The following is a 56159-nucleotide window of genomic DNA, read 5'->3' on the forward strand; positions in this document are numbered from 1 at the left end:
AGGACAAAACGAAAGCGCTGGCAATACCCATAGTGTTGGACATCTTTAAAACCTTCTTGCTTGGCAAGTGCTGTTTGGTGGCGCAAAGATAAGGATCCTGGCCGCTGAAAAACAGAGCCAATTCGCGAAAAAACTATTGCACCACGCGCAAAGATCGTCCGGGCGCGCCCCCTAGGCCCTCGGATGATCTCTGGATGTTGGAGGGGGTCAGACAGGCAGGTGAATGCCGAAGGTATTGATGCCGTGATCGCTGCGCACAAACACGTCGCCGCCATGCATCAGCGCGATCGCCTTGACGATCGCCAGCCCCAACCCGTGGTTGTTGCCGCTGTTGCTGCGCGAGGCATCGACACGATAAAAACGCTCGAACAAGCGTGGCAGGTGTTCGTTGGCAATCGGTGACCCCGGATTAGCAACGCCGATGCTGACCCGATGTTCCTCGACCTCGATCAACACCTGAATCACCTGCCCGGGCTCGGTGTGTTGCACCGCGTTGCTGAGCAGGTTGATCAACGCCCGACGCAGGTGCGCGATCTCGATTCGCACGTGCGCATCGCCACTGACCTGCACCTGGACCTGTGCGTCTTCGAGGATGAAATCCAGGTATTCCAGGGTCGTCGCCACCTCATCGGCCAGCGAGGTCGAGGTCAGTTTGGTCGCCTTGCTGCCCTGGTCGGCGCTGGCGAGGAACAGCATGTCGTTGATGATCGACCGGAGCCGCTCCAGCTCTTCGAGGTTCGATTGCAGCACTTCAAAATAGTGTTCCGCGGAGCGTCCGCGGGTCAGCGCCACCTGGGTCTGGCCGATCAGGTTGGTCAGCGGCGAGCGCAGTTCGTGGGCGACATCGGCGTTGAACGACTCAAGCCGCGAGTAGGCCTGCTCGACCCGTTCCAGGGTGGAGTTGAACGAGTTGACGAACTGATTAAGCTCAGGCGGCAACGACGACAGACGCAAGCGTCCGGAACGCAACGGCGGCGCCAGGCGCTGGGCTTCGTGGGACAGTTTGATCAAAGGCTTGAGACCGATCCGCGCGACCCAGTAACCCAGCGCCGATGCCAGCAAGACACCGACAATCGCCAGGCTGATCAACGCGATCAGCAGATGATGCTGGGTCTGGAAGAACGTCTCGGTGTCGATGCCGATCATGAAGCGCAGCGGCGGGCGCTGATCCTTGGCCGGGAACTGGCTGACCAGCACTTTCAGAGGGTAAGGCTGCTCCGGCAGCTGCAAGTCACGCATGCCCAGCGGCCCTTCGGCGAAGGCGCGAATCTGCGGCGTCGGGTTGCCATATTCGTAGCGGGGGTCGCCGCTGATGATCCAGAAACTGATGCGCTTATCTTCTTCACCGAGCAGCTTGAGCTTGTTGTTGATCTTCACCCAATGCTCCGGCGTGCCGTAACGGCCGACGGTGGATTCGAGCACGCTGTAACGCGCGTCCAGCTCCGCTTCGGGCAGCAAACCCAAGCCCTGGTCGACCTGCTGATACAGCGCCCAACCGATCAGCAGGAACACCAGCAGCGCCACCAGCGTGAACATGCCGCTGAGTCGCAGGGCAATCGAATTACTGGACACCCCGGCTCTCCAGCACATAACCCATGCCGCGGATGGTGTGCAGCAGCTTCTCGTCGAATGGCCCGTCGAGCTTGGCGCGCAGGCGTTTGATCGCGACTTCGACGACGTTGGCGTCGCTGTCGAAATTGATGTCCCAGACCATTTCGGCAATCGCCGTTTTCGAGAGGATTTCCCCTTGGCGGCGAGCCAGCACGCTGAGCAGCGAGAATTCCTTGGCGGTAAGGTCCAGGCGCGTGCCGGCGCGGGTTGCCTTGCGGCTGATCAGGTCGATCCACAAATCGGCAATGCTCACCTGCACCGGTTCGTGGCCACCGCTGCGGCGGGTCAGCGCTTGCAGGCGGGCCACCAGTTCGAGAAAGGAAAACGGTTTGCCGAGGTAATCATCGGCGCCGTCGCGCAGGCCCTTGATGCGGTCTTCCACACGTTCGCGGGCGGTGAGCATGATCACCGGGGTTTGCTTGCGCGCACGCAGCGCGCGCAGGACGCCGAAGCCATCGAGGCCCGGCAGCATGACGTCGAGGACGATCACCGCGTAGTCGCTTTCCAGCGCCAGGTGCAGGCCTTCGACGCCGTCCCGCGCCAGGTCCACGGTGTAACCCTGTTCCGTCAGACCGCGGTGCAGGTAATCCGCGGTTTTTTCCTCGTCTTCGATAATCAGAACGCGCATGACCCCGCCTCAGTCTGTGGTCGCCAACGCCGGCATCGGTGCCGACGATGGTTTGGGCCGATGGAAAAATCGCTCAAGCCACAAGTATATGACCGGAGTGGTAAACAGCGTCAGCGCCTGGCTCACCAGCAAGCCGCCGACCACCGCGATCCCCAGCGGCTGGCGCAACTCGGCGCCGGTGCCGTAACCGAGCATCAGCGGCAGGGCGCCGAGCAGGGCGGCCAGCGTGGTCATGATGATCGGCCGGAACCGGGTGATACAGGCCTGGTAAATCGCTTCTTCCGGCGGCAAACCGCGGTTGCGTTGGGCGTCGAGGGCGAAGTCGATCATCAGGATGCCGTTTTTCTTCACGATCCCGATCAGCAGCACCAGCCCGATCAGCGCCATGATTGAAAAGTCCTGGCCGCAAATCCACAGCATGATCACCGCCCCCAGCCCCGCTGAAGGCAAGGTCGAGATGATGGTCAGCGGATGCACGAAACTCTCATAGAGCACGCCGAGAATGATGTACACCGCCACCAGCGCCGCGAGGATCAGCCACGGCTGGCTGGCCAGCGAACTCTGGAACGCCTGGGCCGCGCCCTGGAAATTGCCGCTTATGGCCGCCGGCATGCCAATGTCGGCCTTGGCCTGGTTGAGCATGATCACCGCATCACCGAGCGCCACGCCGGGCGCCAGGTTGAAGGACAGGTTGGCGGCCGGGAACATGCCGTCATGGGCAATCGATAAGGGACCCACAGTCGGCGCATCGAATTTGGCCAGGGCTGACAGCGGCACCATCTCGCCGCTCAACGGCGAGCGCAGGTAGAAATAATTCAGGCTTTCTGCCTTGCCGCGTTGCTTGGTGTCCAGTTCCAGAATCACGTTGTACTGGTTGATCTGGGTCTGGAATTCGTTGATCTGCCGCTGGCCGAAGGCGTCGTACAGCGCCTCGTCGACATCGCTGGCGGTCAATCCGAATCGCGCGGCGGCGCTGCGGTCGATGCTGATGTGGGTGATGCTGCCGCCCAGTTGCAGGTCGTTGGAAATATCGCGGAACGCCGGGTTGCTGCGCAGTTTGTCGGTGAGCCGTTGGGTCCAGGTGCTGAGGGTTGGGCCGTCGTTGCTCTTGAGTACGTATTGGTACTGCGCGCGGCTCGGGCCGGAGCTGAGGTTGATGTCCTGGCCGGCGCGCAGATAGAGCACGATGCCGGGGACTTTCATCAGCTGCGGGCGGATCCGGTCGATGAACTGGCTGGCCGAGACATCGCGGTCGCCGCGTTTTTTCAGGGAGATCCAGAAGCGGCCGTTGGCGATGGTCTGGTTACTGCCCGAGACACCGACCGAGTGGGAAAACGCCTCGACCGCGGGATCCGCCGCGACGATTTCTGCCATGGCCAGGTGTTTTTTCACCATGTCGCCGTAGGAAATGTCAGCGGCCGCTTCGGTGGTGCCAAGGACAAAACCGGTGTCCTGTATCGGAAAGAAGCCCTTCGGAATAAAGATGTAACCGGCGATGGCAAGGCCCAGGGACAAACCGAACACCCCGATCATCAGTTTCTGGTGGGCGAGGGCGCGGCGCAGGAGCTTTTCGTAGCCGGCCAGCAAGCGTTCGCCGAACGTCGGTTTGCTGTGGGCGTGATGCACCGGCGCGCGCATGAACAGCGCCGCAAGGGTGGGCGCCAAGGTCAGCGACACCACTACTGAAATCATGATGGTCGAGGTGGCGGTCAGGGCGAATTCCTTGAACAATCGCCCGACCACGCCGCCCATGAACAGCAGCGGAATGAACGCCGCCACCAGCGAGAAACTGATCGACACCACGGTGAAACCGATCTCGCCGGCGCCCTTGATCGCGGCCTCGCGCATGCCGTCGCCGGCCTCCAGGTGACGGTGAATGTTTTCCACCACCACGATCGCATCGTCGACCACAAACCCCACGGCCACCACGATCGCCACCAGTGTCAGGTTGTTCAGGCTGAAGCCCATGATGTACATCAGGGCGAAGCTGGCCGTCAGCGAAACGCCAAGCACGGCGGAGACGATCATCGTCGCCGACCATTGGCGCAGGAACAGCGCCATCACCGCCACGACCAGCAGGATCGCGATCAGCAGGGTGATTTCCACTTCATGCAGGGAGGCGCGAATGGTCTGTGTGCGGTCGATCAGCACTTTGACCTGCACCGAGGCCGGCAGCATCGCTTCGAGACCGGGCAGGGCCGCCTGAATGCGATCCACGGTTTCAACGATGTTGGCCCCTGGCTGACGGGAAATCACCAGGTTCACCCCAGGCTTGTCGCCGGCCCAGGCTTGCACGTAGGCATCTTCCGAACCGTTGACGACTTTGGCGACGTCCTTCAGGTGAACCGGTGCACCGTCCTTGTAGGAAACGATGAGCTGACTGTATTCGTCGGGGTGGAATAGCTGGTCGTTGGTGGACAGGGTCGAGATGCTCGACTCGCCGTACAACGCACCTTTGGCGAGGTTGAGGCTGGTGTTCTGGATCGCCAGGCGAATGTCCGCCAGGGTCAGGCCGATGGCGGCGAGTTTGTCGGCGGACGCTTGCACGCGAATGGCCGGACGTTGCTGACCGGTGATGTTGATCTGGCCTACGCCGTCGATCTGGCTGATCTGACGCGACAGCAGGGTTTCCACCAGGTCGCTGAGTTCGGTGCCGGGCATTTGCGTCGAGTTGACGCTGAGGATCAGTACCGGGCTGTCGGCCGGGTTGACCTTGCGCCATGTCGGCAGGGTCGGCATGTCCTTGGGCAATTTGCCCGCGGCAGTGTTGATCGCCGCCTGTACTTCCTGGGCGGCGGTGTCGATGCTCTTGTCGAGGGTAAATTGCAGGGTCAGGTTGGTCGAGCCGAGGGCGCTGCTCGAGGTCATCTGGGTCACGCCGGGGATGGCGCTGAATTGCACTTCAAGCGGCGTGGCCACCGAGGAGGCCATGGTTTCCGGGCTGGCGCCGGGCAGTTGCGCGGCGACCTGGATGGTCGGGAATTCCGCTTCCGGCAGCGGTGCGATCGGCAGCCGCGGGAAGGCGATCACGCCGAGCAGGATCAGGGCGAAGGTCAGCAGGATCGTCGCTACCGGATGATCAATGCACCAGCCTGAAACACCGCCATGGACCTTCATGGCTTCGCCTCCGACTGGACCACTTGCGGTGGCTCGCTCATGACCTGAACCGTCGAGCCAGGTTTCAGCCGCGACTGGCCATCACTGACCAGAACGTCGCCGGGTTTCACGCCTTTGATGATGTCCTGGCCGCTGCCTTGGTAGACCATCTGCACCTGGACGGTTTCCACCTTGTCGCCGTTGACCCGGTAGACGAAGTGTTGATCGAGGCCACGTTGAACGACCGTGGGCGGCACCACCAGCGCATCTTTCTCCAGCGCCGTCTGAATTTTTACCGTCACCAGCAGGCCCGGCCAGAGCTTCTGCCCGGCATTGTTGAATTCGGCCTTGGCGCGGATGGTTCCGGTGTTGGCGTTGATCTGGTTGTCGATCAGGGTCAGGTGACCTTCGCCCAGCAGGTTGCCGGTTTCGCCGTCAGTGTCGGCACCGATGTAGGCCTTCACGTGTGCGCGCTCGGGGTCACCGATCAAGCCTTGCAGGGTCGGCAGCATTTGCTGCGGCAGGGAAAACTCCACGGCGATCGGGTCGATCTGGGTCACGGTGAACAAACCCTGGGCGTCGGTCATGCGCAGGAAGTTGCCTTCGTCCACTGTGCGAATGCCGACACGACCGGTCACCGGGGAGCGAATTTGGGTGTAGGAAAGCTGCACTTGTGCGGCGTCAATCGAGGCCTGATTGCCTTGGGCGGTGGCTTTTAGCTGGTTTACCAGCGCCTGTTGCTGGTCGTAGGTCTGCTTCGACACGCCGTCATCCACGCTGAGCAATTTGTAACGCTTGAGGTTGACCAGCGCCACTTGCAACTGCGCCTGGCTTTCGCCGAGCTGGGCGCGGGCCTGGTCGAGGCTGGCGCGAATCGAGCGGTCGTCGATGGTGGCGAGCAGGTCGCCCTGACTGACCAGTTGCCCTTCCTTGACCAGGATTTTGGTGAGGATGCCGTCGATTTGCGGGCGGACCACCACGCTGTGCAGCGACAGCACCGAGCCGATACCGCTGACATAGCGCGGAACGTCTTTTTCGACGACGTTCACCACACGCACCGGAATTGCGGTCGGCGCGGCGAGTTTCGCCGTGGCCGGCTTGGTCAGGTACCACGTGCCCAGCGCTGCCAGGGCAATCAGCAGACCTGCAATCAGGGCGGTTTTTTTCTGGATTCGCATGCGAGTGAGGCGCCGGGGCTGGAGTGGACGGAGTTTGGCCAGGGTTATGGCTCCCTTTATAAACCTGTTCGCCGGTCAGGAAGGTGACTGCTAACTGACGGCGCTGTCAGTTTGGGGGCCTGTAGGAGTGAGCGTGCTCGCGATGGAGATGAACGATAACGCGGGTTGCCTGGGTAAACGCGGTGTCTGGACGTTTTTCGCGAGCGTGCTCGCTCCTACAGGATCGCGGGGAGGTATACTGCCGCCTTTCGCGGCTCGCTGACCGGGCCCGACTCTATCGCATCACCCGGAGCTTTCATGACTTCCTCGACACAACCGCCGGTTGCCGACGCCTTGAGCGACGACCCGGCAGACCTGCCAGACAGCGTCGACTCCAGCGCAGACAGCGAAACCAAAGCCGCGATCCCGGCGTTCAAGTTCCCGTTCAAACCGGGTGAGCTGGCCGCTGCGAAAACCGCCAGCCAGCCGTGGTACAAGAACGGCGCCAAGAACGGCCACACCAAGACCCCCGGCGCAGCGCCTCCCGGCACCCGTCGTTCAATGGGCAAGCGTTAACGTTTGATTGACCGGTGGTTGGGCGGGCCTCTTCGCGAGCAAGCCCGCTCCCACATTGGATAGTGTGTACGAAGAGAATCCTCGTGGGAGCGAACCCGCTCGCGAAGGGGCCGTCAGCAGCAACAAAGACGCTGGATCAAGCCGCCCGCAACGAAATAAACGCATAGTTGACCGGCACCTCAGTGGCCACCTGTGCGCCGCTCGCCAGTACCTGCCCGGCGATGTCGTCCCCAGACACTTGGAACTGCCATTCACTGCCCGACCCCGCCAACGGTTGCCGCGTCACCTGATCAACGACGCTGGCAAACGCGGCCATATCCGGTAGATAGGCAGTGAAACCATCGCCCTTGAGCGCCGTCGTCCGAATCCCCAGCAACGCGCAAATTGCTTCCTTGGTGCGGATGTCATCGCGATCCGCCTGACGTGAGCGCTGGATGAGTCCTGCCAGTTCCTGATCGACCAATTCGCCGCCAATGATCAGGTCCGGACCTTTTTCCCACGACTCCGGCGGACATTCCTTGATCGCCGGGTTCAGCGGAATGTGCGGATTGATTTCCATCGGATAGATCCGGCACACCAGCGGCCGGCGCTCATAGATGCGGCAGAGGTTGTCTTCGTCAAGATTCCGGCAGGGGCCGACGTTGTAAGCGGCGAAGGTGATGGCGACGTACGCTTCGGACGTTCCGCTCCGGACGGCCACCGAACGGCGTTCGGCATGTTCCCGCTGCTGCGCCGGTAAGCCCAGGCCGTTGCCCAGGAACGCTTCCACCAGCACGATCACCTGACCGCCGTCGGCCGCCCACATCCGGGCTTCGGCCAGGGTCAGGGGTACGTGATGGTCATTGCAGCACTTGCCGCAACCTACGCAGGAAAACGTCGTATTCATTGAAGGATCAATCACCTGGCCGGGCCCGAAACGGCGACAGAATGCCACCGCAAAGGCCGGTGTCGAAGCAAGTTATGCGCCATTCACTTGGATTTGGCAGGCACGCGAATGGAGTCCCATTCGGTCACGTAGGCGGTTTTGCTTTTCTTGTTGTAGAGGCACAACTCGGTGCCTTGCTGGCCTTTCATGTGTTTTTGCGGGTATTGGCCTTGCAGCAGCACGGCGGTGTAGCCGACCCGGTCATCGAATTGCGCGGCGTTGCCGACGGGCTTGGCGTCTTTGAGACCACTGGCCTTGGTGCAGCTGGCGAGCACGGCTTTGTCAAAGGCGGCCCAGGCGTCGGAGCTGGAGGCGTGGGCTTGGCTGGTGGCGAGGGCGGTGAGGCAGAGGAAGGTAAACGTGGTGGCTTTCATTGTTCTGGATCCTTGGGCATGTTTTGGCCGAGTATGCCTGATGATATGAGGTTGAATGTGTCGGCCTCTTCGCGAGCAAGCCCGCTCCCACAGTGGACCGAGTACTGCGGTGGGAGCGAGCCTGCTCGCGAAAGCGATTTATCAGGCTGGAACCAGCTCCCGCCGGACCACATACATCCCGACCCGCTCATACAATCGCTGCGCCCGAACGTTATCTTCCAGCACCTTCAGATCCACAAACCCTTCGCGCCGCTGTTGAAAAACCTGGAACGCATTCAGCAGCAGCGCACGACCCAATCCCAGTCGCCGAGCCCGCGGATGCACCACCAGATTCTTGATGTAGGCACTGGTCCAGCACTGGCACACGGCGACGATGCCCTCGGCATCCTGGGCAATGAAGCACAGTGAGGGATCGTATTCGGGATCGGTCTCGAACCGTTGTTGCCAGACGTCCAGCGCAGGCACGCGACCGCCGCCGTCCTGGTAACCGAGTTCCATCAATCGATGAACCTCTTCGGCCAGTTCAGGCCCGTAGGCATGCACGCAGACGCCCTCAGGCCAGGTGATCACGGGCACATCCTCCGCCAGGTTGCGCCGCATCAGAAAACAAAATACCTCGGCCAAACTCAATGTCCCTGTTCGGCGACCGCCTTGGCCGCGTCGATCAGGCATTTGGTCAGCTCCGGCGAGGAGAACTTGGTCAGTACCGCGTTGGCCCCGGCCAGGCGCGCTTTTTCACTGTTCATCGCGCTGTCCAGCGAGGTGTGCAGCAACACGTACAGGTGCGAGAAGTCCGGGGTTTCGCGCAGGGTACGGGTGAAAGCGTAGCCGTCCATCTCCGACATTTCGATGTCCGAGACGATCAGGTTGATCTGCTGCGCCGTGCCTTGTAGGTCCAGCAGGCAGTCGATGGCTTCCTTGGCGCTGCGGGCGGTGTGGCATTGCAGGCCGAGGTTGCGCAGGGTATGCACCGATTGCTGCAAGGCCACCTGACTGTCGTCGACCACCAGGATGCGCGCGTTGCCGAGCACTTCGGCGTCTTCCATGCTCAACTCGGTCGGGGCCATTTCGATCTGTGCCGGGGCGATGCCGTGGATGACTTTTTCGATGTCCAGCACCTGCACCAGCGTGCCGTCGACCGAGGTCACGCCGGTGATGTACGAGCGCACGCCACCGGAGCCGAAGGGCGGCGGGCGGATGTCGGTGGTCAGGCAATGGACGATCTTGCTCACGGCTTGAACGTGCAGGCCCTGCTTCGAGCGGCTGACGTCGGTGACGATCAGGCAGCCACCGTTCGGGTCTTCCAGCGGTCGCTCGCCGATTGCACGGCTGAGGTCGATCACCGACAACGAGGCGCCGCGCAGGGTGGCGATGCCTTTGACGTGGGGATGCGACTCCGGCAGTTTGGTCAGCGGCGGGCAGGGGATGATTTCACTGACTTTGAGCAGGTTGATCGCCATCAGCTTGCCGCTGCGCAAGGTAAACAGCAGAAGCGAAAGTGAGTCTGCGCGGGCTTTGGTGGTGGACATAAAAACCTTCTGTGGAAAAGGTGATGGGCGACCGCGAGGATCGCCAACAGCTATCGATGCCGGGTTATCGACTTGATGGGGGCAGGCTTTAGGATTTCCGGTGAATGGTAGAACGTATTCGCGAGCAAGCCCGCTCCCACATTGGATCTTCGGCGAGCACAACGTATGTGCAAGACGAAAATCCCCAGTGGAGCGGGCTTGCTCGCGAAGGGGCCTCACTTCATACCGAGTCTCTTGGCCATCCGCCCAAGGTTCGCCCGGTCCAGGCCTAGCTCACGCGCCGCACTCGCCCAGTTGTTGTGGTGACGTTCCAGGCAAGCGCCGATCAACTGCCGTTGATAATTTTCCGTCGCCTCACGCAAATCCCCGGACACCAAAGCCACCGGCGCGGCGCTGAGTTGTTCGGGTGCCACATCAACGCTGGCGTTGGGCAGATCGAGGTCCGCCGCGCCCAGGCTGAGAATCTTCGGCCGCTCCTTGCAGCGGCCGAGCGCTTTCAGCGCGCTGCGGCCAATCAAGTGCTCCAGTTCCCGCACGTTGCCCGGCCAGTCATAGGCGAGCAGCGCAGCCTGGGCGTCGCTGGTCAGGCGCAGGCTGTTGAGGCCCATGCGCGAACGGTTCTGCTCGAGGAAGAAACCGCTGAGCAGCAGCACGTCCCGCCCACGATCGCGCAGCGCTGGCACCAACAACGGGTAGACGCTCAAGCGGTGATAAAAATCGGCGCGGTAGCGGCCACTGCGCACTTCTTCGGCGAGGTCACGGTTGGTCGCGGCGATGAGCCGCACGTCAACCTGATGTTCCTTGTCCGATCCCAGCCGTTGCAGCTGACCGCTTTGCAGAACGCGCAGCAATTTCGCCTGCACGGTCAACGACAGCTCGCCGACTTCATCAAGAAACAGCGTGCCGCCGTTGGCCAGTTCGAATTTGCCGCGGCGGTCGCTGGTCGCCCCGGTAAAGGCGCCGCGTACATGGCCGAACAGTTCGCTTTCCACCAGGGTGTCTGGCAGTGCCGCGCAGTTGAGGCTGATGATCGGCTGGTCGGCGCGGGACGAGGCGGCGTGAATCGCCTGGGCCACCAGTTCCTTGCCGACCCCGGTTTCGCCGGTGATCAGCACGGTCAGGTCGCTGCCACCCACCAGGCTGATTTCTTCCACCAGGCGTTTGAGGGCTTTGCTCTGGCCGATCATCTCGCGATTCTGCTGGCCGCTGGCCTGGCGGTACAGCTCGGCGCGTTGATGTTCGTCCTCGACGCGATTGGCCAGCCGCTCGATGCGTTCGGCGGCATTGACCGTGGCGGCGGCGAGGCTGGCGAAGGCCTGCAGGGCGTCCAGCTCGATGGGTTCGAAACGTTCCGGATCGAGGGCGTCGAGGGTCAGCAGGCCCCATGGACGCTCGTCGATAAACAGCGGGCAACCCATGCAGTCGTGGACTTCCAGGTGATCGTCGAGGCCATCCACCAGTCCGTCGTAAGGGTCGGGCAACTCACTGTCGGCGGCGAAACGGGTCGGGCCGGGGCTGCTGAGTAGCGCTTCGAAGCGCGGGTGTTCGCTGACCTTGAAGCGCCGGCCAAGGGTGTCGGTGCTCAAGCCGTCGACGGCCAGCGGCACCAGCCAGTCGCCGTCGAGGCGCAGCAGCGCGGCAGCGTCGCAGGGGAGCAGGGCGCGCATGGCTTCGAGCAGGCGCCGATAGCGTTCGCCTTCGGGGAGTTCGCGGGACAGGTCCGAGACCAGGGGAAGCAAGGTGGTGAGCAGCGATTTTGCAGTCATAGTGACTCCATGTAGTCGGGATGACTATAAGCCAGGCTGTGTCTTTATGACTATATTGTTTTTAACTTGTTGATTTATAAGGTTTAAATAGCTGGCACGGAAAATGATAAGTATAGGGTAGTCAACTGGAAACCCCGAGGATTTACCCATGCTTAGCGTTCAAGACCGTGCCATCGTCAAATCCACTGTGCCCCTGCTGGAAAGCGGTGGTGAAGCCCTGATCACTTATTTCTACCGCATGCTGCTCTCCGAGTACCCGGAAGTCCGCCCGCTGTTCAACCAGGCCCACCAGGCCAGCGGTGACCAGCCCCGCGCCTTGGCGAACGGCGTGTTGATGTATGCGCGGCACATCGATCAGCTCGACCAGTTGGGCGACCTGGTGGCCAAGATCATCAACAAGCACGTGGCCCTGCAGATTCTGCCGGAACACTATCCGATTGTCGGCAGCTGCCTGTTGCGGGCGATTTCCGAAGTGCTGGGCGACGAGATTGCCACGCCGGAAGTCATGAGCGCCTGGGGCGCGGCTTACGGCCAACTGGCCGACATTCTGATCGGTGCGGAAACCAGCATTTATGATCAGAAAGAACAGGCACCGGGCGGCTGGCGCGGGGCGCGGGAATTTATTGTCGCGGCCAAGGTTGAAGAGAGCGCGGAAATCACCTCGTTCTACTTTGAGCCGGCTGACAAAGGTCCGATCCTCGCAGCGGAGCCGGGTCAGTACATCGGCATGAAACTGACCGTCGATGGCGAAGAAATTCGTCGTAACTATTCGCTGTCGGCCTTGCCGAACAAAGGCCAGTACCGCATCAGCGTCAAGCGTGAACACGGTGGCCGTGCCTCCAACCATTTGCACGATCAGTTGCCTGTCGGTTCGAGCATCCAGCTGTTCCCGCCGTCGGGCGAGTTCACCCTGACCGCCAGCGACAAGCCGTTGGTGCTGATCAGCGGCGGCGTCGGCATCACCCCGACCCTGGCGATGCTCGAAGCGGCGCTGGAAACCGAGCGGCCGGTGCACTTTATCCACTGCGCACGCAATGGCAGCGTCCACGCCTTCCGCGACTGGATCGAGGAGCTGGCCGGTCGCCATCCGCAACTCAAGCGCTTCTACTGCTATGCCGAGGATGACGGCGTCAGCCCGGCGGCGCACAAGGTGGGTTTCTTGAGCGAGGAGCAACTGGGCGAGTGGTTGCCGCAGCAACGCGATCTGGATGCGTACTTCCTGGGGCCTAAAGGATTCATGGCGGCGGTGAAGCGTCACCTGAAAGCGTTGGGCGTACCTGAGAAGCAGAGCCGCTACGAGTTCTTCGGCCCGGCCTCTGCGCTCGAATAACCCGCAGATCCACTGTAGGAGCGAGCTTGCTCGCGATGGCGGTCGAACGATCACCGCAAGTGTTCAGAACCATCGCGAGAAGCGCGTATCAGCCTTTCAATTCTTTCAGGTGCTTGTACACCGTCGCCCGGCCCATGTTCAGCACGTTCGCCACGTAGTTGGAGGCGCTTTTGCCTTTGAAGGCACCTTCTGCGTGCAGCGCCAGGACCAGTTCGCGTTTGTGGTCGCGGGTCAGCAGGTTCAGGCTGAGCTGCCGTTCGCGCAACCAGCCATGGAGGAAGGTGTTGATCCGTTCCTGCCAGTCGTCGCGAAACAGTGAATCCGGTTGCGGGATCAGCTTGCTCGGCGACAGGAACAGGTCCAGCGCCGCCTTGGCATTTTCAAACAACGAAATATTCAGATTGATGCACAGCAGCGCCAGCGGATGACCGTCGCTGTCGCGCAGGACGCTGCTCAGGCTGCGAATCTTCTGACCGTCCCAATTCAGCTTTTCATACGGCCCGATGTTTCGATCGCTGATGTCATCGCTGAGCATGTCCTCCAGCGCGGCGTCATCGCCGATTTCGCGTTTGGACAGGTTGTTGGCGATGTAATCGATCTTCTGCGTGCGCAGATCGTGCAGCACCACCTCGGCGTGGGGGAAAAACAACGTGGCGATGGCATCGGCAATCGCGCGGAAGTTATCCAGGGCCGGGTCTTTAACAGGTGCGTTCATACAATGGAGCTCCAGGCAGCGTCAGCGCCCTGCAAAAAAGGGCGCTGGAAGTTTGCCGCAATCGTGTCGACACGTCACCTGAGGACGCCGGTCAACCCAGGCGCTTCGGGGAGAGCATTCCGGCATTCAGGCCAAAGCGCGTGAGGGGTTCGGGCAACGCTTCACCGCGCACCAGGGCGGCGCTGGCCTGGCCCATGGCCGGCGAGGTCTGGATGCCGTAGCCACCTTGCGCCGCGACCCAGAACAGGCCCGGCACTTGCGGATCGAAACCGGACAGCAAATCACCGTCGCCGACAAAACTGCGCAAGCCGGCCCAGGTGCGCGTAGGGCGTCGAATCGTCAGGGTGGTGGCCTCTTCGATCTGGTAGATGCCCATCGCGATGTCCAGTTCTTCGGGCTGCACGTCGTGAGGTTCCACCGGGTCGGCGTTGGCCGGCGAGCCAAGGAACATCCCCGCATCGGGCTTCATGTAGAACGACTCGTCGAGGCTGACCAGCATCGGCCAATGGTGGATGTCCACGCCCTCGGGGCCGGCGAAGATGAACGCCGCGCGGCGCTTGGGTTGCAGGCCCAGTGGCTTGGCGCCGGCCAGTTCGCCGACCTTGTCGGCCCAGGCGCCGGCGGCGTTGATGATCACCGGCGCGCTGAACACCTGGCCGTTGGTTTGCACCTGCCACATGCCCTCGGCATCGCGCGTCAGGCTCAATACTTCAGTGTCGGTATGCACTTCACCTTTGTTGCGGCGGATGCCGCGCAAGTAACCCTGGTGCAAGGCGTCGGTGTCGATGTCGCTGGCAGTCGGATCGTAGATCGCGCCGTGGACTTTTTCCCGGCGCAGGATCGGCAGGCGCGTGCAGGCCTCGTCGGCGCTGAGCAATTGCATCTCCGGCACCGTGGCTTTGGCACTGAGGTATTGATTGTGCAATTCGGCCGGGTCGCCGGTGAAGTCCACCGTCATCTCGCCGCGCGGAGTCAGCAACGGGTGCTCGCAGAAACCGGCGGGCGGCGCGTCGAAAAAATCCCGGCTGGCCTGGGTCAAGGCCCGAACCTGCGGTGTGCCGTAGGCGGCGGTGTACAGCGCGGCGGAACGTCCGGTGGAGTGATAGGCCGGATGGGATTCCCGTTCGAGGACGATCACCCGCGCATGCGGCGATAGCCAGAAACCGGTGGAAGCGCCGGCAATCCCGCCGCCGATGATGATGAAATCTGCCTGGCTCATGCATGTCTCCTGAAAGGGCGCAATGGCATTGATGTAGCGGAACCCTGTGGGAGCGGGTTAGCGGTTCAGGCGGTAGATCGCATTGGCCAGCGCGATGTCTTCCAGGCCCAGGCCGATCGAGCGGAAGAACACATGCCGGTCATAAGCGGGACGCTGGACCTTTTCGCTGAGCAGGTCCGGCAGGTCGCCGACAATCGAGCGCGGATCCCAGCCATGCTGTTCACCGGCAATCAACATTTCACCCGCCGAACCCGGAGTGGTCAGACGATAGTCGCAGAACACCTGCATGTCATGCAGGCTCTGCGGCGGCACTTCGTGGGCGCGCGGCGCGTTGGTGCTGATGGACGTGATCAGCGCCGGTTTGCTCAGGCTGGACGGATCGATCACCGGGCCGGCGGACGAGGTGCACAGCATGATCACGTCGGCGTCCTCCACGGCGGCTTCCCGCGAGTCGACCAGCGTCAGCCGCGGATCGAGGTTTTTGATCTCGGCCAAGGCTTCAGGGCTTAGTTCACTCAGGTTCGGCGAGAACAACTGGATGCTCTGCCAGTCGCGCACGCTTTTGACGTAATGCAAATGTGCCAGCGCCACCTTGCCGCTGCCGATGATCGCCAGGCGTTGGGCGTTCAGGGGGGCGAGGGCATCGACCGCGACAGCAGTGGTCGCAGCGGTACGTGCAGTGGTCAGTTCGCCGGCATCGCACAGCAGCAGCGGTTCGCCGGTCTGCATCGACATCAGCAAGGTCCATGCGGTCACCAGCGGGCCTTGCTCGCGGACGATGTACGGCGAGGTCTTGACCCCGTAAACCCCGTCTTCGGCCAGCACGCCCAGGTAGTTGATGAAATCCCCGGCCGCCTTGGGAAATTCCACCAGCTGCTGTGCTGGCTGCACAGCCTGCCCGGCGGCCAGGTCGCGGAACAGTTTGCGCAGGGTCTGCGGCACGTCGACTTGCGCCAGCAGTTCGCGGGCCTGGGGTTGGGTGATCACGTAAGGCGTACTGGGCATGGTCGGCTCCGGGAGCTGGAAGTAAACTAATTTGTCTATTATGGACTTTTAGTTTTATCGAGCAAGCATCTGTTGCAAAAAGGTTTGCCCGCAATCAACGCAATGCCTGTAGGAGCCAGCCTGCTGGCGATGGCCTCAAGGGCGCCGCGTTTATTCAGGCAGCACGCGTTATCGTTAGCCACCATCGCCAGCAAGCTGGCTCCTACAAGAGCCAGCGGTCGGTGCCACAAACCAGAAAAAGGCCAAAAAAAAACGCAGTCCGTTGCCGGCTGCGTTTCTTTTATTGCGACCTGGTTTTACGGCCGCTTGCGCTCAACCGGTCGCAACAGGTGCGTCGGTGGCGTTTCACAGCTGATCTTGCGACCCAGCAGCGCCTCGATGGACGGCAGCTGATAGGAATCGTCTTCCCCGGCGAAACTGATCGACACGCCATCGGCGCCGGCACGGCCGGTGCGGCCGATGCGGTGCACGTAATCGTCCGGGACTTCCGGCAGGGTGAAGTTGATCACGTGGCTGATGCCGTCGATGTGAATGCCACGACCGGCGACATCGGTGGCTACCAGCACTCGGATCTTGCCTTCGCGGAAACCTTCGAGGGTCTTGATGCGTTTGTGCTGCGGCACGTCGCCTGACAGTTGCGCGGCGTTGACGCCATCACGCACCAGGCGTTCTTCGATGCGGCGCACTTCGTCCTTGCGGTTGGCGAAAACCATGACCCGCTCCCAGCCGTTGTCGTTGACCAGGTTGTAGAGCAGTTTGTATTTGTCGGCGCCGGCCACCGCGTAGATGTGTTGCTCGACGTTTTCGCTGGCCACGTTCTGCGATTCGATCTCGACGATCGACGGGTCGGTGGTCCATTGCTTGGCGAGGTTCATCACGTCTTCGGTGAACGTCGCGGAGAACAGCAGCGTCTGGCGCTCGTTCTTCGGCGGCGTCTGGCGAATGATCTGGCGGACTTGCGGGATGAAACCCATGTCGAGCATGCGGTCGGCTTCGTCCAGGACCATGACTTCGACCATGTCCAGGTGCACGTCGCCGCGCTGGTTGAAGTCGAGCAGGCGGCCCGGGGTGGCGACGAGGATGTCGCAGTGCCGGGCTTCGAGGTGTTTGAGCTGCTTGTCGAAGTCCATGCCGCCCACGAACGTCATGACATTGAGGCCGGTGTACTTGGTCAGGTCGGCGGCGTCCTTGGCGATCTGCACCACCAGTTCGCGGGTCGGCGCGATGATCAGCGCCCGCGGCTCACCCATGTAGCGCTCTTTCGGCGGCGGGGTTTGCAGCAGTTGGGTGATGATCGAAATCAGGAACGCCGCGGTTTTGCCGGTGCCGGTCTGGGCGCGACCGATGGCGTCTTTGCCGGCGAGGGTAAAACCCAGCACCTGGGCCTGGATCGGCGTGCAATACGGGAAGCCGAGGTCCTGGATGGCGTGCATCAGTTCCGGGGCCAGTTTGAAATCGTGGAAGCGGGTTTTGCCTTCCTGGGGGGCAACAACGAAATCTTCGAGTTTCCAGGGGATGACCGGTGCTTTCGGCTTGGGCTCACGACGCGGTCTGGCAGGCTTTGCGGCTTCGTTTTGCAGCGGCTCGGCGGCAATGGCGTCGACAACGGCAGCGGCCGGCAGAGGTGTCGACGCCTGTTTCGGTGCCGCTCCGGAGGCGGTCCGGCCAGGCTGATGACCGTCGGTGCGGTGGCCGGGGCTGTGAGACGGAGCGCTGGAGGCTGGCGCGAGCTGCTCAGTCTCGCTTTTACCGAACATTTTCTTGAGTGCTTTGAGCACGGTCATCTCATCAATAGGTTAAGTGCCGGCCAGTGTAATGCAAGAATCGGGCGCGGCGTAGTGGGAGGGATCAATGGGCGCTTTTTCCCCGAAGGGTCAGCGCAAGCGCTCGGCGAGCCAGACGCCGATGTCGCGGATCTCCTCGGGTAACACTTCGTGACCCATTGGGTATTCCTGCCATGTCACGGTGACACCATGCTGCTTTAAATACTCGTACGCGGTGCGACCCATGGAGTTTTGCACCACGTCATCGTACTGGCCGTGCAACGACAGCACGGGGATGCGCTGCTGGCTGGCGGACAACTCCAGGTCTTCACTGAACGTCGGGGCATAAGTAGAGAGGGCAAGTACGCCACCCAACGGTCCCTGCCACTTCAGAAACGCGGTGTGGAAAACCACCGCGCCCCCTTGGGAAAAACCTGCCAGGAAGATCCGCGAGGCGTCTATTCCAACGGCTCGCTGCACGTCGATCAAATGAATGATGCGGTCTGCGGACGCGTCCAGCTGATCGCGATTGATCGCGCGCGCCGGGCTCATGGCCAATATGTCGTACCAGCTCGGCATCTCGTAGCCACCGTTGATGGTGACAGCGCAGGTCGGTGCCTGCGGTAGAACGAAGCGGGTGGTCAGCAATTTTTCCTGCAACGCTTCAGCCACCGGAAGAAAGTCGTAGCGGTCGGCGCCCAGGCCGTGCAGCCAGATAACGCAGGCGTCTGCGGGCTTGACGGGTTCGAGTATCAGGGGCTCGGTCATGGCTGCTCCAATGTTGTGCGTGCGCTCTCAATGAGTGCGTGATCTGAGGGCGCGTCTGGTTGATCAGTTACGAAGATGTCGCAAGGCTGCAAGTTTGGCTATTGACCTGTCGCTGAACCGCTTTAGCGAGCGGTCTGGTACGGGCTTTGCTATGGGAAAGCCTGTACGAAAATCCCACGCCTGTCGGTAACACTATCAGGCCATTGTTCTCAGTGGGATAGCAAAAAAATCCGGTGATGGATGTTCGCCAGCGGCCGCTACGGGCTTCGCGAACGTGAAAGGGCTACCGCCCGTTCGGCCGATTGGTGAGAAGTGAGTGGTCCATGATTTGGATTTTCTCCTACTAGACTCATAGCTAAGGTCTTACGTCGGTTGACCCCAAAAAAAGCCAACACGGGTCGACAACGCCTCATAAGGGTGCGACTGGACTCACGCTCCGACACAACAAGAGCAAAACTGGAGGTTTGAATGAAGATGTTGAAATCCACCCTGGCTATCGTGACTGCAGCCGCAGTACTCGGTATCAGCGGGTTCGCTCAGGCGGGTGCAACCCTGGATGCAGTGCAGAAGAAAGGTTTCGTACAGTGCGGTGTCAGTGATGGCCTGCCGGGTTTCTCGGTTCCGGACTCGACCGGCAAGATCGTCGGCATCGATGCTGACTACTGCCGCGCTGTGGCTGCTGCCGTTTTCGGCGACGCGACCAAGGTCAAGTTCAGTCAGTTGAACGCCAAAGAGCGCTTCACCGCGCTGCAGTCTGGCGAAATCGACATCCTGTCGCGCAACACCACCATGACCAGCTCCCGTGATTCGGGCATGGGTCTGAAATTCCCTGGCTTCATCACTTACTACGACGGCATCGGCTTCCTGGTCAATAACAAGCTCGGCGTGAAAAGCGCCAAAGAGCTGGACGGTGCAACCATCTGCATCCAGGCCGGTACCACCACCGAGCTGAACGTTTCCGACTACTTCCGCGGCAACAACCTGAAGTACACCCCGATCACCTTCGACACCTCCGACGAAAGCGCCAAGTCGCTGGAATCCGGTCGTTGCGACGTGCTGACCTCCGACAAATCCCAGCTGTTCGCCCAGCGCAGCAAGCTGGCTTCGCCGAAGGACTACGTGGTTCTGCCGGAAACCATTTCCAAGGAACCACTGGGTCCGGTCGTGCGTAACGGCGACGACGAGTGGCTGGCCATTGTGCGCTGGACGGGTTACGCCATGCTCAACGCCGAAGAGGCGGGCATCACCTCGAAAAACGTCGAAGCTGAAGCCAAGGGCACCAAGAACCCGGACGTCGCTCGTCTGCTGGGTACCGACGGTGAATACGGCAAAGACCTGAAAGTGAAGAAAGACTGGGTCGTGCAGATCGTCAAGCAGGTCGGTAACTACGGTGAAGTGTTCGAGAAAAACCTCGGCAAGAGCACTCCGCTGGAAATCGACCGCGGGCTGAACGCCCTGTGGAACAACGGCGGCATTCAATACGCACCACCAGTGCGCTGATGGTTCTATCACCCGGTGGGCCAACCGCGGGGTGATGTTCTGTTCCATTACATCCGGGGCACTTCATGCAAAATTCAATCGGCGCACCAAAGCAGAGGCTCAGCCTCAGCGATCCCAAAGTGCGTGCGTGGCTGTTTCAGATCATCACCATTGTGGCGGTGGTCTCGATGGGCTGGTACCTGTTCGACAACACACAGACCAACCTGCAACACCGGGGCATCACCTCCGGTTTCAGTTTTCTGGAGCGCAGTGCCGGTTTCGGCATCGCTCAACACCTGATCGACTACACAGAATCGGACAGCTATGCCCGAGTGTTTGTCATCGGCCTGCTCAATACCCTGCTGGTGACCTTCATCGGCGTGATCCTGGCCACCATCCTCGGCTTCATCGTCGGCGTGTCACGGCTGTCGAAGAACTGGATCATCAGCAAGCTGGCGACGGTGTACGTGGAAGTGTTCCGCAACATTCCGCCGCTGCTGCAAATCCTGTTCTGGTACTTCGCGGTGTTCCTGACCATGCCAGGGCCGCGCAACAGCCATAACTTCGGCGACACCTTCTTCGTCAGCAGCCGTGGCCTGAACATGCCGGCCGCGTTGATGGCGGACGGGTTCTGGCCCTTCGTGGGCAGCGTCGTCGTGGCCATCGTCGCCATCGTGCTGATGAGCCGCTGGGCCACCAAACGCTTCGAAGCGACCGGTGTGCCGTTCCATAAATTCTGGGCCGGCCTGGCGCTGTTGCTGGTAATCCCGGCGTTGTGCGCACTGATCTTCGGCGCGCCGCTGCACTGGGAAATGCCCAAGCTGCAAGGCTTCAACTTCATTGGTGGCTGGGTGCTGATCCCGGAACTGCTGGCGCTGACCCTGGCCCTGACCGTGTACACCGCGGCGTTCATCGCCGAGATCGTGCGCTCGGGCATCAAGTCGGTCAGCCACGGCCAGACCGAGGCGGCGCACTCGCTGGGCCTGCGCAACGGTCCGACCCTGCGCAAGGTCATCATCCCGCAAGCCCTGCGGGTGATCATCCCGCCGCTGACCAGCCAGTACCTGAACCTGGCGAAAAACTCCTCGCTGGCGGCCGGTATCGGTTACCCGGAAATGGTCTCGCTGTTTGCCGGTACGGTGCTGAACCAGACCGGGCAGGCGATTGAAGTCATTGCCATCACCATGAGCGTGTACCTGGCGATCAGTATCAGCATTTCCCTGCTGATGAACTGGTACAACAAGCGCATTGCGCTGATCGAGCGGTAAGGAAAAGCGCATGAGTACTCATACTTTCAAACCCGACATGCCCCCGCCGAACAGCAGTATCGGTGTGGTCGCATGGATGCGCGCGAACATGTTCTCCAGCTGGCTCAACACCCTGCTGACCCTGTTCGCGTTCTACCTGATCTACCTGGTGGTCCCGCCGATCCTGAGCTGGGCGATCCTCGACGCCAACTGGGTCGGCACCACCCGCGCCGACTGCACCAAGGAGGGCGCCTGCTGGGTGTTCATCCAGCAGCGTTTCGGCCAGTTCATGTACGGCTACTACCCGCCGGAACTGCGCTGGCGCGTGGACCTGACCGTGTGGCTGGCGGTGATCGGCGTGGCGCCGTTGTTCATCTCGCGTTTCCCGCGTAAAGCAGTGTACGGGCTGAGCTTCCTGGTGCTGTACCCGATCATTGCCTACTTCCTGCTGCACGGCGGTTTGTTCGGCCTGACCCAGGTGGCGACCAGCCAATGGGGCGGCCTGATGCTGACCCTGGTGATCGCCACCGTCGGTATCGCTGGCGCCTTGCCGCTGGGGATTGTCCTGGCCCTGGGCCGTCGTTCGAACATGCCGGCGATTCGCGTGGTCTGCGTGACCTTCATCGAATTCTGGCGCGGCGTGCCGTTGATCACGGTGCTGTTCATGTCCTCGGTGATGCTGCCGTTGTTCCTGCCTGAAGGCATGAACTTCGACAAGCTGCTGCGAGCGCTGATTGGCGTGATCCTGTTCCAGTCGGCCTACGTCGCCGAAGTGGTGCGCGGCGGTCTGCAGGCGATTCCCAAAGGTCAGTACGAAGCGGCTGCGGCGATGGGCCTCGGCTACTGGCGCAGCATGGGCCTGGTGATTCTGCCGCAAGCCCTGAAGCTGGTGATCCCCGGCATCGTCAACACCTTCATCGCCCTGTTCAAGGACACCAGCCTGGTGATCATCATCGGCCTGTTCGACTTGCTCAACAGCGTCAAACAAGCCGCCGCCGACCCGAAATGGCTGGGCATGGCCACCGAAGGCTATGTGTTCGCGGCCCTGGTGTTCTGGATTTTCTGTTTTGGTATGTCCCGCTACTCCATGCATTTGGAACGTAAGCTGGACACTGGCCACAAGCGTTAGGAGTTCTGTGATGAGCGAAGCAATCAAACAGCCTGTGAGCCCTGAAGGCATTATTCAGATGCAGGGCGTGAACAAGTGGTATGGCCAGTTTCACGTGTTGAAAGACATCAACCTCAACGTCAAGCAAGGCGAGCGCATCGTCTTGTGCGGCCCGTCGGGGTCCGGCAAATCCACCACCATCCGCTGCCTTAACCGCCTGGAAGAACACCAGCAAGGGCGCATCGTGGTCGACGGCGTGGAACTGACCAACGACCTCAAGCAGATCGAAGCGATTCGCCGTGAAGTCGGCATGGTGTTCCAGCACTTCAACCTGTTCCCGCACCTGACCATCCTGCAGAACTGCACCCTGGCGCCGATGTGGGTACGCAAGATGCCCAAGCGCAAGGCCGAGGAAATCGCCATGCATTACCTGGAACGCGTACGCATTCCGGAGCAGGCGCACAAATTCCCGGGACAGCTGTCCGGCGGCCAGCAACAGCGCGTGGCCATCGCCCGTGCCCTGTGCATGAAACCGAAAATCATGCTGTTCGACGAACCGACCTCGGCCCTCGACCCGGAAATGGTGAAAGAAGTGCTCGACACCATGATCGGTCTGGCTGAAGACGGCATGACCATGCTCTGCGTGACCCACGAAATGGGCTTCGCCCGCACCGTGGCCAACCGCGTGATCTTCATGGACAAGGGCGAAATCGTTGAACAGGCGGCGCCGAACGACTTCTTCGATAACCCGCAGAATGAGCGGACCAAGTTGTTCCTGAGCCAGATTCTGCATTGATTGACGTTTGGCTGTGAAATAAACCCGGACTGAGTGCCGGGTTTATTTTTGCCCGAAGAAACATACACCCCGGTGGGAGCCGGCTTGTTGGCCAGGGCGGCGTTTCAGGCGACATGGCGTTTGGATGTTCAGGTTGATGTCTTCCGCGACGCTGACTAACATGGCGGAAAATTCATCCTATGATTGGATGAAAGGGCGAGTCCTATGTCTGAAATTTCTCCACTAGTAAAACGATCCCTGGTCGATCAGGCCCTGGATCAACTGCGTCTGCGCATCAATCAAGGCGTCTGGGTGGTGGGTCAGCGTCTGCCCACCGAGCCCGAGCTGTCCGCCGAGCTGGGCATCAGCCGCAACACCGTGCGTGAAGCCATGCGCGTGTTGGCGTTTTCCGGGTTGATCGAGATTCGCCAGGGCGACGGCAGTTACTTGCGTGCCGTGGTCGATCCGCTGGACACGCTGAAGGTGTTGTCCAAATGCTCCCTCGAACAGGCCCGCGAGACCCGGCACATCCTCGAAGTCGAGGCCGTCGGCCTGGCGGCGTTACGTCGGACGGATGAAGACCTTGTGGCCTTGCGCGAAGCACTGGGCGTCAGCGGCAGTCACTATCACGGCGATCTCGATACCTACATCACCTGCGATCTGGTGTTCCACCGCCGTCTGGTGGACGCCGCGCACAACCCGACCCTCAGCGAGTTGTATCGCTATTTCTCCAGTGTCGTCGGCGCGCAGTTGCGCCATTGCCTGACCATCACCCCGCGTCGCCAGGAAGTGTTCGACCTGCATATCCAGTTGCTGGATGCCGTCGAACAACAGGACCCGGAGCGGGCCAAAGCCTTGTCGAGGCAACTGATCAATGAACCTTGAAACCGAGAAAACCATGACCGACCACCGTCAGATCTCCGAAGCCCAACGCACGGCGGAGCTCGATGCGCTGCTGATCGACGCCGAGGCCGATGACGAGCAGGTTCAGCAAAGCCATCCGCTCCTGCGCCGTCCGTGGCTGTTGTTGCTGGGCCTGATCCTGGTAGCGCTGAACCTGCGTCCGGCGCTGTCGAGCATGGCGCCGATGCTCAGCGAGGTGTCGAAATCCCTTGGCCTGTCCGCTGCACAGGCCGGTTTGCTGACGACCTTGCCGGTGTTGTGCCTGGGACTGTTTGCGCCCTTGGCGCCGATCCTGGCGCGGCGTTTCGGCGCGGAGCGGGTGGTGCTGGGCATCCTCCTGACCCTGGCTGGCGGGATTATTTTGCGCAGTTCGTTCGGCGAAATCGGCCTGTTCAGTGGCAGCGTGCTGGCGGGCGCCAGCATCGGCGTGATCGGCGTGCTGTTGCCGGGCATCGTCAAGCGCGACTTCGCCAGCCACGCCGGCACCATGACCGGCGTCTACACCATGGCCCTGTGCCTGGGTGCAGCCATGGCAGCGGGCGCCACCGTGCCGTTGAGTGAGCACTTCGATAAAAGCTGGGCACTGGGCCTGGGTTTCTGGGTGATTCCGGCACTGGTCGCGGCGCTGTTCTGGTTGCCGCAAGTCGGCCAGAAGCACGGCGCGCACAACGTCGCCTACCGGGTTCGCGGTTTGTTGCGCGACCCGCTGGCCTGGCAAGTGACCTTTTACATGGGCCTGCAATCGTCCCTCGCCTACATCGTCTTCGGCTGGTTGCCATCGATCCTGATCGGTCGCGGCCTGACCCCGACCCAGGCCGGCCTGGTGCTGTCGGGTTCGGTGATCGTGCAACTGGCCAGCTCACTGGCGACACCGTGGCTGGCCACCCGTGGCAAGGACCAACGCCTGGCGATCGTGATCGTCATGGCGCTGACCCTCGGCGGCCTGTTCGGTTGCCTTTACGCACCGATCGAAGGCCTGTGGGGCTGGGCGATCCTGCTCGGCCTGGGGCAGGGCGGGACGTTCAGCCTGGCCCTGACCCTGATCGTCCTGCGCTCGCGGGATTCCCACGTCGCGGCGAACCTGTCGAGCATGGCCCAGGGCTTCGGTTACACGCTGGCGTCCATGGGGCCATTCGCGGTCGGCATCGTCCACGACTGGACCGGCGGCTGGAATGCCGTGGGCTGGATCTTCGGCGTGATCGGCCTCGGCGCCGTCCTTGCGGGGCTTGGCGCCGGGCGTTCGCTGTACGTCCAGGTAGTCAGCGAAAAGATCTGACTCAAATGTAAATCACGTCCAGGGTCGCCGAGCCGTCGAGCTGGATGTCGGTGCTCACGTCCAGTTCGGAGGTGGGGGAGATGACGGTTTCGACGGTGACCCGGCTCGACAGGTTCTGAATGAAGATCGGCCCGGCACTGCTGCCGGCGACATCGGTGAATCCAAGGTAGCTGCGGGCGCCAATCGGAATCGGTCGGCTGTTCGACGAACTCCAGGCCACGCCGCCGGTGGTGGAGTCCGTGCGGAACACCTGCGACAGGTCATCCACCACCGTTTGCGTCGGGTCGAAATTCAACGAATACAGACCGATTTTGTTGCCGCTGTTGTCGTGATTCAGGCCGTAGAAAATCTCGCTGTTGACGATCGCCGAGCCGTCGCGGTTGTCGCGCATCATCAGGGCGAAACGGGCGGGACCGTTGCACTGGATGGTGAAGTCGAGGTGCTTGTCGTGCAGTTGCGTGCGCTTGTCGGCGCTCAGGTCTTTGTAGGAAATTTTGCCGTAATCCACCAGGCCGTTATTCGACAGGCCGGGCGTGCAGGCGATGGGCGTGATCGTGCCCTTCACCGTCAGGTCGACCGTCGAGGCGGCGAGGGCGCTGGGTGTGGCGCTGATCAGTAAAGTGGTCACGAGTAAGGCGAAGTGAATGTTCATTCGCGAAGGTCCTTTTCGTTAAGCGGTTGACACTGAAGCGCTCGCACCGACGGCGGTGCGAGCGCTGACGTCTTTAGAAGTACTGCATCTCGAAGGTTACGGAGCCATCGACGCCGACCTCGTCGGTCAAGGTGAGGTTGTTGGTGGCGGCGATGTGCGTGGAGACATCGATCTCGAACGTGACGTCTTGCGCCAGCATCGGCGTGGTGGTGTCGCTGGTGGACCCGGCGGCGATCAGAATGTTGGGGCGCAGGTGATGGTGAGCACCCCAGGTCTCCCCGTCGTTCCATGAAATGATGGTCCGTGCCGGTTGCCCGTCCGCCACCACGCCTTTCATCATCGGGATCACAAAGCCGATTTTTTCGTTGGCTTCGGTATTCCCCAGGCCATACCAGTCGCGGTTGGACTGCGATCCGGCCCGGTTATCGATCGAGCGCAGGGCAAAGGTGTTCGGCGCCGTGCAGTTGACCGTCAGGTTCATCGTCTGGGTGCCGATGAGGGTGAAGGTGGCCGCGTTCAGGTCTTTCTTCGAAATTTTGCCATGGTCGATCATCCCGTCGCCCGACAAGGTCGGCGTGCAAGCCACCGGAGTGATTTTGCCAGTGACGCTCAGGTCGGTGCTTGACGCTGCCGATGCATACGGTGCCATGCAGATCAGGGCGGTGGCGGAGAGTGCTGCGAAGTAATTTTTCATCATTAAATTCCATGTAGTTAAAGCCGCAATAGCGACACAAATCCTGTAGGAGCGAGCTTGCTCGCGATGGACGTCAACGATGACGCGGGAAACCAGATGCCCCGCGGCGCCCGCGAGTTCATCGCGAGCAAGCTCGCTCCTACAAAAAAACGCCCCCCTGTAGGAGCGAGCTCGCTCGCGATGGACGTCAACGATGACGCGGAAAACCAGGTGCCCCACGGCGCCCTCGAGTTCATCGCGAGCAAGCTCGCTCCTACAGGTTGAAACGGGGTTTAGAGGTAGTTCATTTCCAGCGTCGCCGAGCCATCGATCTGGACTTCATTGGTCAGGTCGAGACCGTCGGCGCGTGCGATGAACGGAGCGATGTCCAGCTCCATGGTGACGTCCTGCACCAGAATTGGTTGGCTGGGATCACTCCTGTCGGCCACCGAAGCGAAATCCCCCGGCATCCAGAACACATGGCCTTCCCAGCCAGTCTGCCCGTCCTTGGATTTGACCGGCAGGACCGACACGCCATCGGCAACAGCGCTCATCATCGACACCATGAAATGCCCCAGATTCTGGGTGCCATCGATTTTGCCGAGACCGAACGCTACCGCTAAGGTGCTCGAGCCCACACGGTTATCGATGCCCTCCAGCGCGAACCGGGTAAGGCCATCGCAATTGACCGTCAGCATCACCGTGCGCTTTTCGAGGTACGTACCCGTGGTTTGATTCAGATCCTTCGACGAAATCTTGCCGTACTCGACGACGCCGCCGTTCGACAGCGTCGGCGTGCAGGCACTCGGGATGATTTTGCCGGTCACGCTCAGGTCGGTGCTCGAAGCCGCCAGCGCATACGGCGCCAGGCCGATCAGTGCGGTGGCGGAAAGTGTTGCGAGGTACTTTTTCATTTCCAGATCCTCATCGATTTGAAATTTGCCCCTGTAGGAGCGAGCTTGCTCGCGATGGGCGTCAACAATGACGCGCGCTGTCTGGTTCGACGCGGCGGCCATAGATTTTTCGCGAGCGAGCTCGCTCCTACAAAAGCGTGGGTCCCGGCTTTAGCGGTACACGACTTCGATTGTCGCGGAAGCATCAAGGATGGTTTCGTCGGTCAATGTCAGGGTTTTGGAAGGCGCGATGAACGTACTGACTTCCAGATCCATGGTGAGGTCTTTCACCATTATTGGGGTTTCCAGGTCCGCGGGATTGCCAGCCGATACGAGCACTGTTTTGTTTAGGTTGGTGCCCTTCGACCAGGACACGCCTTCATCCTCAGACTTGATAGCCTGAGCCGCCTGTCCATCTGCCAAGGTCTGTTTGATCCCTAAATAAACAAAACCGAGTTTTTCTCCCGCGTTGCTCAATCCCAGGCCAAACCAACCGGTGGTTGATTCAGTATTGTGTTTGTTATCGATTGATCTCAGGGCAAAGGGCGTGGGGCCATCACATGCCATGGTCAATTGCAGAGGGTTTGTGCTTATTACCGTATTCACGTGGAGGTCAAGATCCGCCGCCGAGTATTTGCCAATATCGATCACTCCGCCCCCGGACAAGCTCAACGTGCAAGCATTTGGTGTAATTTTGCCGGTCACGCTCAGGTCGGTGCTTGAAGCCGCCAGCGCATACGGCGCCAGGCCGATCAGTGCCGTGGCGGAAAGTGTTGCGAGGTACTTTTTCATTTTCCTTACTCACTTTTAGGGTTGATAAATCGACTGCCATCGCCAGCAAACTGGCTCCCACGCGTGGGGCGACGTGCCCGACCGATAGCGGCGTTACAGGTAAATAATCTCGATCGTCCCCGCGCCATCGAGGTCGATGGCGTTGCTCATGTCCAGGCTGTTGAGGGGGGCGATGACCGCGTCGACGGTCACCGTGGTGTTGAAGTTCTGGATCATCGCCGGGCCCGCGCTGCTGCCGGCGCTGTCGGTAAAACTCAGGTAGCGGGTCTTGGCGATGGCGATCGGGTTGGCACTGGCGCTGCTCCAGGCTCCGTTACCGCCGAAGGAGTCGGTACGGTACAGGCGCGCAAAGCTGTCGGCACTGGCACTCGCCGGGTCGATGTTCAGCGAGAAAAAGCCGATCTTGTTGTTGCGACTGTCCGTGCCAAGGCCGTATTGGAAGTCGTTGTCGTCCGTCGCCGAACCGGCACGGTTGTCGTGCATCACCAGCGCGAACGCCGTGGGCGCGTCGCAACCCACCCGCAAATTCAGCGAGCGGGGCGGCAGGCGCGTGGCCTTGTCGGCGCTGAGGTCGTTGATCGTCAGGTTGCCGAAATCCACCACGCCGCCGTTGGACAGCGCCGGTTCGCAGGCGGCCGGGGCGAAGCGTGCGCGCAAGGTCGCCTCACGGCTGCGTCCGGCGGCGACGGCGTCGAACACCCCGGTCGCTTCCCAGGTCAGCGCGTCGCGCACTTGCATGCCTTTCTCATCGACCCAGGCCGTCAACTCCAGCTGCGCCGAAAATGTGCGGCCCTGCAACGGCGTGCCGGCTTGCAACGGCACCACCCCGTGTTCCGGACGCCAGGTCAGCTCCGCTGCGGTTTCCGCCGGCGCCTGACCGACGCCGGCAATCAACCCGAGCTCCACCGACTGACCGTCCAGCACTGCGTCGCGAATCCGCATCTGGTACGTGCCGCGGTCGGCGAAGTGAAAGCGGTTGGCCGTCGCCGCCATGGCCCGGTAAAACAGGCTCATGTCAGTGGGCGTCGAGCAGCTCAGGCTCAGGCTCAAGCGCCGCTCGCCGAGTTTGCGCTCCGGCGCGGCATCGGGGCGAATCGCCCGGTTCATCAGGCCGTAATCGAGCACCGGTTGGCTCAGGTTGAGCTGGCAATCGTCAGCCGATGCCCAGGCGAACGGCGTGAACGCCAACGGCGCGAGGGTGGCCAATAAACGGCGGGACAGGTTCATGAAAGTCATCCTCAAAGGGCTCGACACTTGGCGGGGGCGGTTTCGTAATACGCGTTGGTGTCGGCGTCTTCCGGCAGCTCGAAACGCAGTTCGCAACGCTCGAGTCCCGGTGCCTTGATAAACAGCGCACGGGTGTCGAGCACGTTGGGCAGGAACACCAGGCCGCCTTCCTGGACCAGGGTGACGAACTCGCCATCCTCGTTATTCACCGAGGCGCCACGGGGCAGCGGGGCACCGTTGGCGGTGGTGGCCTTGAGCAGGGCGCGACGGGTCATGGTCACGCCGAACTCGACCTTGTCCACCGCCCCGCGCCCGGCGGACAGCACCGCCAGGCCGTTGCTGATGTCGGCGTTGCGCGGCAGGGTCTTGGTGTCGACTTCCACCGGGCTCTTGCCGTAGGCCGACAATTGCGGGATCACCGCCTGACCTTGCCAGTCGGTCCACACCGGACCGCTCGGCGTCGACACTTTGATCGCACCCATGTCGCCCACCGAGAGCAGGCCGAAGGTGTCGCTGATCGGATACGGCGACAGGGTCAGGCCGCCGCCATGCAGCACCGCGCCGCCACGGGCACTGGCTTGATAACTGGAGCGATCGGCATCGGCGCGGGTGTAGTTCAGATCGAGTTGGGTGTAGCGCGGCAACAGCGAAACGCCGACGGTGCTCTGCACTTCTTTGTCGCGGGTGTCGTGTTCAACGCCGACGCGGTACGCCAGCTGATCGTTGATCTGCTCGCTGACGCCCACACCGCTGCGGAATTCGCCCTCGGTGTTGCGCACCCAGGTGCGCGCCCGACGGTTCGCGCCCAGGGGAATGCTCAGGTTCACATAGACGCTGTCACCGTTACGGTTCGAGCCGCTGAGTTGCCATTCGGCCGTCGTCGACACGGACACGCCGCCGATGTTGGTGCCCCAGGACGCGAGGGCGCGGCTGCTGTTGCGACCATCGAACGAATTGGACTGACTGAAGCCGCCGCTGAAGGCGCCGAGCCATGGATGCGACCACGACAGCGCCGCGCTTTGCTGGTCGCGGTAGCGGGATTTGCGGTCGTCGCTGGTGTTGGCGAACACCGCGTCTTCCAGCTCCCGGTAACCCAGAGTCCGGTAGGAACTGCCGGCGTTCATCGCCCACTGCTCGCTCAGACGATGCGACAAGGTCAGGTCGGCTTGCAGCCCCTGGCTGGTTTCGTGACCCGTGGCCTGGGCGCCGGTCAGCGTGGTTTGCACCTGAGTGTCGGGCGTCGGCAAAAAGCCCAGGCTGGCACCGGCCGCGCGGTAGTCGGCGGCACCGGTTACGCCGCCGCTGACCAGCACTTGCGGGTTCAGCGCACCGCTCCAGCCGCCGCTGATCACCCACGGCTCGTCGCCTTTTTCATTGCCGACCCGGCGCACGTGGCCCGCCGCCAGCGAGTAACCCGGCGCCGGCAAACCGATGCCGAGCATCGCCGCCGGTACGGTGAAACTGCGCTGGCTGCCGTCCTCCTCCTTGACCGTGACTTCGACGTCGGAGCGGCTGTTCAACCGGCGCACATTATTCAGCGCAAACGGCCCGGCGGGGACCACGGTGGAATAGATCAGCGAACCGTTCTGCCGCACCTCGACCTGCGCCTGACTGTTGGCGATGCCTTCGATGACCGCGCTTTGTCCTTCGGCTTGCAGCGCCTGTTCGTTGAGCACCTGCACGCCGGTGATCTGCGCGCCGGCCAGCACCGGGTTGTAGAGGTTGATCTGACCCGCCTGCAACACCGCCTCATGTTCGGCGAAGGTGCGTTGGGCGTAGGCGGCGATGTGCGTGGTGCGCGACACGTCGTCCTGCCAGGTCTGCACCTGACGGCTGCGCACGATCCAGTCGCCGGCATTGAACCCCAGCTCGGTATTCGCCGAGGCGTAGCGGCTCGAACTGTCGCCAAAGCGGCTGTGCTGGCCGGTCACGTCGTAGTTGAGCAGCGCCGCGACACCGCCGGTTTGATAGCCGGACACATCACGCACGGCCGGGCGAATCGCGTCGGTCGGCACGACCAGCGCCAGCGCCAGGTTGGCCGGGTCCTGCTCGATCGCCGTCTGCGGCGCGCTGCCGAGAAAGTCGTAGCAGCGGCCATCGTCGAGGGTCTGCTCGGGCACGTTCAGGTTGGCCTTGTCGAGCAGGGTGCGATCAAAGCACAGCGCCCCGGCGCGGTCGAAGGCGACGTCGACTCGGCCGTGGCGCTGACCGTTGACGCTGAGCGTCACCGAATGCCGGCCCGCGTGGAACCGCGGCGCTTCCATCAGCAAGGTCGCCAGTGCCGGGTCGATACCGCGCTGGCGCAGGGTGTTGGTGTCGAACGACGCCAGCAATAAATCACTGCCATGGGCGTCGAGCACCATCAGCGCGTTGATCAGCAGCACGGCCGCTGCGGTGCGGCGAGGCAGCAGGCGCGGGTGGGCTGTGGGCCGAATCGCGGGCACGGCTTCGCCATCACGGTAAAAAGTTACTGTGTTCATTGGGTTCACTTGGTTTATGCCGGCGTGCTGCCCTGTCTACTCAGGTGCAGCCACGCCTGTTGCCACGGCGCACTCGCCGTTGCCTGGAAACGTTCGGTGCTCAGCGATCCTTCGTCGCGCACGTGTGGGTGGTTTCAGGACTCGAGCGGCGCCTCGAAATGCGGCACCGCGAAGCCGTAGACCGTGGCCGGTTGCAAACGCACGCTGGTCGCCGTCGCGCCATTGGCCGGCACGCTCAGCGTTTCGCCCGGCAGCACATAAGTGCGCGGCAACAGCGCCGACCCGTTACCCGGCAACAGCGTCAGTTCCTGGGCCAGCCGCACCACATACGGTGATGGATTGTGCACGCTGACCTGATCGTTTTTCAGGCTCCAGGTCAGCCCCGTCCATGGGGTGCGGTTCGGTGCCAGACCTTTCGGATGCAGGATCACCGGCAGGTTCTGCCGCACCGTCACGCCAACCCGCGCGTGCCCGGCTTCGGCCGGCGGACGGTCCTGGGGCATGCCTTCGAAGATCACCCGTTTCAGGCGTTGGGTCTTCAGCGGTTCGGACGTCTGCAGGATGAACCGCACCAGTTGGCTTTTCGACGGCTCGACCCGGGCCAGCGGCGGCGTGACGAACACCAGCGGGTCCTTGTCCTCGGGAATGTCTTCGAGGGTGACGTGCAGCAGGGCCAGGGTCGAGTCGGTGTTGGTCACCGACACCGAGGCTTCGCCGTCAGCTTCGTTGACGATCACCACCGACGTGTCCGGCACCATGCCGTCGGCCACGACGTGGCCGGCGAACAGCAAGGCCAGGCCGCCCAGGCAGAAATGTCGGCATCGCGCGCCGTTGAAAAGGTTCATGGTTAACGCCTGTATAGAAGAAGGAAAAGTCAGCATGGCTAGAGGTATCTCAGGTCAAGGACGATGGCGCCGTCCAAAGGCACTTCCTGCTTCAGGGTCAGGAAGGACGCGGCGTTGATCGAGGTATTGATGTGCAGCGTCGCCGTCAGCAGTTGATGGGGTTCTGGCACCAGCGTGCCGGGCTTGGCGAAGCCCATGTAGTTGTTCGGGTAGGCGTTGTTCTCCGGGAACCAGGTCAGGCCCTGGTTGCTCGACGCCAGCACCAGCGCGGGCTCGCCGTCGGCCACCGCGTTGCGATAGGCCAGGCTCACCGAGCCCAGGCGTTCGTCGGGGGCGTGGACGTTCCAGCCCAGCCCGTAATAGAAGCCCGGCCCCAGCGACGAGTCCGCGCGGTGGTCCATGCCCACGAGAACAAACAGCAGGGGTTCGTTGCAGCTCACATGCAGTTCCAGTTGCCGACCGGGCAAGGGGCTCAACTCGTATTGATTGAGGGTGCGCGCCGGCACCTTGCCGTGATCGACGATGCCGTCGTCCGAGAGCAGCACGTCGCAGGCGTTGGGGGTGATCTGGCCCACGACGTTCAGCTCGACTTCGGACGCGGCCATGGCCACTGGCGCGAAACTCAGCAGGCAGAGGATGGCGAGCAGGTGTGGAGTCGCATGTTTCATAGCGGTCTGAAATCCTTGTCAGCACGGTGGTGCAAGTGAGAGCGGTCAGGCGCCGGGTGGACGTCCCGCCGCTCTTCGGGTTGTCGGTGTGTTATCGGTAGACCACGGACAGCGTTACGGAGCCGTCGATGGCGGCTTCGTTGGTGAGGGTCAGTTGGTTGGCGGGGGCGATTTGCGGACTGATCCGCAGGTCAGCATTAAACTGCTGGAGCATGATCGGGGTCAGTGTGCCGGGGACCGCAGCCGCAACGATGTTGTCGGTCCACAGGCTGCGTTCGTTGGCCCAAGTCGAACCATTATCAAGCGAGCCGATAGTGCTGACCGTTACGCCATCGGCTACCGGTGATTGCAGCATCAAGGTCATGGCACCGAGTTTTTCGTCTGTGTTGATCATCCCCAAACCGAAATACCCACCACTCTCAGAGGAGGAGCCGGCGCGGTTGTCCTGGGCTCGTATTGCCACCGGAGTGGGAGCGTCGCAGATGAGTGTGAATTGCAAATATTGGTGACCCAAGTGTGTCGGCTTGTCAGCATTCAAATCCTTCGCCGAAATCTTCCCGTAATCCACCAGCCCGCCAGCGGACAAAGTAGGCTCGCAAGCACTCGGGGTGATCGTGCCTTTGACGGTCAGGTCGACGCTGGAGGCGGCAAAAGCACTGGCACTGCCGGCCAGCAACAGGGCGGCGAAAAGGGCGTTGAAAGTCTTGTTCATGATGAAAATCCTGAATCTGAATTAAAAAATAATGTGGCTGATCAGTACGTGATCTGCACCGTGGCGTGCCCGTCGATGGGCAGCTCGTCGAGCACGGTCAGGTCTTTGGCCGGCGCAATGATCGTGAAGGCGCGCAGGCGAGCGCTCAGGTTTTGCAGGGCGATCGGTGTATGCGGATCGCTCGGCGCGGCAAAGGCCGTCCACCCGGCGTGGCCCAGATAGGTGGACGCTCCCCAGCTCGAACCGTTGTCCCGGGACATGATGGTGATCACCGGATTGCCGTCGGCTTGCGGCTCGAAAATCCCGAACCCGACGCTGCCCAGCATCTGGTCATCGTTGACCGTGCCCAGGCCGTGGTACGCCGGGTTGATCACCGATGTGCCGGCGCGGTTGTCGATGGTGGTCAAGGTGAAATTCGTCGGGCCTTCACAGTCAACCTGCAGTTGCATCTCGCCGACCGGCAAGCGGGTGGGGCTAGCCTGATCGAGATCCTTGGAGGTCAGCTTGCCGTGATCGACGATGCCGCCGTCCGACAGCGTAGGCGTGCAGGAACTCGGCGTGATGATGCCGGTGACGCTGAGGTCGGTGTTGCTGGCGGCCAGTGCCGCAGGGGCGACGGCGAGCAACAGGGCGGTCGAGAGAGCGAGGGAGCATCTTTCCATGATGGGTCGTCCTTTAAGTCAGTGGGTAAGGCCGGGTGTTCGGCATTACCGGTTGAAGGAGGCTGGGTTAGAGGTACTCGATCTGCAGGGTCGCGGAACCGTCCATTGCCACTTCGTCGGTCAGGGTCAGGCCGCTGGCGGGGGCGATGGCAGTTTGCAGGGCAAGGTCTACCGTGACGGCTTGAAGTGACTCTGGCGTTCTGTTGTTTCCAAACGCGACCCAATCGGTCGTCTGGACTGATTCACCCGCACTCAGGTCGTGCCAGAGATTGCCTTTGTCCTCGGAGAACATGGCTCGCACGGCGATATCGGCGACGGGGTTTCTGAAAAACAGGCTGTACCATCCGAGTTTTTCACCGCCATTAATCAGACCCAGGCCGAAGGTATGTCCATTACCGGCATTCGGATCGCTGGAGGTGCCGGGACGGTTGTCAGTCATCGAAATCGCGAACGGCGTGGACGCGTCACACGTCACGGTCAGTTGAAGTGTTTGTTCGCCGAGTTGTGTGTGTGCCGCCTGATCCAGGTCCTTCGCGGAAATTTTTCCGTAATCGACCATGCCGCCATTGGTCAGCTCTGGCGAGCAGGCCGAAGGCGTGATAGTGCCCGTGACGCTCAGGTCAGTGCTCGACGCAGCAAACGCCGACGAGGCTCCGGTCAGCAGCAACGCAGCGGTCAGCAGGGATAAACGCGTGTTCATGTGTTGGCATTTCCTTGAAGGAGGATTGTTGGAAGTCGCCCTTTATGGACTGGGCGCAATCTATCGATCGAGGTAGCGGGGTGGAATGCAACTAATACGAAAATGCAACCGTTCGGTTTCTTTTCGGTTGAGCGGGCTTCGCCATTTGATCGGCGTTGCCCGCCGAAGGAGGCTGGTTACAGGTACTCCATTTGCAGCGTTGCGGAGCCGTCCATCTTCACTTCGCTGGTCAGGGTCAGGCTGCCAGACGGGGCGATTTCGGTACTGATGGCAAGGTCCACCGTGACGGTCTGGAGAGGCAGCGGTGCGCGGTTTTCTCCGAACGCAATCCAGTCGGTTTTTTGTGCCGACTCGTTGGCTCCAAAGAAATTCCACGTGCCGCCCTGGTTCGCTGAGTAAAGCGCTCTCAGGCTGGTATCGGCGACCGGGTTCCTGAAAAACATCTCATACCTGCCGAGTTTTTCGCTGCTGTCGGTCAAGCCCAGGCCGAAGGTTTCAGGGTCGGTATCAGTGGCTGTATTGAGGCGGTTGTCCGTCAGCGAAAGGGCAAATGGCGTAATGGCGTCACACGTCACGGTGAGCTGAAGGGTTTTTTCGCCCAGTGGGGTGTTCGATGACTGGTTCAGGTCTTTCGCGGAGATTTTTCCGTAGTCGACCACGCCGCCATTGCTCAGGCTCGGCGCACAGGCACTCGGCATGATCGTTCCGACGACGCTCAGGTCAGTGCTGGACGCGGCGAACGCCGACGTGGTGCCGATCAGCAGCACTGCGGCTGTCAGCAGGGGTAAATGGTTGGTCATGTATGGGTTCTTTCTAGTGTTGAGCGGACAACGCCGGGTGGGCGGCGTTGCCTTATGGGAGGCGGTGTTGTCAGTACCTGACTTCGATCGTGACCTGGCCATCGATGGGGACTTCGTTGGTCAGGTCCAGTCTGTCGGCTTGGGTGATGACGGTGTATACATCGAGGTCCAAAGCCAAGTCCTTGACTAGAATCGGCTGGCTATCGTCGGCCAGTGAGCCAACGGACATCAACGTCCTGGGGTCCCAAAGGTCATCTCCGAACCAAGTGCTACCGTCATACGAGGCGATCGACTGGACTTGAGCGCCGTCAGCTATCGGATTTTTGATATTTACGCCCAACCCACCCAGCTTCTGGTTAGTGTTGATGAATCCGAGGCCGAACTTGATAGACTCAGTCGCCGAACCTGGTCGTCCGTCGATGCCGGCCAGTGCAAATCTAGTCGCCGCGTCGCACTTGACCGACAGATTCAACGTCCGCTGGTCAATGAGTGTTGGGGCAGTCTGCTTCAAGTCTTTCGACGAAATCTTGCCCAGATCAATCGCATTGCTGGACAGCGTCGGCGTACACGCCGCCGGCGTAATCGTGCCCGTCACAGTCAGGTCGGTACTGGACGCAGCAAACGCCGACGATGCACTTGTCAGCAATAACGCGGCAGTCAACAGGGTTAAATGTTTGTTCATGTGTTGGCTCTTTCTTAGCGTTGAGCGGACAACGCCGGGTGGGCGGCGTTGCCTTATGGGAGGCGGTGTTGTCAGTACCTGACTTCAATCGTGACCTGGCCATCGATGGGGACTTCGTTGGTCAGGTCCAGTCTGTCGGCTCGCGCAATGACAGTGGACACGTCGATATCCGCTGTCAGGTCCTTGACTGAAATCGGTTGGCTGTCATCAGTCAATGAACCGACCGCTATAAATATTTTGGGCTCCCAGATGCTCTCCTTGTACCAAGTGCTGCCATCAAACGAACCAATGGTTTGGACCGGAACGCCGTCGGCTACGGGATTTCTGATGTACAGGCCTAGCCCACCCAGCTTCTGATCAGTGTTGATAAAACCAAGGCCATATTTGATCGATTCAATCGACGAACCTGGCCGGCCGTCGACACCGACCAGCGCAAACGAGGTCGTCGCGTCGCAGTTGACGGACAAGGTCAACGTTCGCCGGTCAATAATTGTTGCGGACGTTTGTTTAAGATCTTTCGACGAAATCTTGCCCAGATCAATCGCATTGCTGGACAGCGTCGGCGTACACGCCGCCGGCGTAATCGTGCCCGTCACAGTCAGGTCGGTACTGGACGCAGCAAACGCCGACGATGCACTTGTCAGCAATAACGCGGCAGTCAACAGGGTTAAATGTTTGTTCATTTGTTGGCTCTTCCTTATAAGGAGGATTGTCGTTAATGGCCCCTGTTCGGGCAGGGCGCAATCTATCGAAAGAACCCGCGAGCGGTAATACAACTAATACGAAAATGGCCCGGCGAGCTGTGTGAAGAAGTTGCCGCTAAAAATACCGATAATGTGTAAGCCCGAAGTTTTGTCTCGGTAATAATAACTAACGGTTTTCCTCTGAGAGGGTGTTGCGCAATTGATCGGGCAAGCCGATAAGGGCGTGTCATAAATACGAAACCGGACGGTAACGTGTAAGAAAACGTGTAGAGATTTACAATTTGTATCGAATTGGGGTGATGTCTGTAGGCTCCGTGTGTGGTCCATTGCGCAGATTAATGTAGGGCGGTTCCTCTTGTTTTATAGGAGAAAGACCTCGCCCCCGAATCCATTGGGGGTCGCATTTTCATGGTCAAGATTGGTCGTTGTGAAGGGATTCGGGCGGCGCTATTTTTCGCGCATTCCAGTCATCAAACAGGATTAATCCCACAATGCGCGTAATCATTGCTGACGACCATCCTGTCGTTCGAATCGGCTTGCGAATGCTCATCGACCTGAGCAGACCCTGTGTGGTCGTGGGCGAAGCCGATGGACCCGACAGTCTCTTGAATCTGCTTTTAACCACCCCCTGCGATCTGCTGATCACCGATTTCAGCATGCCGGGCAATGTCCAGGCCGACGGCTTGAAGATGCTTGACCGGGTGCGTCGGCACCACCCGGAGACCGCGATTATCCTGGTCACGATGTTCGCCAATGTCACCACGTTGAGGGCGGCGTTTGCCCAAGGCGTGATGGCGATCATCGCCAAGGATGCGTCGGCGAAGGAGCTGCCCCTGGCGATCAAAGCCGTCAGCGAGGGACGGCGGTTTATCAGCGAATCCTTGCGTGCGGTGCTGGTTCAGGCAGACGCCGAAGCGCAGTCCGGCCCCCCTTCGTTGTCGGCCAAAGAGCACGAAGTGGTGCGCATGCTCGCCAGCGGCATGACCGTCAGTGAGATAGCCGATTACTTCAAACGCAGCGTCTCGACCATCAGCAAACAGAAGAGCATGGCCATGCAACGGCTGGGCATTTCCACGGACGTGGACTTGTTTGCGTATGCGCGGGACAGTGGCATGGTGCATTAGGCGTGCCCCACGAAGTTGTTTCCGATTGTATGGCCGTGCGATGTTTCCAGCCTCACAGTCAGTCGCGGCGGATAACAGTGGTTTTTCGTATTAGTTGTATTTCTTGACGCTTTTTGCAGCTCTATAGTGCGCTGCCTGGATCGGGATGAATGTTCGCTGACAATCGAATGGTCTCGCTGTTACTGCAAATAACCGAAGTGTCTGACGGATTTAAAAAAGAATGGGCAAGAAGTTAAGTTATCTCACGGCTGTCGTATGTTTGGCCGCCGCATCGAATGTAAGTGCTGCGTCCAGCACGGACTTGAGTGTTAAAGGGACTATTACGCCAGCTGCGTGTGTGCCGCAGTTGTCCAATGGTGGGGTGGTTGATCATGGGAAGATATCGATCAAGGATTTGCCTGGTAGCATCGGCGCGATCAAGCCACTGCCGAATGTTACGCTGCAACTGAGTGTGAGCTGCGATGCCGCGACGTTCTTTGCAGTTAAAAGCACCGATAACCGAAAAAATACCGCGGCTGATAACAGCATTTCCTCCTTTGGCCTGGGTTTGGGTGAGAATGATCAGAAGCTCGGGTTATATACGTTGAGGATGGAGAATGCGTTGGCTGACGGTGCGCAAGCGTCACTGGTGGAGTCAGTTGATGGCACTACCTGGTTTCTGGCCGCCCCCGGTCAGATCTGGCAGCCCGACTGGATGCGGACCGTCAATGCGCCCGGCCCGGATTACGCACCAATCGCCATGCAGACATTTACGACGGATGTCGTGGTAGCCACGAAACTCTACAAGCCGAAGGTCCTGACTGCCGAAACCCCGCTCGATGGCAGCGCTACCCTGGACATCGTTTACCTGTAATCCGCACAACGCAGCCATCGGCAGCTACAGGGGCAGGCGAAAAAAATTGGGCGACCTGCAGAGGTCGCCCAATTTTCGTTTTGCCGTTGCGGACTACTGGATGGGGTCGAGGTGGTCCAGTGCGCGGTTCACCGAGATTTCTATCGCGGAGATGATCAATTCCAGGCCCAGCAGGGTATTGCGAATCGAACCTGTCTCCCGGTCGGCCCGGTCCATGATGATCACGCAGGCCGATGCCGCCGCCTCGCTTGCAAGACCCAGCAATTCTTGTACAGGGAGTTCGGGGTTGACGATGAAGAACGTGGACGGCTTGCGCGGGATGGCTTTGATGTCGGCGAAGGAGAAGGCGGCGTCATCGACGGTACGGTCGGTGGCTTCGTTGGGCTTGTCTGGACTGGAGCTGTCTTGCGGGGGATCGGGAGTTACCTTAGGCATATCTGTATTCCCTATTGGGCGCCAACTCTTTCCACCGCTAAGCGGAAAGGGTGGCGGCTGCACGCAGGTTAGCGGACCGGGGAACACAGCAAAGCCGGTGCGCCCGAAGGCGCCCTGCGCACAGCCACCATCAAATCGCAGGTACAAAAAATACCTGTGCGATGGTTGCACGTGCAGCTGTGAACCTCGGGCCGCTAAACCCGACCACTGATGAGCAGTGGCAGGCAAACGATAAAACCCGTGGTCAGGCCGCACAAGCCGGCGAAGTCTGGCGTAGTCGTAGGTAACGGCGCAAGGTTGTGTGGCTTACAAGACGTAAAACCAAACGCAGTTAAACAGCCGCAGCAAGTCAGTAATCCGTCTGACACACGAGACCTGCGAGCGAGCACTTCCAGCGTAAACTTCAGAAAATTCCGACATGATTCCGAACGCAAAACCTGTGGGAGCGGGCTTGCTCGCGAAGGCGGTGTGCCTGCCAGCATCAATGTCGAATGTGAAGGCCCCTTCGCCGGCAAGCCAGCTCCCACAGGTCATGTGGCCAGCCCAGACATCACGACTCACCCCGGCCCCTACTCGCCGAAGGCGGCATGTCAGCCAGCATCAATGTCGAATGTGATGGCCCCTTCGCGAGCAAGCCCGCTCCCACAGGGTTGCATGAATGACTGACCGGCATCAGCCGCAGTGCCAGCATTTTTGTGGTGAATGGCCATAGTCATTCCGGCCCTCGCGGATTATCGTGCTGGCCTATTGATGATATTCCCGGAGCCTGTCCATGAGTGATGCCCACGACGCCTTGATCACCCGCTTCTACCAGGCCTTCCAGCGTCTGGATGCTGAAGCGATGAGCGCCTGCTACACCGACGACGTGGTGTTCAGCGATCCGGCGTTCGGCGAACTGCGCGGGCGTGACGCGGGTGATATGTGGCGGATGCTCACCACCCGGGCCAAGGATTTTTCCCTGACCTTCGATAACGTGCGCAGCGATGAGCGCACCGGTGGCGCGCATTGGGTGGCGACGTACCTGTTCAGCCAGACCGGCAAAGTGGTGGTCAACGACATTCAGGCGCGCTTCGTGTTTCGTGACGGCAAGATTTGCGAGCACCATGACCGTTTCAATCTGTGGACCTGGTCGCGCCAGGCCCTGGGTTTCAAGGGCCTGCTGCTGGGCTGGACGCCATTGGTGAGAAACGCCGTGCGTGCCCAGGCCTTGAAGGGGCTGAAGGCATTTCAGGCCGGTCGCTGATAAGATCGCGGCTTGTTTCCTACAAGCCCTGATCGTCACGTGAGCACCCCCAGCGAATCCTCCGTCATCGCCGCCGAACCATTGCCGGTCAGCAAACCCTGGTTCGTCTACCTGGTTCGCGCGGCCAATGGCTCGCTCTATTGCGGTGTCAGCGACGACCCTGTGCGCCGCTTCGCCAAGCACCAAAGCGGCAAAGGCGCACGCTTCTTTCTGTCCAGCCCGGCCATGGCGCTGGTCTACACCGAAGCCTGCCGCGACAAAAGCGAAGCGCTGCGCCAGGAACGGCTGATCAAGAAACTCAGGAAAAGCGCCAAGGAATGCCTGGTGGCGACCTTCGCTGCCGGCTTATCAATCTGACTGATCAGTTCCCATAAGCCCGATCCGTAGGCCGCCTGCGCATTGCGCGCTAAGCTGCGAATTCCTATTCGTGCGGCGGAGCCGAGCATGTCCGAGTTGATTCTTCATCATTACCCGACGTCCCCTTTCGCCGAAAAGGCCCGCCTGCTGCTGGGCTTCAAAGGCTTGTCCTGGCGCTCGGTGAAAATCTCGCCGGTGATGCCGAAACCTGATCTGACCGCCTTGACCGGCGGCTACCGCAAGACCCCGGTGTTGCAGATCGGCGCGGACATCTATTGCGACACCTCGCTGATTGCCCGTCGACTGGAACAAGAGAAAGCCTTGCCGGCATTCTTCCCGGAAGGCCAGGAAATGATCGCTGCGACCTTCGCCGCGTGGGCCGATTCGGTGGTGTTCCAGCATGCGGTGAGCCTGGTGTTTCAGCCGGAATCGGTTGCCGTGCGTTTTGGCAGTCTGCCGCCGGAAGCGATCAAGACCTTCCTCGCCGATCGCGCCGGGTTGTTCAGTGGCGGCAGCACCACCAAGTTGTCGGCGGAACAGGCGCGGCATCAATGGCCGACGATCATGTCGCGCCTGGAGCAACAACTTCAGCGCGAGCCGGGCGACTTCCTGTTCGGCGAGCCGTCGATTGCCGACTTCGCGTTGGCGCATTGCCTGTGGTTCCTCAAGGCGACGCCGGTGACCGCGCCACTGGTTGATGCTTACCCGGCGGTGGCCGCGTGGCATGCGCGAGTGATGGGTTTTGGGCATGGCGCGTCGAGCGCGATGTCGTCCGAGGAAGCGCTGGAAGTGGCGCGGACATCGACGCCGGCGCCGTTGCCGGTTGAGCCATTTGATGAGCCGAATGGTTTTGCGGCGGGCCAGCAGGTGGTCATTGCCGCGACCGATTACGGGGTGGATCCGGTGGCCGGCGAGTTGCTGTTTGCCGGGCGCGAGGAATTGATTCTGCGCCGGGAAGACGAGCGGGGCGGGGTGGTGCATGTGCACTTTCCGCGTTTCGGGTTCCGCCTCGAAAAACGCTGATGTTCCGAAGGTGGAAGCGGGGGGGGGGGGGGGTGGGGGGGGGGGGGGGGGGGCCCCCCCCCCCCCCCCCCCCCCCCCCCCCCCGGCGCCTACAACCGAATTCCGATGTTACGCGGTTTCTACCGTCGGAAAACTCTTCACCAGTTCGTCCAACGCTTTGAGCTGGGCCAGGAATGGCTCCAGTTTGTCCAGACGCAAGGCGCATGGGCCGTCGCATTTGGCATTGTCCGGGTCCGGGTGCGCCTCGAGGAACAGACCGGCCAGCGACTGGCTCATGCCGGCCTTGGCCAGATCGGTGACCTGGGCGCGGCGACCGCCGGCGGAATCGGAGCGACCACCGGGCATTTGCAGCGCGTGGGTCACGTCGAAGAACACCGGGTATTCGAATTGCTTCATGATGCCGAAGCCGAGCATGTCGACGACCAGGTTGTTGTAGCCGAAGCTCGAACCGCGCTCGCAGAGGATCAACTGATCGTTACCGGCTTCCACGCATTTGCTCAGGATGTGTTTCATTTCCTGAGGCGCGAGGAACTGGGCTTTCTTGATGTTGATCACCGCGCCGGTCTTGGCCATTGCGACCACGAGGTCAGTCTGGCGCGACAGGAAGGCCGGCAACTGGATGATGTCGCAGACTTCAGCCACGACCGCGGCCTGATCAGGCTCGTGGACGTCGGTGATGATCGGCACGCCGAAGGCTTGCTTGATGTCCTGGAAAATCCGCATGCCCTCTTCCAGGCCGGGGCCACGGTACGAGGTCACGGAGGAACGGTTGGCCTTGTCGAAGCTGGCCTTGAACACGTAAGGGATACCGAGTTTCTCGGTGACCTTGACGTACTCTTCGCAGACCTGCATCGCCATGTCGCGGCTTTCCAGCACGTTCATGCCACCGAACAGCACCATTGGCTTGTCGTTGGCAATCTCGATTTCGCCTACGCGGATGATCTTCTGCGCCATAAGGTTCAAGCCTTCTTCTGGTGTTGAGCCAAAGCTGCTTTGACGAAACCACTGAACAACGGGTGACCGTCGCGAGGTGTCGAGGTGAACTCAGGGTGGAACTGGCAAGCGACGAACCATGGATGATCCGGGGCTTCGACCACTTCAACCAGCGCGCCATCACCGGAGCGACCGGAAATTTTCAGGCCGGCTTCCATGATTTGCGGCAGCAGGTTGTTGTTCACTTCGTAGCGGTGACGGTGACGCTCGACGATCACGTCCTTGCCGTAGCAGTCATGAACCAGGGAACCTGGCTCCAGCAGGCAATCCTGCGCGCCGAGGCGCATGGTGCCGCCCAGGTCGGAGGTTTCGGTACGGGTTTCGACGGCGCCGGTGGCGTCTTCCCACTCGGTGATCAGACCCACGACCGGGTGGCCGCTGGCGCGATCGAACTCGGTGGAGTTGGCGTCTTTCCAGCCCAGGACGTTACGAGCGAACTCGATCACGGCCACTTGCATGCCCAGGCAGATGCCGAGGTACGGAACCTTGTTTTCGCGAGCATATTGAACGGCGGTGATCTTGCCTTCCACGCCACGCAGACCGAAGCCGCCTGGAACGAGGATCGCGTCGACGCCTTCCAGCAGCGCGGTGCCCTGGTTTTCGATGTCTTCGGAATCGATGTAGCGCAGGTTGACCTTGGTGCGGTTGCTGATGCCGGCGTGACTCATCGCTTCGATCAGCGACTTGTAGGCGTCCAGCAGTTCCATGTACTTGCCGACCATGGCGATGGTGACTTCGTGCTCGGGGTTGAGCTTGGCGTCAACCACGGCTTCCCACTCGGACAGATCGGCGCCGCCGCATTGCAGGCCGAAACGCTCGACGACAAAATCATCCAGGCCTTGCGAATGCAGGATGCCCGGGATCTTGTAGATGGTGTCGGCGTCTTCCAGGGCGATCACCGCACGTTCTTCAACGTTGGTGAATTGCGCGATCTTGCGACGCGAGGAAATGTCGATCGGGTGATCGGAGCGGCACACCAGCACGTCAGGTTGCAGGCCGATGGAACGCAGTTCCTTGACCGAGTGCTGGGTGGGCTTGGTTTTGGTTTCGCCGGCGGTGGCGATGTAAGGCACCAGGGTCAGGTGCATCAGCATCGCGCGCTTGGCGCCGACTTCGAAACGCAACTGACGGATCGCTTCGAGGAACGGTTGCGACTCGATGTCACCCACGGTGCCGCCGATCTCGACCATGGCCACGTCGGCATCGCCGGCGCCCTTGATGATCCGGCGCTTGATCTCGTCGGTGATGTGCGGAATGACCTGGATGGTCGCGCCCAGGTAATCACCACGGCGCTCTTTGCGCAGGACGTGCTCGTAGACACGGCCGGTGGTGAAGTTGTTGTTCTGGGTCATGGTCGTGCGGATGAACCGCTCGTAGTGGCCCAGGTCCAGGTCGGTCTCGGCGCCGTCGTGGGTGACGAATACTTCACCGTGCTGGAACGGGCTCATGGTGCCTGGATCGACGTTGATGTACGGGTCCAGTTTCAGCATGGTGACCTTAAGTCCCCGCGCCTCCAGGATGGCCGCCAATGAAGCCGATGCAATGCCTTTCCCCAATGAAGAAACAACACCGCCCGTGACGAATATGTAGCGCGTCATGAAAAACCCTAGAAGTCTGCGTTAAAGCGGTCCGAGCCGCCGGGGAAAGCGAAGGAAGGCCGAAGCCCCCGATCACCTGCATTAATCACAGTGCACCTTTCAAAAAAACCGCCGCGTTGTGACAGACCGGGAGATGTAACTCCGGTGCGTTGCTCGCTACACATTTTTTGGAATCGCCCAGCAAAGACTGCTTGGTAATCGGCAACTCCTGCAATTCAGGCGAATCCACAGAAGTTGTATCAAGAAGGGAGCGTAGTCTACCGGAAAGCCCCTTTCAGCTCAAACCTTGATCTTCGTCCGGTGGCTGCCAATGCAAATTCCAGCCGCCCTGCGCACTGCCATTCAAGCCTTGCAGGTTGGCTACCGCCAGCAAATGCTCGCCGCGATACAGCAGCGGCAATCTGCCACGGACGAAGCCTGGAACCCCGCGTTCATTGAGCAAACGCTTCAAATCCCGGCGGCCGCGAGCCGGCAGATTCATCACCTCGCCTCCCTCACGATAGCGGATATGCAGCGGACCATCAGGGGATTGGCCCGAGAACGTCAGTACGCCGTTATCCGGCAACGCCAACGCTGTCGACGGCTCGGCCCAGGCCCCAACGGCGGGCGGCGTACGCAACCAGCCGCCTGACAGCCACCAGATCCGCCCCCCGGCCCGATGCATCTCGCCCTCCGCCAGACGCCAGATCGGGTGCGCATCGTCGGCGGCATCGCGCAGATCTTCCCAACCCGACCAATGGTCGCTGTCGGGCAGACGCGTCAGTGCGGCGAGCCAGTGACTCAGTGCATTTCGCTGACGAGCGGCGGACAACATCGCAAGCGTCGACAACTGAAGGGACCGCACCCCCAGCCAATCGAACTCACTGGCAGTACGGGCATGGGTCAGATCGATTTGCGCCAGCTCATCAAGCAGTCCCTGAGCTTCGCCGAGATGCGCCGCGCTGCGGGCCATGCTCGCCAAGGCTTGCGGCCAACGCTCGGTCATGACCGGAAACACCTGGTGCCGCAGGTAGTTGCGGGAGAACTGCCGGTCCTGATTGGAAGGGTCTTCGATCCAGTTCAGAAGATGCTCCGCGGCGTAAGCCTCCAATTCTGCTCGCGTGACATCGAGCAGGGGGCGCAGCAGGTGGCCTTTGCCCAGCGGGCGCTGGCGCGGCATCGCCGACAAACCTCGCACCCCTGCCCCGCGCAGCAATCGGAACAACAGGGTTTCCGCCTGATCGTCACGATGCTGGGCGGTCAGCAGCACTTCGCTGGCCTGGGTGGCTTCGAGGAACGCGCCATAGCGCGCGTCCCGGGCGGCACGCTCGAGGCTGGCGCCGGGATGAACATAAACGTGAACGACTTGTAGCGGCACGCCCCACCCATCACACACCAACTGGCAGTGTTCCGGCCACGCCTCGGCGGCAGCCTGGAGGCCGTGGTGGACGTGGATGGCGGTCAGCGTCGGCAGGGATTCGGTTTTGGCGAGGTGGGCGAGGAGGTGCAGCAGGACGGTGGAGTCGAGGCCACCGGAGAACGCGATGCGCCAGGTCTTGGCGTTGCGCCACGGAGCGAGCTCCACGAGAAGCCGGGCAGCGAGATCAATCTTTGGCTGACTCATATCGATCACTTTGCAGATATCAAATGTGGGAGCGGGCTTGCTCGCGAAAGCGGCTGAACATCCAACACGTCGGTTGACTGTTATACCGCTTTCGCGAGCAAGCCCGCTCCCACATTAAAGCCGGGGTCAGATCAGAGACCGTAGCTCATCAGACGCTCATAACGACGAGTCAGCAACGCTTCGTTATCGAACTTCTTCAGCATCGCCAGTTGCGAGGTCAGCTCGGCACGGATCAATGCCGCGGCCGCCGCTGGGTCACGATGAGCGCCGCCCAACGGCTCGCCGATGACTTTGTCGACGATACCCAGGCCTTTCAGACGCTCGGCGGTGATGCCCATGGCTTCAGCGGCATCCGGCGCTTTTTCGGCAGTTTTCCACAGAATCGAGGCGCAACCTTCCGGCGAAATCACCGCATAGGTCGAGTACTGCAGCATGTTCAGTTGATCACACACGCCAATGGCCAATGCACCGCCGGAACCACCTTCACCGATCACGGTGGCGATGATTGGGGTTTTCAGGCGGGCCATGACGCGCAGGTTCCAGGCAATCGCTTCGCTCTGGTTGCGCTCTTCAGCGTCGATGCCCGGATAGGCGCCCGGGGTATCGATGAAAGTCAGGATCGGCATTTTGAAACGTTCGGCCATCTCCATCAGACGGCAGGCCTTGCGATAGCCTTCAGGACGCGGCATGCCGAAGTTGCGGCGAACCTTCTCGCGCACTTCACGGCCTTTCTGGTGACCGATGATCATCACCGGCTCATCGTTCAGACGGGCAACGCCGCCGACGATGGCCGCGTCGTCGGAGAAGTGACGGTCACCGTGCAACTCGTCGAACTCGGTGAAGATGTGTTCGATGTAGTCCAGGGTGTACGGACGTTTCGGGTGACGCGCCAGACGCGCGATCTGCCAGCTGGTCAGCTTGCCGAAGATGTCTTCGGTCAAGGTGCTGCTTTTGTCCTGCAGGCGGGAGATCTCATCGCCGATATTCAGCGAATTGTCGTTACCGACCAAGCGCAACTCTTCGATCTTGGCTTGCAGGTCGGCGATCGGCTGTTCGAAATCTAGAAAATTCGGGTTCATAGGCGTCCGTCTTGGGTCGACGTCCAAGAGAGCTTGGGCCGGCCGGTTGTCTATTCGCGCCCTACCTTAAGGGACGGGCGCGTTCAGGTCGAGATTAAAAATTCAGGTCGAGATCAGGCGAACGAATGAGGCCTGACCGTCAACGGTATTGGAGGAAGACGTTGTCTCGCCCGAACTGGTCACGCAGGGCTTGAATCAATGCATCCGCCGGGTCGATCCGCCAGGTCTCGCCGAACTGCAGCAAGGCCTTGGCATCGGGGCTCGTGTACTCCATGGTGATCGGGCACGCACCGCGGTGGCGTTTGAACAACTCACCCAGCCAGCGTAGCTGATCGCCTTTCAAATCCTTGGTCTGCAGTTTCAGGCGCAGGCTTTCGGCCAGATTGGTGCGCGCATCTTCCATGCTCATCACCCGCTTGACCCGCAGGCGCAACCCACCGGAGAAGTCGTCGTTGCTGACCTCGCCTTCGACCACCACCATCGCATCCGTCTGCAACAGCGACTGCGCCGAATGGAATGCGTCGGCGAACAGCGAGGCTTCGATCCGGCCAGAGCGGTCGTCGAGGGTGATGAAGCCCATCTTGTCGCCCTTTTTGTTCTTCATCACCCGCAGCGCGATGATCATGCCCGCCACTGTCTGGGTATCCCGGGCCGGCTTGAGGTCGATGATGCGCTGACGGGCGAAACGGCGGATCTCGCCTTCGTACTCGTCGATCGGGTGACCGGTCAGGTACAGGCCCAGGGTGTCTTTCTCCCCTTTCAGGCGTTCCTTGAGGGTCAGTTCCTTGGCCTTGCGGTGACTGGCGTAAACGTCGGCGTCTTCTTCGACGAACAAACCGCCAAACAGGTCGGCATGCCCACTGTCATGGGTGCGCGCGGTTTGTTCAGCGGCCTTGATCGCCCCTTCCATCGCATTCAGCAGGACCGCACGGTTCTGGTCGATGCTCGCTTGATAGGCTTTCGGTTCGTCATGGAAATACGGACCCAGGCGATCCAGCGCACCGCTGCGGATCAAACCGTCGAGGGTGCGTTTGTTGATGCGCTTGAGATCGACCCGGGCGCAGAAATCGAACAGGTCTTTGAACGGCCCGTCCTGGCGCGCCTCGGTAATCGCTTCGACCGGCCCTTCGCCCACGCCCTTGATGGCGCCGAGCCCATAAATGATGCGGCCTTCGTCGTTCACCGTGAACTTGAACTCCGACGTGTTCACGTCCGGCGCGTCGAGGCGCAGCTTCATGGTCCGCACTTCTTCGATCAAGGTCACGACCTTGTCGGTGTTGTGCATATCCGCCGAGAGTACCGCCGCCATGAACGGTGCCGGGTAGTGCGCCTTCAGCCAGGCGGTCTGGTACGAAACCAGGCCGTAGGCGGCGGAGTGGGATTTGTTGAAGCCGTAACCGGCGAATTTTTCCACCAGGTCGAAAATGTTACCGGCCAGGTCGGCGTCGATATTGTTGGTGGCGCAACCTTCAATGAAGCCGCCCCGCTGCTTGGCCATTTCTTCGGGCTTTTTCTTACCCATGGCCCGACGCAGCATGTCCGCACCGCCGAGGGTGTATCCGGCCATGACCTGAGCAATCTGCATAACCTGTTCCTGGTACAGGATGATGCCGTAAGTCGGCGCCAGTACCGGCTTGAGGCCTTCGTACTGGTAGTCCGAGTGCGGATACGCGAGCTCGGCGCGACCGTGCTTACGGTTGATGAAGTCATCCACCATGCCGGACTGCAATGGCCCCGGACGGAACAGGGCCACCAGTGCGATCAAGTCTTCCAGGCAGTCGGGCTTGAGCTTTTTGATCAGCTCTTTCATGCCGCGCGACTCGAGCTGGAACACCGCGGTGGTTTCAGCTTTCTGCAGCAACTGGTAGGTAGGCTTGTCATCCAGCGGAATGAACGCGATGTCCAGCGGCGGCTCGTTGACCTTGGCGCGGTCTCGGTTGATGGTTTTCAGCGCCCAGTCGATGATCGTCAGGGTACGCAGCCCAAGGAAGTCGAACTTCACCAGGCCGGCCGCCTCGACGTCATCCTTGTCGAACTGGGTTACCAGACCATCGCCGGCTTCGTCGCAATAGATCGGCGAAAAATCGGTCAGTTTGGTCGGTGCGATGACCACACCACCGGCGTGCTTGCCGACGTTACGCACAACGCCTTCAAGTTTGCGCGCCATCTCCCAGATTTCCGCGGCCTCTTCATCGACCTTGATGAAATCACGGAGGATTTCTTCCTGCTCGTAGGCTTTTTCCAGGGTCATGCCGACTTCGAACGGAATCATCTTCGACAGACGATCCGCCAGCCCGTAGGACTTGCCCTGCACCCGCGCCACGTCACGGACCACGGCTTTTGCCGCCATGGAACCGAAGGTGATGATCTGGCTTACCGCGTTGCGACCATATTTCTCGGCCACGTAATCGATCACGCGGTCGCGGCCGTCCATGCAGAAGTCGACGTCGAAGTCGGGCATGGAAACCCGTTCCGGGTTAAGGAAACGTTCGAACAGCAGGTCGTATTCCAGTGGGTCGAGGTCGGTGATTTTCTGCACGTAGGCTACCAGCGACCCGGCACCCGACCCACGGCCCGGACCCACCGGTACGCCGTTGTTCTTGGCCCACTGGATGAAGTCCATAACGATCAGGAAGTAACCAGGAAAGCCCATCTGGATGATGATATCCAGCTCGAAATTCAGCCGGTCGACATAGACCTGACGCTTGGCCTCGTAATCCTCGGTTGTGTCCCGGGGCAGCAGGACGGAAAGGCGCTCTTCCAGACCATCGAAGGACACCTTGCGGAAATACTCGTCGATGGTCATGCCATCGGGAATCGGGAAATTGGGCAGGAAGTGCGTGCCCAGTTTCACTTCGATGTTGCAGCGTTTGGCGATCTCGACGGTGTTTTCCAGTGCCTCGGGAATGTCGCTGAACAGCTCGGCCATTTCCTCGGCGCTTTTGAGGTATTGCTGATCGCTGTAATTCTTCGAGCGCCGCGGATCGTCGAGGGCGCGACCCTCACCGATGCAAACGCGGGTTTCGTGCGCGGCAAAATCTTCCTGCTTGATAAAGCGCACATCGTTGGTTGCCACCAGCGGCGCACCGAGTTTCTCGGCCAGGGCCACGGCGCCGTGCAATTGTTCTTCGTCGTAAGGGCGATTGGTGCGCTGGATTTCCAGATAGAAACGGTCCGGGAACACCGCCATCCATTCGCGGGCCAGGGTTTCGGCTTCGGCGGGATTACCGCCCAGCATCGCCATGCCGATCTCGCCCTCTTTCGCTGCCGAGAGCATGATCAAGCCGTCGCTGGCCTCCGCCACCCACTCGCGCTCGATGATGATCGAGCCGTTGCGCTGGCCCTCAATGAAGCCACGGGAGATCAGCTCGGTGAGGTTGCGATAACCCACGGCGTTCATGGCCAGCAGGCTGATCCGGCTCAACGCGCCGTCCGGATCCTTGTTCGACAGCCACAGGTCGGCGCCGCAGATCGGCTTGATGCCCGCGCCCATGGCGGCTTTATAGAATTTGACCAGGGAACACATGTTGTTCTGGTCGGTGACCGCTACGGCAGGCATGTTCATGCCGACCAGGGTCTTGACCAGCGGTTTGATCCGCACCAGACCGTCGACCAGGGAATATTCAGTGTGCAGGCGTAGATGAACGAATGAAGCCGGCATAGTGATCCTGCGTTAAGTCATGAAAACAACAAGGCCCGGATTGTACCGGGCCTTGGCAAAAACATCAGCCTTGCGACTAATTCTCCATGAGGCTTTCACGCGCTTCGTACGCCAGCCGCACCGGCGCGAACGAGCGGCGGTGAATCGGGGTCGGCCCCAGGCGAGCGAGTGCTTCCAGATGAACGGGCGTCGGGTAGCCTTTGTGGCCGCCGATGCCGTAGCCCGGGTAAATCAGCTCGAACGCGGCCATCTCCCGGTCGCGGCTGACCTTGGCCAGAATCGACGCGGCAGCGATGGCCGGCACTTTGCCGTCGCCCTGGATCACCGCTTCGGCGCGCATGGACAGTTTCGGGCAACGGTTACCGTCGATCATCGCCAGTTTTGGCTGAATGTGCAGGCCTTCAATCGCACGCTGCATGGCCAGCATGGTCGCGTGGAGGATGTTCAGCTCGTCGATTTCCTCGACTTCGGCGCGAGCGATGCACCAGCTCAGGGCCTTTTCACAGATTTCGTCGTAGAGCTTTTCGCGGCGAGCCTCGGTGAGCTTTTTCGAATCGTTCAGGCCAAGGATCGGGCGGTTCGGGTCGAGGATCACCGCTGCGGTCACCACGGCACCACAGAGCGGGCCGCGACCGACTTCGTCAACACCGGCAACCAGATCTTCGACTTCAGCGACCAAGGTGAAATCCAGCCCCATTTGCATCGTGGTTTTACTCATTGTACTTGGCCAATCAGCTTCAGCACTGCGTCCGCAGCCTGGTTCGAGGCGTCCAGACGCAAGGTCCGGTGAATCTGGTCAAAGCCGCGAGTCTGCTCCTCGCCGCCTTCGATCAGCGGCGACAGCGTCTGGGCGAGCGCTTCAACCGTCGCGTCGTCCTGCAGCAACTCGGGCACCAACAGGCGCTGGGCCAACAGGTTTGGCAACGAAACGTAGGGGCTTTTGACCATGCGTTTGAGAATCCAGAACGTCAGGGGCGCCAGACGGTAAGCGACGACCATCGGCCGTTTGTACAACAGCGCTTCAAGGGTAGCCGTTCCGGAGGCAATCAACACGGCGTCGCAGGCGGCCAGTGCCAGATGGGACTTGCCGTCGAGCAGGGTCAACGGCAAATCGCGACCGGCCAGCAATTCTTCGAGTTGCTTGCGGCGCTCCGGGCTGGCGCATGGCATCACGAAGCGTACGCCAGGCCGCAGGGCGCGAAGGCGCTGGGCGGTATCGAGGAACAACGCCCCCAGACGACCGACTTCGCCGCCGCGGCTGCCCGGCATCAACGCGACCAACGGTCCGTCAGGCAGACCGAGTTCGGCGCGTGCCGCGGCACGGTCGGCTTCGAGCGGGATCGCATCGGCCAGGGAATGCCCGACAAACCGCACCGGGACGCCTTTCTCTTCATAGAATTTGGCCTCGAACGGAAACAGCGTGAGCATCAGGTCGCAGCCTTCGCGAATTTTCAGCACTCGCTTCTGCCGCCACGCCCACACCGACGGGCTGACGTAATGCACGGTCTTGATCCCGGCCTGACGCAGCTTGAGTTCGATATTGAGGTTGAAGTCCGGCGCATCGATACCGATGAACACGTCCGGCTTCTCGGCGATGAGGTCGGCGACCAGCTTTTTCCGACGCTTGAGCAACTCGCGCAGTCGGCCCAGCACTTCCACCAGGCCCATGACCGAGAGACGTTCCATCGGGAAATACGAGGTCAGACCTTCGGCCTGCATCAGCGGACCGCCAACCCCAATGAACTCGACCGCCGGATGCTGTGCCTTGAGCGCACGCATGAGACCGGCGCCCAGAATGTCACCGGAAGCTTCACCCGCTACCAGCGCAACACGCAGAGTAGCCATGGTTAACGCGTGATGCCGCGGGTCGAAGACTGGATGGAATCACGGAACACCGCAACTTCCGGGAACTGCGCCGAAGGTTCGGCCAGCTCGGCAAGCGCCTGTTCAACCGTCAGGCCCTGGCGGTAAACCACCTTGTAGGCACGACGCAGGGCGTGGATCGCATCTTCGCTGAAACCACGACGGCGCATGCCTTCGAAGTTCATGCTGCGCGCTTCGGCCGGGTTGCCGAACACGGTGACGTACGCTGGAACGTCTTTGCCGATGGCGGTACCCATGCCGGAGAAGCTGTGGGCGCCGATGTGGCAATACTGGTGAACCAGGGTGAAACCGGAGAGGATCGCCCAGTCTTCAACGTGCACATGACCCGCAAGCGCGGTGTTGTTGACCAGGATGCAGTGGTTGCCGATAACGCTGTCGTGGCCGATGTGGGCATAGGCCATGATCAGGTTGTGATCGCCCAGGGTCGTTTCCGAACGGTCCTGAATGGTCCCGCGATGAATCGTCACGCCTTCACGGATGACGTTATGGTCGCCGATGACCAGACGGGTTTCTTCGCCCTTGTATTTCAGATCGGGCGTGTCCTCGCCTACCGAAGAAAACTGGTAGATGCGATTGTGCTTACCGATTCGGGTCGGGCCCTTGAGAATCACGTGCGGCCCGATCACTGTCCCCTCGCCGATTTCCACACCTGCGCCGATGATCGACCACGGGCCGACCTCGACGCCGTCAGCCAGGATGGCCGTCGGATCGATGATTGCGCGAGGGTCAATCAAACTCATAGTTTACGTTCCGCACAGATGATTTCAGCGGAGCAGACTGGCTTGCCGTCGACCGAGGCCTGGCATTCGAACTTCCAGATCTGGCGCTTGCAGCTCAGGAACTTGGCTTCGAGGATCAGTTGATCACCCGGCAGCACTGGCTGGCGGAAGCGCAGCTTGTCGGAACCGACGAAGTAATAAAGGGTGCCGTCTGCCGGTTTCACGTCGAGCATCTTGAAACCAAGGATCCCGGCAGCCTGGGCCATCGCTTCGATGATCAGCACGCCCGGCATGATTGGATGCGCAGGGAAGTGACCATTGAAGAACGGCTCGTTGATGCTGACATTCTTGTAGGCGCGAATGCGCTTGCCTTCCACATCCAGATCCACGACCCGGTCCACCAGCAGGAACGGGTAACGGTGAGGCAGGTATTCGCGTATCTCGTTGATGTCCATCATTTCGGGGGGAAGCCTATGTAAAGATTGGGAACGCGCGACTGACGCGCGCTCCTCTAGCAAATCAAGGAGGCAGTCTAGCGGCTGTGCACACTTGATATGGAAATGGTATCAGCCATCTGATGAAGCATTACCGTCAGGGGTCACTTCCCCGGACCGCTTTTCCAGCTGTCGCAGCCGCCGTGCGATGTCATCGAGCTGACGGATACGTGCCGCGCTTTTGCGCCATTCGGCAGCCGGTTGCATGGCCGTACCGGAAGAATAGGAACCCGGCTCGGTAATCGAGTGGGTCACCATCGTCATTCCGGTGATGAAAACCTTGTCACAAATTTCGATGTGCCCCACCAGCCCAACGCCACCGGCGAGCATGCAATGCTTGCCGATCTTGGTGCTGCCGGAAATTCCCACACACGCGGCCATGGCCGTGTGATCCCCGATCTGGACGTTGTGGGCGATCTGAATCTGATTGTCGAGCTTGACGCCATTACCGATGACGGTATCCGCCAATGCACCACGGTCGATGGCGGTGTTCACGCCAATCTCCACATCGTCACCCACCAGGACCCCGCCAATCTGGGCGATTTTCTGCCAGATGCCTTTCTCGTTGGCAAAACCGAAACCTTCGCCCCCCAGAACCGCACCCGACTGAATCACCACCCGCTTGCCGATCCGCACGTCGTGATACAGCGTGACTTTCGGGGCCAGCCAGCCGCCCTCGCCAATCTCGCTACGGGCACCGATGAAGCAATGCGCACCAACGGTCACACCCGCGGCAATACGCGCGCCGCTTTCGATGACGGCAAAGGCACCAATACTCGCCGCCGGATCGACCACCGCGTCATCGGCAACGACCGCTGTCGGGTGAATACCGACCGCCGCCTTGGGCTTGGGATCGAACAGGTGGGAAATACGTGCATAAGCCAGGTAAGGGTCGGGAACGACCAGCGCATCACCGCAAAAACCTTCGGCGTCAGCGGCCTTCAGCAACAGGGCTGCGGCCCGGCTGTCCGCCAGGTATTTACGGTATTGAGGATTTGCCAGAAAGCTCAACTGAGCTGGGCCAGCCTCTTGCAAAGTGGCTAGCCCAGTAATTTCCTTCTCCGGATCGCCACGCAGGGTGGCGCCGAGGAACTCGGCCAATTGGCCGAGCTTTAGGGTCGCTGTCATGATTACTTCAGCTGATTCATGCGCTCGATAACCTGGCGAGTGATGTCGTACTGAGGTTTGACATCAATCACTGCGCCACGCTCGAAGACCAGGTCAAAAGCACCTTTCTTGATGACTTCTTCCACAGCACTGTCCAGTTTCGGCTTGAGCTGCTTCAGCATTTCACGGTCAGCAACGGCTTTGGCTTCGTTCAGTTCCTTGGACTGGAACTGGAAGTCACGGGCC

55 protein-coding genes (2 of these 55 only partly in view) are annotated in these 56159 nt (G+C 60.9%); 14 read left to right on the plus strand and 41 right to left on the minus strand.

The genetic code is table 11. The annotated features are described in order from the left end of the window. The 5 genes from NTD84_RS12425 to NTD84_RS12445 all read right to left on the minus strand — a co-directional run. Window positions 1-43, minus strand: the start of a protein-coding gene (locus tag NTD84_RS12425; protein WP_262165726.1) for a hypothetical protein. The gene continues 182 nt to the left of window position 1, outside the view; only the first 43 of its 225 coding nucleotides appear in the window; it begins with the start codon at window positions 41-43; its stop codon lies off the left edge, out of view. A 164-nt stretch (window positions 44-207) separates the two neighbouring features. Further along, complete coding sequence (locus NTD84_RS12430; protein WP_262165728.1) at window positions 208-1572, minus strand: heavy metal sensor histidine kinase; 1365 nt, start codon at window positions 1570-1572, stop codon at window positions 208-210. Further along, entirely contained in the window at window positions 1562-2239 is a 678-nt protein-coding gene (locus NTD84_RS12435) for a heavy metal response regulator transcription factor (protein WP_007916978.1), read from the minus strand. The genes NTD84_RS12430 and NTD84_RS12435 overlap by 11 nt, the downstream gene beginning before the upstream one ends. Window positions 2240-2248: 9 nt before the next feature. Next, the gene (locus NTD84_RS12440; protein ID WP_262165733.1) at window positions 2249-5356 is read right to left on the minus strand and encodes a multidrug efflux RND transporter permease subunit; all 3108 of its coding nucleotides are present in this window, start codon (window positions 5354-5356) and stop codon (window positions 2249-2251) included. Next, window positions 5353-6513 (minus strand): efflux RND transporter periplasmic adaptor subunit, encoded by a 1161-nt coding sequence (locus NTD84_RS12445; RefSeq protein ID WP_262165735.1) that lies wholly within the window; start codon window positions 6511-6513, stop codon window positions 5353-5355. The genes NTD84_RS12440 and NTD84_RS12445 overlap by 4 nt, the downstream gene beginning before the upstream one ends. A gap of 297 nt (window positions 6514-6810) precedes the next feature. Between NTD84_RS12445 and NTD84_RS12450 the strand changes: the two genes are divergently transcribed. Further along, complete coding sequence (locus tag NTD84_RS12450) at window positions 6811-7068, plus strand: hypothetical protein (RefSeq protein WP_262165737.1); 258 nt, start codon at window positions 6811-6813, stop codon at window positions 7066-7068. Between the two features lie 136 nt (window positions 7069-7204). Here NTD84_RS12450 and NTD84_RS12455 read toward each other — a convergent pair whose 3' ends face one another. From NTD84_RS12455 to norR, 5 genes are all read right to left on the minus strand, one after another. Then, on the minus strand, window positions 7205-7954 hold the full coding sequence (locus tag NTD84_RS12455) for a YkgJ family cysteine cluster protein (RefSeq protein WP_262165740.1): 750 nt from the start codon (window positions 7952-7954) through the stop codon (window positions 7205-7207). Between the two features lie 83 nt (window positions 7955-8037). Then, complete coding sequence (locus tag NTD84_RS12460) at window positions 8038-8367, minus strand: hypothetical protein (RefSeq protein ID WP_262165742.1); 330 nt, start codon at window positions 8365-8367, stop codon at window positions 8038-8040. 141 nt (window positions 8368-8508) lie between these two features. Then, window positions 8509-8967, minus strand: a complete 459-nt coding sequence (locus NTD84_RS12465) for a GNAT family N-acetyltransferase (protein WP_262165911.1) — start codon at window positions 8965-8967, stop codon at window positions 8509-8511. A 26-nt stretch (window positions 8968-8993) separates the two neighbouring features. After that, entirely contained in the window at window positions 8994-9896 is a 903-nt protein-coding gene (locus NTD84_RS12470) for a chemotaxis protein CheV (RefSeq protein WP_262165745.1), read from the minus strand. A 215-nt stretch (window positions 9897-10111) separates the two neighbouring features. Continuing rightward, window positions 10112-11662 (minus strand): nitric oxide reductase transcriptional regulator NorR, encoded by a 1551-nt coding sequence (gene norR, locus NTD84_RS12475; protein ID WP_262165748.1) that lies wholly within the window; start codon window positions 11660-11662, stop codon window positions 10112-10114. 148 nt (window positions 11663-11810) lie between these two features. Between norR and hmpA the strand changes: the two genes are divergently transcribed. Continuing rightward, window positions 11811-12992 carry an NO-inducible flavohemoprotein gene (hmpA, locus tag NTD84_RS12480; RefSeq protein WP_262165750.1) on the plus strand — a complete coding sequence of 394 codons (1182 nt, stop codon included), beginning with the start codon at window positions 11811-11813 and terminating at the stop codon, window positions 12990-12992. 88 nt (window positions 12993-13080) lie between these two features. Here hmpA and NTD84_RS12485 read toward each other — a convergent pair whose 3' ends face one another. From NTD84_RS12485 to NTD84_RS12505, 5 genes are all read right to left on the minus strand, one after another. Beyond that, window positions 13081-13707, minus strand: coding sequence for a transcriptional regulator (locus tag NTD84_RS12485; RefSeq protein WP_262165753.1), 627 nt, complete (start codon window positions 13705-13707; stop codon window positions 13081-13083). 91 nt (window positions 13708-13798) lie between these two features. Further along, complete coding sequence (locus NTD84_RS12490) at window positions 13799-14926, minus strand: NAD(P)/FAD-dependent oxidoreductase (RefSeq protein WP_262165754.1); 1128 nt, start codon at window positions 14924-14926, stop codon at window positions 13799-13801. Window positions 14927-14983: 57 nt separating this feature from the next. Beyond that, window positions 14984-15931, minus strand: coding sequence for an ornithine cyclodeaminase family protein (locus tag NTD84_RS12495; RefSeq protein WP_262165755.1), 948 nt, complete (start codon window positions 15929-15931; stop codon window positions 14984-14986). A gap of 296 nt (window positions 15932-16227) precedes the next feature. Further along, on the minus strand, window positions 16228-17715 hold the full coding sequence (gene rhlB, locus NTD84_RS12500; protein ID WP_262165757.1) for an ATP-dependent RNA helicase RhlB: 1488 nt from the start codon (window positions 17713-17715) through the stop codon (window positions 16228-16230). 90 nt (window positions 17716-17805) lie between these two features. Next, window positions 17806-18462, minus strand: a complete 657-nt coding sequence (locus tag NTD84_RS12505) for an alpha/beta hydrolase (protein ID WP_262165759.1) — start codon at window positions 18460-18462, stop codon at window positions 17806-17808. A gap of 468 nt (window positions 18463-18930) precedes the next feature. Between NTD84_RS12505 and NTD84_RS12510 the strand changes: the two genes are divergently transcribed. The 6 genes from NTD84_RS12510 to NTD84_RS12535 all read left to right on the plus strand — a co-directional run bounded on the left by NTD84_RS12510 (window position 18931) and on the right by NTD84_RS12535 (window position 25250). Then, window positions 18931-19962 carry an amino acid ABC transporter substrate-binding protein gene (locus NTD84_RS12510; RefSeq protein WP_262165760.1) on the plus strand — a complete coding sequence of 344 codons (1032 nt, stop codon included), beginning with the start codon at window positions 18931-18933 and terminating at the stop codon, window positions 19960-19962. A 65-nt stretch (window positions 19963-20027) separates the two neighbouring features. Next, window positions 20028-21209 carry an amino acid ABC transporter permease gene (locus tag NTD84_RS12515; protein WP_262165762.1) on the plus strand — a complete coding sequence of 394 codons (1182 nt, stop codon included), beginning with the start codon at window positions 20028-20030 and terminating at the stop codon, window positions 21207-21209. A gap of 10 nt (window positions 21210-21219) precedes the next feature. Then, window positions 21220-22317 carry an amino acid ABC transporter permease gene (locus NTD84_RS12520; RefSeq protein WP_262165764.1) on the plus strand — a complete coding sequence of 366 codons (1098 nt, stop codon included), beginning with the start codon at window positions 21220-21222 and terminating at the stop codon, window positions 22315-22317. A gap of 10 nt (window positions 22318-22327) precedes the next feature. Then, the gene (locus NTD84_RS12525) at window positions 22328-23092 is read left to right on the plus strand and encodes an amino acid ABC transporter ATP-binding protein (RefSeq protein ID WP_010444394.1); all 765 of its coding nucleotides are present in this window, start codon (window positions 22328-22330) and stop codon (window positions 23090-23092) included. A gap of 204 nt (window positions 23093-23296) precedes the next feature. After that, on the plus strand, window positions 23297-23956 hold the full coding sequence (locus NTD84_RS12530; RefSeq protein WP_262165766.1) for a FadR/GntR family transcriptional regulator: 660 nt from the start codon (window positions 23297-23299) through the stop codon (window positions 23954-23956). Then, entirely contained in the window at window positions 23946-25250 is a 1305-nt protein-coding gene (locus NTD84_RS12535) for a CynX/NimT family MFS transporter (RefSeq protein ID WP_262165768.1), read from the plus strand. The genes NTD84_RS12530 and NTD84_RS12535 overlap by 11 nt, the downstream gene beginning before the upstream one ends. A 1-nt stretch (window position 25251) precedes the next feature. Here NTD84_RS12535 and NTD84_RS12540 read toward each other — a convergent pair whose 3' ends face one another. Further along, window positions 25252-25902 (minus strand): DUF1120 domain-containing protein, encoded by a 651-nt coding sequence (locus NTD84_RS12540; protein WP_262165770.1) that lies wholly within the window; start codon window positions 25900-25902, stop codon window positions 25252-25254. Window positions 25903-25975: 73 nt separating this feature from the next. Further along, window positions 25976-26596: a DUF1120 domain-containing protein gene (locus tag NTD84_RS12545; RefSeq protein ID WP_262165772.1), complete on the minus strand. Its 621-nt coding sequence runs from the start codon at window positions 26594-26596 to the stop codon at window positions 25976-25978. 66 nt (window positions 26597-26662) lie between these two features. On the opposite strand from NTD84_RS12545, the gene NTD84_RS12550 reads away from it, so the two are divergent. Further along, on the plus strand, window positions 26663-26860 hold the full coding sequence (locus NTD84_RS12550; protein ID WP_262165914.1) for a hypothetical protein: 198 nt from the start codon (window positions 26663-26665) through the stop codon (window positions 26858-26860). A gap of 8 nt (window positions 26861-26868) precedes the next feature. Here the strand turns inward: NTD84_RS12550 and NTD84_RS12555 are convergent, their stop codons facing one another. From NTD84_RS12555 to NTD84_RS12610, 12 genes are all read right to left on the minus strand, one after another. Next, a complete protein-coding gene (locus NTD84_RS12555; RefSeq protein WP_262165773.1) occupies window positions 26869-27489 on the minus strand; it encodes a DUF1120 domain-containing protein in 621 nt (206 codons plus the stop codon). Window positions 27490-27639: 150 nt separating this feature from the next. Then, window positions 27640-28260, minus strand: coding sequence for a DUF1120 domain-containing protein (locus tag NTD84_RS12560; protein WP_262165775.1), 621 nt, complete (start codon window positions 28258-28260; stop codon window positions 27640-27642). A 93-nt stretch (window positions 28261-28353) separates the two neighbouring features. Then, entirely contained in the window at window positions 28354-29487 is a 1134-nt protein-coding gene (locus tag NTD84_RS12565) for a DUF1120 domain-containing protein (RefSeq protein WP_262165777.1), read from the minus strand. Window positions 29488-29498: 11 nt separating this feature from the next. After that, window positions 29499-31967: a fimbria/pilus outer membrane usher protein gene (locus NTD84_RS12570; RefSeq protein ID WP_262165779.1), complete on the minus strand. Its 2469-nt coding sequence runs from the start codon at window positions 31965-31967 to the stop codon at window positions 29499-29501. Between the two features lie 134 nt (window positions 31968-32101). Further along, the gene (locus NTD84_RS12575; protein WP_262165781.1) at window positions 32102-32812 is read right to left on the minus strand and encodes a fimbria/pilus chaperone family protein; all 711 of its coding nucleotides are present in this window, start codon (window positions 32810-32812) and stop codon (window positions 32102-32104) included. Window positions 32813-32850: 38 nt separating this feature from the next. Continuing rightward, window positions 32851-33480: a DUF1120 domain-containing protein gene (locus NTD84_RS12580; RefSeq protein WP_262165783.1), complete on the minus strand. Its 630-nt coding sequence runs from the start codon at window positions 33478-33480 to the stop codon at window positions 32851-32853. 91 nt (window positions 33481-33571) lie between these two features. Further along, window positions 33572-34192, minus strand: coding sequence for a DUF1120 domain-containing protein (locus NTD84_RS12585; RefSeq protein ID WP_262165784.1), 621 nt, complete (start codon window positions 34190-34192; stop codon window positions 33572-33574). A gap of 41 nt (window positions 34193-34233) precedes the next feature. Beyond that, a complete protein-coding gene (locus NTD84_RS12590; RefSeq protein WP_262165785.1) occupies window positions 34234-34854 on the minus strand; it encodes a DUF1120 domain-containing protein in 621 nt (206 codons plus the stop codon). A gap of 67 nt (window positions 34855-34921) precedes the next feature. Beyond that, entirely contained in the window at window positions 34922-35554 is a 633-nt protein-coding gene (locus tag NTD84_RS12595; RefSeq protein WP_262165787.1) for a DUF1120 domain-containing protein, read from the minus strand. Window positions 35555-35730: 176 nt separating this feature from the next. Further along, window positions 35731-36354 (minus strand): DUF1120 domain-containing protein, encoded by a 624-nt coding sequence (locus NTD84_RS12600; RefSeq protein WP_262165790.1) that lies wholly within the window; start codon window positions 36352-36354, stop codon window positions 35731-35733. Window positions 36355-36424: 70 nt separating this feature from the next. Beyond that, window positions 36425-37036, minus strand: a complete 612-nt coding sequence (locus NTD84_RS12605; protein ID WP_262165792.1) for a DUF1120 domain-containing protein — start codon at window positions 37034-37036, stop codon at window positions 36425-36427. 71 nt (window positions 37037-37107) lie between these two features. Then, window positions 37108-37719, minus strand: coding sequence for a DUF1120 domain-containing protein (locus NTD84_RS12610; protein WP_262165794.1), 612 nt, complete (start codon window positions 37717-37719; stop codon window positions 37108-37110). 512 nt (window positions 37720-38231) lie between these two features. On the opposite strand from NTD84_RS12610, the gene NTD84_RS12615 reads away from it, so the two are divergent. Further along, entirely contained in the window at window positions 38232-38864 is a 633-nt protein-coding gene (locus NTD84_RS12615) for a response regulator transcription factor (RefSeq protein ID WP_262165796.1), read from the plus strand. Between the two features lie 220 nt (window positions 38865-39084). Further along, window positions 39085-39717: a DUF1120 domain-containing protein gene (locus tag NTD84_RS12620; RefSeq protein WP_262165798.1), complete on the plus strand. Its 633-nt coding sequence runs from the start codon at window positions 39085-39087 to the stop codon at window positions 39715-39717. A gap of 93 nt (window positions 39718-39810) precedes the next feature. On the opposite strand, the gene NTD84_RS12625 is transcribed toward NTD84_RS12620, so the two are convergent. Beyond that, a complete protein-coding gene (locus tag NTD84_RS12625) occupies window positions 39811-40152 on the minus strand; it encodes a DUF6124 family protein (RefSeq protein ID WP_262165799.1) in 342 nt (113 codons plus the stop codon). Window positions 40153-40924: 772 nt separating this feature from the next. On the opposite strand from NTD84_RS12625, the gene NTD84_RS12630 reads away from it, so the two are divergent. The 3 genes from NTD84_RS12630 to NTD84_RS12640 all read left to right on the plus strand — a co-directional run bounded on the left by NTD84_RS12630 (window position 40925) and on the right by NTD84_RS12640 (window position 42775). Further along, window positions 40925-41395, plus strand: a complete 471-nt coding sequence (locus NTD84_RS12630) for a nuclear transport factor 2 family protein (protein ID WP_262165800.1) — start codon at window positions 40925-40927, stop codon at window positions 41393-41395. A 39-nt stretch (window positions 41396-41434) separates the two neighbouring features. Continuing rightward, a complete protein-coding gene (locus tag NTD84_RS12635) occupies window positions 41435-41752 on the plus strand; it encodes a GIY-YIG nuclease family protein (protein ID WP_262165801.1) in 318 nt (105 codons plus the stop codon). A gap of 87 nt (window positions 41753-41839) precedes the next feature. After that, on the plus strand, window positions 41840-42775 hold the full coding sequence (locus NTD84_RS12640; RefSeq protein ID WP_262165803.1) for a glutathione S-transferase family protein: 936 nt from the start codon (window positions 41840-41842) through the stop codon (window positions 42773-42775). A 108-nt stretch (window positions 42776-42883) separates the two neighbouring features. Here the strand turns inward: NTD84_RS12640 and kdsA are convergent, their stop codons facing one another. From kdsA to NTD84_RS12695, 11 genes are all read right to left on the minus strand, one after another. Beyond that, a complete protein-coding gene (kdsA, locus tag NTD84_RS12645; protein WP_262165805.1) occupies window positions 42884-43729 on the minus strand; it encodes a 3-deoxy-8-phosphooctulonate synthase in 846 nt (281 codons plus the stop codon). A 5-nt stretch (window positions 43730-43734) separates the two neighbouring features. Further along, window positions 43735-45366 (minus strand): CTP synthase, encoded by a 1632-nt coding sequence (locus NTD84_RS12650; RefSeq protein ID WP_262165806.1) that lies wholly within the window; start codon window positions 45364-45366, stop codon window positions 43735-43737. Window positions 45367-45640: 274 nt separating this feature from the next. Further along, complete coding sequence (tilS, locus tag NTD84_RS12655) at window positions 45641-46969, minus strand: tRNA lysidine(34) synthetase TilS (RefSeq protein WP_262165807.1); 1329 nt, start codon at window positions 46967-46969, stop codon at window positions 45641-45643. 131 nt (window positions 46970-47100) lie between these two features. Further along, window positions 47101-48048, minus strand: a complete 948-nt coding sequence (locus tag NTD84_RS12660) for an acetyl-CoA carboxylase carboxyltransferase subunit alpha (RefSeq protein ID WP_262165808.1) — start codon at window positions 48046-48048, stop codon at window positions 47101-47103. A 139-nt stretch (window positions 48049-48187) separates the two neighbouring features. Further along, window positions 48188-51709 (minus strand): DNA polymerase III subunit alpha, encoded by a 3522-nt coding sequence (gene dnaE, locus NTD84_RS12665; protein ID WP_262165809.1) that lies wholly within the window; start codon window positions 51707-51709, stop codon window positions 48188-48190. A gap of 76 nt (window positions 51710-51785) precedes the next feature. After that, window positions 51786-52412, minus strand: a complete 627-nt coding sequence (rnhB, locus tag NTD84_RS12670; protein ID WP_262165916.1) for a ribonuclease HII — start codon at window positions 52410-52412, stop codon at window positions 51786-51788. Between the two features lie 11 nt (window positions 52413-52423). Further along, window positions 52424-53554: a lipid-A-disaccharide synthase gene (gene lpxB, locus NTD84_RS12675; RefSeq protein WP_262165810.1), complete on the minus strand. Its 1131-nt coding sequence runs from the start codon at window positions 53552-53554 to the stop codon at window positions 52424-52426. 2 nt (window positions 53555-53556) lie between these two features. Beyond that, on the minus strand, window positions 53557-54333 hold the full coding sequence (lpxA, locus tag NTD84_RS12680; protein WP_262165811.1) for an acyl-ACP--UDP-N-acetylglucosamine O-acyltransferase: 777 nt from the start codon (window positions 54331-54333) through the stop codon (window positions 53557-53559). Continuing rightward, on the minus strand, window positions 54330-54770 hold the full coding sequence (gene fabZ / locus NTD84_RS12685; protein ID WP_007907157.1) for a 3-hydroxyacyl-ACP dehydratase FabZ: 441 nt from the start codon (window positions 54768-54770) through the stop codon (window positions 54330-54332). Before fabZ ends, lpxA begins: the two co-directional genes overlap by 4 nt. 108 nt (window positions 54771-54878) lie before the next feature. Next, the gene (gene lpxD, locus NTD84_RS12690; protein WP_262165812.1) at window positions 54879-55934 is read right to left on the minus strand and encodes a UDP-3-O-(3-hydroxymyristoyl)glucosamine N-acyltransferase; all 1056 of its coding nucleotides are present in this window, start codon (window positions 55932-55934) and stop codon (window positions 54879-54881) included. Window positions 55935-55936: 2 nt separating this feature from the next. Then, window positions 55937-56159 carry the final stretch of an OmpH family outer membrane protein gene (locus tag NTD84_RS12695; protein ID WP_008028980.1) on the minus strand. The gene runs 281 nt beyond the window's last position, so 223 of the gene's 504 nt are visible here — the last part of the coding sequence; the start codon falls outside the window, past its right edge; its stop codon occupies window positions 55937-55939.

It is taken from the genome of Pseudomonas sp. 14P_8.1_Bac3, from assembly GCF_025466085.1.
Taxonomy (GTDB): domain Bacteria; phylum Pseudomonadota; class Gammaproteobacteria; order Pseudomonadales; family Pseudomonadaceae; genus Aquipseudomonas.

What these genes read in the sequence shown, in the direction of transcription:
- rnhB (WP_262165916.1), bottom strand. Translation starts at nt 52,412, where the DNA reads ATGCAAATGGGGCTGGATTTCACCTTGGTCGCTGAAGTCGAAGATCTG.
- NTD84_RS12575 (WP_262165781.1), bottom strand. Translation starts at nt 32,812, where the DNA reads ATGAACCTTTTCAACGGCGCGCGATGCCGACATTTCTGCCTGGGCGGC.
- norR (WP_262165748.1), bottom strand. Translation starts at nt 11,662, where the DNA reads ATGACTGCAAAATCGCTGCTCACCACCTTGCTTCCCCTGGTCTCGGAC.
- lpxA (WP_262165811.1), bottom strand. Translation starts at nt 54,333, where the DNA reads ATGAGTTTGATTGACCCTCGCGCAATCATCGATCCGACGGCCATCCTG.
- NTD84_RS12525 (WP_010444394.1), top strand. Translation starts at nt 22,328, where the DNA reads ATGAGCGAAGCAATCAAACAGCCTGTGAGCCCTGAAGGCATTATTCAG.
- NTD84_RS12455 (WP_262165740.1), bottom strand. Translation starts at nt 7,954, where the DNA reads ATGAATACGACGTTTTCCTGCGTAGGTTGCGGCAAGTGCTGCAATGAC.
- kdsA (WP_262165805.1), bottom strand. Translation starts at nt 43,729, where the DNA reads ATGGCGCAGAAGATCATCCGCGTAGGCGAAATCGAGATTGCCAACGAC.
- NTD84_RS12660 (WP_262165808.1), bottom strand. Translation starts at nt 48,048, where the DNA reads ATGAACCCGAATTTTCTAGATTTCGAACAGCCGATCGCCGACCTGCAA.
- NTD84_RS12535 (WP_262165768.1), top strand. Translation starts at nt 23,946, where the DNA reads ATGAACCTTGAAACCGAGAAAACCATGACCGACCACCGTCAGATCTCC.
- NTD84_RS12465 (WP_262165911.1), bottom strand. Translation starts at nt 8,967, where the DNA reads ATGCGGCGCAACCTGGCGGAGGATGTGCCCGTGATCACCTGGCCTGAG.
- NTD84_RS12550 (WP_262165914.1), top strand. Translation starts at nt 26,663, where the DNA reads ATGGACGTCAACGATGACGCGGGAAACCAGATGCCCCGCGGCGCCCGC.
- NTD84_RS12650 (WP_262165806.1), bottom strand. Translation starts at nt 45,366, where the DNA reads ATGACGCGCTACATATTCGTCACGGGCGGTGTTGTTTCTTCATTGGGG.
- NTD84_RS12490 (WP_262165754.1), bottom strand. Translation starts at nt 14,926, where the DNA reads ATGAGCCAGGCAGATTTCATCATCATCGGCGGCGGGATTGCCGGCGCT.
- NTD84_RS12495 (WP_262165755.1), bottom strand. Translation starts at nt 15,931, where the DNA reads ATGCCCAGTACGCCTTACGTGATCACCCAACCCCAGGCCCGCGAACTG.
- NTD84_RS12515 (WP_262165762.1), top strand. Translation starts at nt 20,028, where the DNA reads ATGCAAAATTCAATCGGCGCACCAAAGCAGAGGCTCAGCCTCAGCGAT.
- NTD84_RS12445 (WP_262165735.1), bottom strand. Translation starts at nt 6,513, where the DNA reads ATGCGAATCCAGAAAAAAACCGCCCTGATTGCAGGTCTGCTGATTGCC.
- NTD84_RS12545 (WP_262165772.1), bottom strand. Translation starts at nt 26,596, where the DNA reads ATGAAAAATTACTTCGCAGCACTCTCCGCCACCGCCCTGATCTGCATG.
- NTD84_RS12640 (WP_262165803.1), top strand. Translation starts at nt 41,840, where the DNA reads ATGTCCGAGTTGATTCTTCATCATTACCCGACGTCCCCTTTCGCCGAA.
- NTD84_RS12555 (WP_262165773.1), bottom strand. Translation starts at nt 27,489, where the DNA reads ATGAAAAAGTACCTCGCAACACTTTCCGCCACCGCACTGATCGGCCTG.
- NTD84_RS12570 (WP_262165779.1), bottom strand. Translation starts at nt 31,967, where the DNA reads ATGAACACAGTAACTTTTTACCGTGATGGCGAAGCCGTGCCCGCGATT.
- NTD84_RS12590 (WP_262165785.1), bottom strand. Translation starts at nt 34,854, where the DNA reads ATGGAAAGATGCTCCCTCGCTCTCTCGACCGCCCTGTTGCTCGCCGTC.
- NTD84_RS12485 (WP_262165753.1), bottom strand. Translation starts at nt 13,707, where the DNA reads ATGAACGCACCTGTTAAAGACCCGGCCCTGGATAACTTCCGCGCGATT.
- NTD84_RS12450 (WP_262165737.1), top strand. Translation starts at nt 6,811, where the DNA reads ATGACTTCCTCGACACAACCGCCGGTTGCCGACGCCTTGAGCGACGAC.
- NTD84_RS12440 (WP_262165733.1), bottom strand. Translation starts at nt 5,356, where the DNA reads ATGAAGGTCCATGGCGGTGTTTCAGGCTGGTGCATTGATCATCCGGTA.
- NTD84_RS12530 (WP_262165766.1), top strand. Translation starts at nt 23,297, where the DNA reads ATGTCTGAAATTTCTCCACTAGTAAAACGATCCCTGGTCGATCAGGCC.
- NTD84_RS12540 (WP_262165770.1), bottom strand. Translation starts at nt 25,902, where the DNA reads ATGAACATTCACTTCGCCTTACTCGTGACCACTTTACTGATCAGCGCC.
- NTD84_RS12505 (WP_262165759.1), bottom strand. Translation starts at nt 18,462, where the DNA reads ATGACCGAGCCCCTGATACTCGAACCCGTCAAGCCCGCAGACGCCTGC.
- NTD84_RS12520 (WP_262165764.1), top strand. Translation starts at nt 21,220, where the DNA reads ATGAGTACTCATACTTTCAAACCCGACATGCCCCCGCCGAACAGCAGT.
- rhlB (WP_262165757.1), bottom strand. Translation starts at nt 17,715, where the DNA reads ATGACCGTGCTCAAAGCACTCAAGAAAATGTTCGGTAAAAGCGAGACT.
- NTD84_RS12600 (WP_262165790.1), bottom strand. Translation starts at nt 36,354, where the DNA reads ATGACCAACCATTTACCCCTGCTGACAGCCGCAGTGCTGCTGATCGGC.
- NTD84_RS12580 (WP_262165783.1), bottom strand. Translation starts at nt 33,480, where the DNA reads ATGAAACATGCGACTCCACACCTGCTCGCCATCCTCTGCCTGCTGAGT.
- tilS (WP_262165807.1), bottom strand. Translation starts at nt 46,969, where the DNA reads ATGAGTCAGCCAAAGATTGATCTCGCTGCCCGGCTTCTCGTGGAGCTC.
- dnaE (WP_262165809.1), bottom strand. Translation starts at nt 51,709, where the DNA reads ATGCCGGCTTCATTCGTTCATCTACGCCTGCACACTGAATATTCCCTG.
- NTD84_RS12625 (WP_262165799.1), bottom strand. Translation starts at nt 40,152, where the DNA reads ATGCCTAAGGTAACTCCCGATCCCCCGCAAGACAGCTCCAGTCCAGAC.
- NTD84_RS12605 (WP_262165792.1), bottom strand. Translation starts at nt 37,036, where the DNA reads ATGAACAAACATTTAACCCTGTTGACTGCCGCGTTATTGCTGACAAGT.
- NTD84_RS12460 (WP_262165742.1), bottom strand. Translation starts at nt 8,367, where the DNA reads ATGAAAGCCACCACGTTTACCTTCCTCTGCCTCACCGCCCTCGCCACC.
- NTD84_RS12620 (WP_262165798.1), top strand. Translation starts at nt 39,085, where the DNA reads ATGGGCAAGAAGTTAAGTTATCTCACGGCTGTCGTATGTTTGGCCGCC.
- NTD84_RS12585 (WP_262165784.1), bottom strand. Translation starts at nt 34,192, where the DNA reads ATGAACAAGACTTTCAACGCCCTTTTCGCCGCCCTGTTGCTGGCCGGC.
- lpxD (WP_262165812.1), bottom strand. Translation starts at nt 55,934, where the DNA reads ATGACAGCGACCCTAAAGCTCGGCCAATTGGCCGAGTTCCTCGGCGCC.
- NTD84_RS12435 (WP_007916978.1), bottom strand. Translation starts at nt 2,239, where the DNA reads ATGCGCGTTCTGATTATCGAAGACGAGGAAAAAACCGCGGATTACCTG.
- hmpA (WP_262165750.1), top strand. Translation starts at nt 11,811, where the DNA reads ATGCTTAGCGTTCAAGACCGTGCCATCGTCAAATCCACTGTGCCCCTG.
- fabZ (WP_007907157.1), bottom strand. Translation starts at nt 54,770, where the DNA reads ATGATGGACATCAACGAGATACGCGAATACCTGCCTCACCGTTACCCG.
- NTD84_RS12630 (WP_262165800.1), top strand. Translation starts at nt 40,925, where the DNA reads ATGAGTGATGCCCACGACGCCTTGATCACCCGCTTCTACCAGGCCTTC.
- NTD84_RS12615 (WP_262165796.1), top strand. Translation starts at nt 38,232, where the DNA reads ATGCGCGTAATCATTGCTGACGACCATCCTGTCGTTCGAATCGGCTTG.
- NTD84_RS12595 (WP_262165787.1), bottom strand. Translation starts at nt 35,554, where the DNA reads ATGAACACGCGTTTATCCCTGCTGACCGCTGCGTTGCTGCTGACCGGA.
- NTD84_RS12610 (WP_262165794.1), bottom strand. Translation starts at nt 37,719, where the DNA reads ATGAACAAACATTTAACCCTGTTGACTGCCGCGTTATTGCTGACAAGT.
- NTD84_RS12565 (WP_262165777.1), bottom strand. Translation starts at nt 29,487, where the DNA reads ATGAACCTGTCCCGCCGTTTATTGGCCACCCTCGCGCCGTTGGCGTTC.
- lpxB (WP_262165810.1), bottom strand. Translation starts at nt 53,554, where the DNA reads ATGGCTACTCTGCGTGTTGCGCTGGTAGCGGGTGAAGCTTCCGGTGAC.
- NTD84_RS12510 (WP_262165760.1), top strand. Translation starts at nt 18,931, where the DNA reads ATGAAGATGTTGAAATCCACCCTGGCTATCGTGACTGCAGCCGCAGTA.
- NTD84_RS12470 (WP_262165745.1), bottom strand. Translation starts at nt 9,896, where the DNA reads ATGTCCACCACCAAAGCCCGCGCAGACTCACTTTCGCTTCTGCTGTTT.
- NTD84_RS12560 (WP_262165775.1), bottom strand. Translation starts at nt 28,260, where the DNA reads ATGAAAAAGTACCTCGCAACACTTTCCGCCACGGCACTGATCGGCCTG.